The sequence below is a fragment of the Aeromonas sp. S11(2024) genome (genome assembly GCF_041402345.1).
Taxonomy (GTDB): domain Bacteria; phylum Pseudomonadota; class Gammaproteobacteria; order Enterobacterales; family Aeromonadaceae; genus Aeromonas; species Aeromonas veronii.
Window position 1 is genome coordinate 172636 of the sequence record NZ_JBGLRC010000003.1, and the last position, 53766, is coordinate 226401.

A 53766-nucleotide genomic window follows, 5' to 3' on the forward strand; every position below is an offset into this window, starting at 1 on the left:
TAACATCAACGCCAATGTGCCACCGATCAGCGTCACCTTGAGCAGTGACTTCAGCAACTCCATCAGGCTGTTCTTGGAGAACATCCGCCCCAGTCCCTTCAAAGGGTTCATCTTCTCGCCACTGGGTAGCAGCTTTTTCCAGGTCAGCGCCATACCGCCCGGCACTATGCTGAGCAACACCAGCATCAGGGCCAGAAAGCCAAACAGGGGCAGCAGCACCCACAGCATGTTTATCAGCGCTTCCCCCAGCCAATGGATCATCATCTGCGGGTCACGGGCACCTTGCCAGTCAAAACGCTGCGGACGCTTCATCAACTCGGCAAAGAACTGGCCAAACCCCGGCACCATCCACTGCATCACCAACCCGCCAAGCAGCAGCAAACCGGCAGAGCTGAGCTCTTTTGAGCGGGCGATCTGCCCCTCATCTCTCGCTTTCTGGCGTTTCTGGCTGGAGGCCTCTTCGGTTTTGTCCTGTGCGCTGTTCTGACTCATGCCGGGGTCAAGCCTCGCAGCTGTTCAAGCACATGGGTCACCAAATCCAGATAACGGGAGGGCACACCACTGATGGAGAGCGCCATGGTGAGCAACCCGAGCAACAGGGTCATGGGAAAACCGAGAGAGAATATATTGAGCGAAGGGGCGGTCCGGTTCATCACCCCGAAGGTCAGGTTAACCATCAACATGGCGACAACGGCAGGCAACGTCAGCAACAGGGCGGCACCGATAGACCAACCAAACAACCCGATCACACCTTTCATATCGATCAGATCCAGAGATGAACCCGGCGGCCAGCTACGCAGGCTCTGAACCAGAATATCCAGTACCACCAGATGGCCATTCAGCCCCAGAAAGAGCAAGGCGCAAAATACCATCATGACCTGACTGATGATGGGGGCAGAATCCCCGTTGACCGGATCATTCATCACCGCCATCGCGAGCCCCATCTGCATGGAGAGGATCTGCCCCGCAGTGGTCATCACCATATAGAGCAACTGGACACACAGACCAAACAGCAAACCAAACAGCAGCTGCTCCACCGCCAGGACCAGCGCACCGGCACTGAAAGGATCGACAACCGGCATATCCTTCATCATGGGGGCGAGCAGCAGGCTGATGATGAACGCCAGCATCAGGCGAACTTGCGCAGGCACCCGGGTATCCCCAAAGACCGGCATCACCCAGAATGCCATGCCGATCCGGATAAACGGCCACCACCACTGTCCCAACCATGCGGTCAGGTCAGCAGCACTGAGTGACAGCAGCGAATTCATCCGATAAACCCGGGGATTTTAAGAAAAAGATCCTGAAACAAAGTGGTGATCTGCGACAACAGCCAGTTACCCGTAAAGATAAGGGTCATCAGAGTCACGATAAAACGGGGAAGAAAACTGAGCGTCTGCTCCTGGATCTGGGTGGCCGCCTGAAAAATACTGACCACCAAACCTACGATCAGGCCCGGTACAATCAGCACCGAGACCATGGTCACCACCAGATTGACCGCGCCACCAACCAGGGCAACGCTCTGCTCAGGGGTCATATCAGCCTCCCCCACCAAAGCTGGCAGCCAAGGTGCCGACGGTCATCGACCAGCCATCGACCAGCACAAACACCATCAGTTTGAAGGGTAACGAGATGATCAGCGGTGAGAGCATCATCATCCCCATCGCCATCAAGACGCTGGCGACCACCAAATCGATCACCAGAAAGGGGATAAACAGCATAAAGCCAATCTGAAATGCGGTATTCAACTCACTCAATACAAACGCGGGCAACAGCACCCCGAAAGGCACATCCTCTTTGGCGACCGTAGTTGGTTCGCCAGAAATACGCAGCATCTGCTCCAGATCCGGTTCACGGGTCTGGGCCAGCATGAATTTGCGCAGGGGCTTTTCTGCCTTGGCGATCCCCTCTGACAGGGTTATTTCATTCTGGTCATAAGGAACAAACGCATTCTGATACATGTCCGTCCAGACCGGTCGCATAATCACCACCGTCAGGATCAGACTGATGCCGATAAGCACCCGGTTGGGAGGGCTCTGCTGCAGGCCAAGTGCCTGTCTCAATATGGCCAGCACGATGATGATCCGGGTAAAACTGGTCATCATCAGTAACAAGGTCGGGAGCAGACCCAGCAGGGTCATGAAGAAGAGGATCTGCAACTTGATGTTATAGTCCTCGCCCCCTGAAGCGCCTGGCGATACCGAGAACAGGGTCATGTCCGCGCCCCAGCCGGGCAGCGAAAATAACAGCAGCGTCAGCAGCAGATAGCGCATCAGTCGTCCATGCCACCCAGCAGGTTGGTATCGATAACATCAACCAGGCGCAGACCATATTTGCCATTCACGACGACGACTTCGCCCTTGGCAAGCAGACGGCCATTCACCCGCACATCCAGCGGTTCACCCGCCAGCTTGTCCAGCTCAATGACAGCTCCCTCCTCGACGCGCATCAAATCGCCGAGCGGCACTTCGGTACTGGCCACTTCCAGCGTCACCTTGACCGGAATCTGGCGAAAGAAGGAGAGATCCCGCTGTTTGCTGCTACTGGTGGGGGCCAAGTAGTCTGCGGCGCTGGGCATGCTGATGTCGTCACCAAACAGTTGATCCAGTCCATCCAGATCCAGCGGATCATTCATATTGTGCTCACTCATGATTCAATTTACTCCTCTACAACCGTCGCAACCTGATAGACCAGGCTGCCTTTGTGTTCTGCGATTCGTCCACTGAAGCAGGGACGGCTGCCAATAAGTGCTGGCACCACCTCAGGCAAGTCCAGTGACAGCACATCACCCACCTTGAGACACTCAAGATCCGCCAGCGTCATGGACAACTGGCCCATCACCACCCGCAGACGTACCGGGACATGAGTCAGAACCTGTTCCAGCTGACCTGCCGGCAATGAATGACTGACCTGAGAAATGGACTCCTCGGGGGGAAGCAGCCACATCTGCCAGTGATGAGTGCAATTACCTGCCTGCAGGGTTGCCTGCGTGGTCCAGAGCTGACGGTGGGCGATCGAATCCCGTGGCACGACATGCAACTGCCACTTCAGATCCCCCAACCCCAAACAAGCACACCAGATATCAACCTGATACTGGCAAAGCCGCAATAACAGCCGCTGTTCGGTATCGGTCAGCCCTTTGCCAGACTGAACATGCTCCTCTTTTTGCTGCAAGGTGCCACCGAAAAAGAGGACCGCCAGACGATAGATGACCAGAGGTGCGATCGAGAAATAGACGGCGCGCTGAGGTTCAAGCGGACTTCTCGCCTCGACCCAGATATGAGCGTCATCTATCTCTGCCGGACCGGAAAAGGCGAACTCGCCATAATTCAGTTCGCACTCCGCACTATTGAACAGCTGGGCCATACAACTCGCAGCTTGCAGGGAAAATGTGCTCAACTGGCCATTGACCTGCTTCAAGCGGGCGTGATTAAGCCGCTCGACACCCAACAGATCATAATGAGGCAGGGTTCTGCCCCGTTCTGCGCTAAGCAGCCGGGAAGGTGTGAGCATTGCGCTGCTTGATGACATTAATAATCCACCTTAACCATTTCATCTCGCCTTATTGCCACAGGGTCGCTCATCAGGCCAGCAGTGTGATAGATACAGACAGTCCAGCCGACGTATATCGACCAAAAAGGGTGAGAACTTTATTACAAATTCCAGAAAGCCGCCATGCGGTGCATCTCGGCGTGAATAATAAAAATCCCGGTGCCGTTAGGCACCGGGATTTTAGCGTGACGGTTCACGCGGAATGAGGTCGGAGTCGGCCTGTAAGCCGGGTTCTGTACCGGGTTGCCCCGGGTAGCAATCATTCCTCTAGGCCAGCAATCGCTCGCTGGCTCAAGCAACCTACCCGCCCCCAACGCGGGCCGCGCCAATAGGGGCCTATTTGGTCTTGCTTCGGGTGGAGTTTACCGTGCCACGAACTGTTGCCAGTCGCGCGGTGCGCTCTTACCGCACCCTTTCACCCTTACCTGATCCCTTGCGGGCCATCGGCGGTCTGCTCTCTGTTGCACTGGTCGTAGGCTCGCGCCCCCCAGGCGTTACCTGGCACCCTGCCCTGTGAAGCCCGGACTTTCCTCCCCTCCGCCCGTCTGTCCCGAGGGACACAACGACGAAGCAGCGATTGCCCAGCCAACTCCGAGGCGCGGATTATAGCCTTGCGATACGCACGGGGTAAACCGGCAATTCCCGTTTACAGCCATTTATCGCGCTTTGGTCCCTGTTTACAGGGTGAATGCTCACAGATATAGAGGAGCGTGCTGGTCATAAAATAATCTGGCGGCCCATTCCACCGACTCAATAGTGCTCGAGACCATATTTATAGAGAGCATTCTTCTTCACGCCGTGGATCTCGGCGGTCAGGGCGGCCGCTTTTTTCAGTGGCAGCTCTGCCACCAGCAGTCCCAAAGTGCGGATCGCCTCGGCAGGCAGATCCTCTTCTTCTTTGGAGGCGCCAGCCACGACCAGCACGATCTCGCCGCGGCAGCGGTTGTCATCCTCGCCAAGCCAGGTCAGCATTTCAGAGGCTGGCAAACCGTGGATCGACTCAAAGGTCTTGGTCAGCTCGCGGCACACCACCACCTGACGCTCGCCGAGAATGCGAGCAATCGCTTCCACTGTATCCTGCACACGGCGCGGCGATTCGTAAAACACCAGCGAACGGGTATCTTCGATAACGGCTTGCAGGCGATCGTCACGTCCCTTGCTCTTGGCGGGCAGGAAGCCTTCAAAGGCAAAGCGATCGGTGGGCAGACCGGCCGCGCTCAGGGCGGTAATGGCAGCACAGGGACCGGGCAGCGGCACCACCTTGACCCCGGCTTCACGACAGCGGGTGACCAAGTGATAACCGGGGTCGCTGATGAGCGGGGTGCCGGCATCGGAGACCAGCGCAACACTCTTGCCCTCTTTGAGCCGGCCGATCAGTACATCGGCCTTCTGCTGCTCGTTGTGATCGTGCAGGGCGAAGGTCGGCACCGAGATTTGGTAGTGGCTGAGCAGGATACCGGTATGACGGGTATCTTCGGCTGCCACCAGATCGACACTGCGTAAAATGTCCAATGCACGCTGGGTGATGTCCGCCAGATTGCCGATCGGAGTGGGGACTATATACAGGGTTGGGATGTCACTCATGGGATCTCCGAGTGCCCCGACAATTGTGTCGCCATATTGGCCCGTTTACACTATGGGGAACTTCAACACTGGTCGGGGAATGAACTTGAACCGGGTTACAAAGCAGCTAAGTGTATCACGACTCTTCGGCATCATACTCGCGGCAGTACTGCTCGCCGCCTGTGCGTCGGAGCCCAATCAACCGTCAGGGCAGTCAGGCATGCCCTCTGCGTTCTCCAATCTGACCAAGAATGCCCAGTGGTATCTTGAGCAGGTGGATCCCGCCAAGCCGGCCGAGTCCTTTACCTGGCAGATGCTGGCGGCACGCAGCTATCTGGCGCTGGGCCAGGCCAAACCGGCCTCGGCACTGTTCCAGCAATTGCAGAAGCAGGCCAAGGATCCCGTTCAGAAGGCGCAGTTGCAACTGCTGCAAGCCCATCTGTTGCTGGCGCAAGGCCACGCCAATCAGGCGCTGATCCTGCTGGAAGGCAAACCCGAGGTGGTGCTGGATGCCGATACCCAGAAGGATTGGTATCGCCAGCGCGTGGTGCTGCAGCTCGACATCAACAACAAGTTTGGCGCTGCCAAGTCGTTGATTGCACTGGAACCCTACCTCAATCAGAGCGAGCAGGCGACCAACCATCAGCAGATCTGGTCGTTGCTCAAAAGCATGACCCCCTCCACCCTGCAAGCGCTGGAAGAGGCTCCGGCCCCTGATGTGACCACCGGCTGGTTGCGACTGGCGGCACTGGTCAACGAGTTTGGCGCCCAGCCGAACTTGCTGGCCCGCCAACTGGCAGGCTGGAAGCGCGACTTCCCCAACCATCCAGCCCAGAAGGATATGCCGGCAGGATTGGGCGATCTGGCGGCCACTGCCAGCACCTCGGTGCAACAGATCGCCGTGCTGCTGCCCCTCTCCGGCAATCTGGAGCCGCAGGGCGCCGCCATCCGTAACGGTATGCTGATGTCTTATAAGGAAAATCAGGGGCAATTCACCCTGAACTTCTACGACACCCAGAGCAAGTCGACCGGCGACCTTTATAAGCAGGCGATTCAGGAAGGGGCAGACATGATCATCGGCCCGCTGCTGAAAGACCGGGTCGAGGAGCTGCTCAAGGCCAATCCGACCGTGCCGGTACTGGCGCTCAACGAGCTGGACAAGCCGGTCGTCAACGACACCACCTACTACTTCTCCCTCTCTGCCGCCGCAGATGCCGCGCAGGCAGCCCAATACCTCTACACCCAGGGCTACCGCAAACCGCTGCTGATCGCCGCCCAGGGTCGGATCGGTTACAGCAGTATCAAGGCGTTCGAGCAGAGCTGGGCCACCCTGAGCCAGGATAAGCCGGTGGTTGCCACCTTCGGTGCGCGCAACGAAGTGCAGGGGATGGTCAAGAATGCCCTGAGCGGCCGCTCTACCGCCCGTGCTGGCGAGGTAGTGCAACTCTCTGATGCCGCACCGCGCAGCATCGATGCCGTTTATGTGGTGGCCAACAGCCTGGAAACCCGGATGATCAAGCCCTACGTGGATGTCTCGGTCAATCCGATGGGAAGCCTGCCCATCTACACCAGCTCCCGCGGCTACGACAGCGCAGCCACCGAGGTCGCCTCCGAGCTCAATGGCATGCACATCGCCGATATGCCGCTGCTGCTGGGTGGCTACGAGAAACAGCGCGAGCAGATCGCCCTGCTCTGGCCGCAGACCCAGGGTGACCTGCTGCGTCTGTTTGCCATGGGCTACGATGCCGTCAGTCTGGCTGAGAACCTGCAGCAGATGCGCAAGGTGGGTGGCATGCAGCAGGCCGGCATGAGCGGTCAGCTGAGCGTGGATGCCCAGGGCAATATCGTGCGGATGCTGAGCTGGGGTACTTACCAGAACGGCAAACTGGTCGATGAGAACGCCGTTCAGCAACTGGAGGAGCCCTCCAATGAAGGAACTATGGAAACGGATGCGCCAGCAGTTGCCGAGCCTGTTCCCCTCACCAACGAGCAAGGGACAGCACTTTGAACAAGTCGCTGAACGCTGGTTGCAGGCTCGAGGCCTGCAACCGGTAGCTCGCAACTACCGCTGTCGTGGCGGTGAAATAGATCTCATCATGCACCAGGGCCAGACCCTGGTGTTTGTTGAGGTGCGCTACCGGGCCACCGGCAGCCATGGCGGGGCCGCCAGCTCGGTCACCCGCAGCAAACAGCACAAGATCATGCTGGCAGCGCGCCACTATTTGAAGCAACATGCCATCAACGAGGCCAATCAGGCCTGCCGATTCGATGTGATTGCGTTCGAGGGCGACCAGCCAGCCTGGATCCAGAACGCATTTTAAGAGGACCCTATGACTGACCGCATCAAAGAGAACTACACCGAAAGCATCCAGACCAAGATAGCCGCCGCCGAGGCGCTGCCGGATGCCATCCATACTGCAGCCCAGATGATCACCATCTGCCTGCTCAATGGCCACAAGGTGCTGGCATGCGGTAACGGTCCTTCTGCCGCACTGGCGCAGCTGTTTATCTCTGAGCTGGTCAACTGCTACGAGACCCAGCGTCCCTCCCTGCCCGGCATGGCCCTGACCCCGGACATGGCAACCATCAGCGCCATCGCCACCGACCACGGTTTTGAAGAGGTCTACGCCAAGCAGATCCGCGCGCTGGGCCAGCCTGGCGACATTCTGGTGGTCATCACCACCTCCGGCCACAGCCGCAGCCTGATCAAGGCCGCCGAGGCTGCCCTCTCCCGCGACATGACCATAGTGGTGCTGAGCGGGGGTGACGGTGGCGAAATGGCAGGTCTGCTCGGCCCGAACGATGTGGAGATCCGTGTTCCTTCCGCCCGTCGCCCTCGCATTCTGGAAGTGAACCTGTTGACCCTGCACTGCCTGTGTGATCTCATCGACCAGACACTTTTCCCGCAACAGGAAGATTGAAACCATGAAAAAGCACACTATCCTGCTCGGTCTGCTGGTTAGCACCCTGCTGCTGCAAGGCTGCGCAGCCCTGGTTGTTGGCGGCGCAGCAGGGACTGCCAAGGCCTCTGGCGATCGCCGAACCCTGGGCGCGCAGTGGGATGACCAGACCATAGAGCTGAAAGCGGCCAATCTGCTGGCCGACAACAAACCCCTCAGTGCAGCCAGCAAGATCAGCGTCTACAGCAACAATGGCCGCGTCCTGCTGGTCGGCCAGACACCTTCTGACGTTTACAAGATTGAGGCGGGCAAAATTGTCAGTCGCATCGAAGGGGTTCGCCACGTCTACAACGAATTGCGCATCGGCCAACCAGCCAGTTTCACCACTCGCAGCAATGACTCCTGGATCACCTCCAAGGTGAAAGCCGATATGTTCGGCACCAAGAACTTCGACAGCACCAAGGTCAAGGTGGTCACCGAGAACAGCGAGGTGTTCCTGATTGGTCTGGTGACTCGCCAGGAGGGAGAGCAGGCAGTCAACATCGCCCGCCATGTCACCGGCGTGAAGCGCGTGATCAAGGCCTTCGAGTTCGCCCAGAACTAAGCTCGACCGCACATAAAAAAACGCAGCCAATCGGCTGCGTTTTTTATTTGATCACCTTCAGGGTCGGACGACCGCTTGGACGCGGCGGTTCCGGCTCAGGCTCCACCGGCACTTCGGCCTGTTCCAGCCAGATATCGTAACCCGGCTCAGGCGGGAACATGGTGCCCACGCCGTTCTCCCGGGCATGGATAGCCAACACTGCCGCCATCGGGATGTAAACCTGCTGGGAGACCCCGCCAAAGCGGGCACTGAAACTGATAGCCTCGTTATCCATGTGAAATTGCATCACGGCTCGGGGCGCGATATTCAGCACAATTTGCCCGTCCTGAGCAAACTGCATCGGCACCATCACATGGGGAATGTTGACGTTGACCACCAGATGAGGGGTCAGATCGTTGTCCAGCAACCAGTCAAAGAACGCCCGTAACAAGTACGGGCGACTCGGCGTCATTGTCGGTTCCATGCTCATACGCCAGCACGGATCTCGCGTTCGGCTTCGGTCAGGGAAGCCTGGAAGGACTCACGCTCGAACAGACGAACCATGTAGGCCTTCAGCTCTTTGGCGCCACGACCGGTCAGGTCGATACCAAGGCTCGGCAGACGCCACAGCAGCGGTGCCATGTAGCAATCCACCAGACCGAACTCTTCGCTCATGAAATAGGGCATTTCACCGAAGATCGGCGCGATGGCCAGCAGGTTGTCACGCAGTTCGTTGCGTGCCGCTTCAGCATCGGTACCGGCCATGATCTTGTCGGCCAGGGAGTACCAGTCCAGCTCGATGCGGTGCATCATCAGACGGCTGTTACCGCGGGCAACCGGGTAAACAGGCATCAGGGGCGGATGGGGGAAGCGCTCGTCCAGATACTCCATGATGATGCGCGAGGTGTAGAGTGCCAGCTCACGATCAACTAGGGTCGGTACAGAGTTGTACGGGTTCAGCTCGGCCAGCTCATCCGGCAGATTGGCTGGATCAACCTGGCAGATATCCACGCTAACACCCTTCTCCGCCAGGACAATACGCACCTGATGGCTGAACATATCGTTGGCACCGGAAAACAGCGTCATTACCGAACGCTTATTGGCAGCTACAGCCATTGAACCCTCCCGTCATTAAAAAGCAGAAACGGCAATGAAGCATCTTGGTCTTCATTGCCGTGCATTATATTACCCGTATCTGGTCGCTTAGTGAACGTCGCGCCAGAATTCCTTCTTCAACAGCACAGTGAAGATGAAGAAGATCACGATGAAACCAAGCACCCAGAAGCCCATGCGTTCACGCTCCTGTTGTACCGGTTCAGCCGAGTAGACCAAGAAGTTTACCAGATCCAGTACCGTCTGATCATACTCTTCGTCATCCATTTCACCATTACCGTCAGATTTGATGCTGACAACCTGCTGGGTTTCCACTCCGTCGACCGTGTGAGTAGCGAACTCGGCACGGGGGGTTCCCTGCAACGGCTCCAGCACATGGGGCATGCCCACGGACGGGAACACGGCGTTATTCACCCCGAACGGACGGGTCTCATCCACGTAGAAGGAGCGCAGATAGGTGTAGATCCAGTCTGCACCGCGCACCCTGGCAACCAGAGTCAGATCGGGGGGCGGCGCACCAAACCACTTGGCGGCATCCTTCTCTGACATGGCGCTCTTCATCAGGTCACCGACCTTTGCGCCGGTGAAAATCAGGTTCTCTTTCATCAAATCTTCGGGGATCCCGAGATCTTCTGCGACCCGGTTATAACGCTGATACTGGGTAGAGTGGCATCCGGCGCAATAGTTCATGAAGGTGGCCGCGCCGCGTTGCAGCGATGCCTTGTCACTCAGATCGTAATTGGCTTTGTCCAGATGAACAGCTCCGCCACTTGCAAATACCAGAGATGGCAGCAGGGTCAGCACTGCAAATATTATTCTTTTCATTTAAATGTCACCCTCTCCGGCAGCGGCTTGGTGCTTTCATTCTTGCTATAGAAGAACAGCAGGACGAAGAACCCGAAATATCCCAGTGAACAGATCTGGGCAACCAGCGTCAACGTCGGCGTCGATGGCAGCACCCCCAACACCCCCAGGATGATAAAGCAGACCACAAACTGGGCAATGTTCAGCTTGTGCAGCATGCTGCGATAACGCACCGAGCGCACCTTGCAGCGATCCAGCCACGGCAGCAGGAACAGCACCACGATGGAGAGACCCATCATGATGACGCCAAGCAGCTTGTCCGGCACCGCCCGCAAAATGGCGTAAAACGGCGTGAAGTACCACACAGGCGCAATGTGCTCCGGAGTTTTCAGACCGTTGGCCACTTCAAAGTTCGGCTTCTCGAGGAAGTAACCCCACATATCCGGCTTGAAGAAGATGATGGCGCAGAAGAAGAACAGGAAGCCTGCCACACCGATCATATCCTTGACGGTGAAGTAAGGGTGGAACGCCACCGCATCCAGCGGCCAGCCGTTTTCGTCCTTGTGCTTCTTGATGTCGATACCGTCCGGGTTGTTGGAGCCTACTTCGTGCAGCGCCAGAATGTGCATGGCAACCAGCATCACCAGCACCAGCGGCAACGCGATGACGTGCAGCGCAAAGAAGCGGTTAAGGGTCGCACCGGAGATCACGTAGTCACCGCGGATCCACAGGGTCAGATCGTCACCGATGACCGGAATGGCGCCAAACAGCGAGATGATAACCTGAGCACCCCAGAATGACATCTGGCCCCAGGGCAACAAGTAGCCCATAAAGGCTTCCGCCATCAGCACCAGGAAGATCAGCATGCCGAAGATCCACAGCAGTTCACGAGGCTTCTGATAAGAGCCATAGATCATGCCGCGGAACATGTGCATGTAGACCACGATGAAGAATGCAGACGCACCGGTTGAGTGCATGTAACGCAGCAACCAGCCGTACTCCACATCGCGCATGATGTACTCCACGGAGGCAAACGCACCTTCCGCGGAGGGGTTGTAGTTCATGGTCAGCCAGATACCGGTGATGATCTGGTTGACCAGCACAAGCATGGCCAGCGAGCCGAAGAAGTACCAGAAGTTCAGATTCTTCGGTGCCGGATACTTGGCCATGTGGTCGTTGTACATGGCCGTGAGCGGGAATCGATAATCGATCCAGCCCATCAGTTTACTCAACATGGTCAGGCCTCCTTGCCATCGGCACCGACCTGGATGGTGGTGTCATTAATGAATTGATAGGGCGGAATGACCAGGTTCAGCGGTGCAGGCACCCCCTGGAACACACGGCCGGCCATGTCGAACTTGGAGCCATGGCACGGGCAGAAGAAGCCGGACGTAACGCCCTGCACCTGCTCGCCAAAGCTGTCAGGCAGATAGGAAGGTGAACACCCCAAGTGGGTGCAAATACCGACCGCGACAAAAATTTCGGGCTTGATCGATCTGTACCCGTTATGGGCATAGTCAGGCTGCTGCGGCTCTTCAGATGAGGGATCCCGCAGCTTGTCATCATGCGCGGCCAAGGCATCCAGCGTCTGTTTGGTGCGTTTCACCACCCAGACAGGCTTGCCTCGCCACTCGACACGGATGAGCTGACCCGGTTCCAACTTGCTGATATCGACTTCAACCGGCGCACCGGCTGCTTTGGCCTTGGCGCTCGGATTCCATGACTTTATAAACGGCACTGCGGTAAACGCAGCTCCTACCCCACCAACGGCAACCGTTGACCAGGTAAGAAATCTGCGGCGACCGGTATCAACTGGCGCATTGCTCATCCAAAAACTCTCCCATGTGGACTCCGCACATTCTTATAGTGTCCCTGTTCCCCATTTTTCCCGTGACAACAGCGGCGGAAGCTGGATTTACAATTGCCACAGAAAACAGGGGAAATTTTAAAGAAAAGATAACAACTTGACAAGAAAGAGCGGTGAGCAATGAAAACAATAAAGAAACAATTTTTTGTCTTTTGTGACGCGTGGTTAGCATTGATGTCGGTAATATTACCAATAAAAAAAGCCTGGCAGTTGCCAGGCTTTTTTGACACTCGAAAGAGTGAGTACCAAAAGCGAATTAACGCTTGGAGTACTGCGGACGCTTACGAGCTTTGTGCAGACCAACTTTCTTACGCTCAACCTTACGGGCATCACGAGTAACAAAGCCAGCTTTACGCAGTTCGGAACGCAGGGTTTCGTCGTACTGCATCAGAGCACGAGTGATACCGTGGCGGATCGCACCAGCTTGACCGGAGATGCCACCACCGTTAACGGTGATGTACAGGTCCAGTTTCTCGGTCATCTCAACCAGTTCCAGCGGCTGACGAACTACCATGCGGGCAGTCGGACGGCCGAAGTACTGCTCCAGGGAGCGCTGGTTGATTACGATCTTGCCGCTACCCGCTTTGATAAATACGCGAGCAGTGGAGCTTTTGCGACGGCCGGTACCGTAGTATTGATTTTCTGCCATGTTGCCAGTTCCCGATTAGATATCCAGTACTTGAGGTTGCTGAGCAGCATGAGCATGCTCGGCGCCTGCGTAAACTTTCAGTTTACGGAACATGGCGCGGCCCAGAGGACCTTTCGGCAGCATGCCTTTGACGGCTGCTTCGATTACCATTTCCGGTTTACGCTGAATCAGCTTGTCGAAGCTGATTGACTTGATACCACCCGGGAAACCGGAGTGAGCGTGGTACATTTTGTCGGTAAATTTCTTACCGGTTACGTGTACCTTCTCAGCGTTTACAACGATGATGTAATCACCGGTGTCAACGTGCGGAGTGTACTCAGCTTTGTGCTTACCACGCAGACGAGCAGCGATCTCGGTTGCGATACGACCCAGAGTTTTACCTTCTGCGTCCACAATGTACCAGTCACGTTTTACGGTTTCTGGCTTGGCAACGAAAGTTTTCATTAAGTTAAACCCAATTACCTGTTACAGACCCAATTGCTTATGGGGGCTCTCCCACAAACAACAAACGATGGCCTACCTGTACCCCTTCGAATACAAGTAAAGCTTAAAGTGTTGCTGTCTTATCGACAGCTGTAACGTGGGCCGGGCGATTATAAGTGAAGTTGCCTTAAATATCACCTGCTAATTTCACTGCCATGAAACCAGCAAATGTCGCCCGGCCCTACCTGCCGCAGATGCCCATCCGACTGGCAGGCGCGGTATTGTGACTAAGGAAGGTGCACTCTGGCAAGGTATTCGTGCGATTGCATTTCCTGAAGCCGCGAAAGACAGCGTTTGAATTCGAAATTCAGCAGCCCTTCGCCGTAGAGTTCTGTCATGGGAACCGCCGCCGACATGATGAGTTTGACGTGCCGTTCGTAAAACTCATCGACCATGGCAATGAAGCGGCGAGCCGCGTCATCCGTGCCTGTGCCCATTGGCTGCACATTGGCCAGCAGAACGGTATGGAACAGCCTGGCCAGCTCGATATAGTCGTTCTGGGAGCGGGGAGTACAGCAAAGTTGCTCAAATTCCATGTAGAGCACCCCTTCCCCCATCCCGAGCGACGCCAGCTGACGATGATTGACCTCGAACGTCCCCTCGCAAGCCGTGTGCCCACCGGTTAATTGCTGAAAATAGTGGTCAAGATTGGCTTTTGCCTGCAAGTCCAGCGGGCAGTGATAAATCTCGGCTTGTTCCAGCGTACGCAGGCGATAGTCGATACCGCCATCCACGTTAAGTACCTCGCAATGGCGCTCGATAAGCTCGATAGCTGGCAGAAAACGGGCTCGCTGCAGCCCGTTGCGATAAAGATCCTGCGGCGGAATATTTGAAGTGGCAACCAGCACGACACCGTGACCAAACAGCTCCTGGAACAGCGTACCCAGCAACATGGCGTCGGTGATGTCGGAGACAAAAAATTCGTCGAAACAGATGATGTCTGTCTCGCTGGCAAGCTTGCAGGCCACCAGCTTGAGGGGATCGGATTGCCCGCTCAGCCCCTGCAGTTCATCGTGAATGCGGTGCATGAAGCGGTGGAAATGGCTGCGCATCTTGCGCGTCCCAGGCAGGCTGTCGAAAAAAGTATCCATCAGCCAGGTCTTGCCTCGGCCCACTCCGCCCCACATATAGATACCGAGGACGGGCTCCGGCGGCTTGGGCTTTTGCAGCCAACCCAGCAGCCCTCGAGATCTGGTCGGAGTCGGGCGCCGTAGCAAATCCTGATACAGTCGCTCCAGCCTGCTAATGGCCATCCCCTGCGCGGGGTCGGCCACAAAGCCGGGGCGCAGCAGATCCTGCTGGTATTTTTGCTGCGGTGTCATCCTTGAGCGCCTCTCCAAGTCCCTGAATCGAGGACAAAATGGTATCACGGCCTCAGGACGCACGGTATAGTGCCATCAAGGCATGGCGGTTATGACGACCGCATAAACCCACTCTGTTTTAGCTGTAACAAGGAGCATCTATGAGTCTGTTAACTGGGATCCTGCTGGCTGTCGCGGCCTTGATTATCGGTATCGTTCTCGGCCGTTTTTCGGTGCGTAGCCGCGATGCTGGCCGTCTGGAACAGGAACTGAAAAAGGCCCACAAGGAGCTCGAGAGTTATCAGGGCCAGATCAACACCCACTTCGCCGACAGTGCCGCCCTGATGGAGCAACTGGCCGAGCAGTATCAGACCCTCTATCGCCACATGGCAGAGCAGAGCAAATTCCTGGCCAAGGCGCAGGAACCGCTGTTCCGTGAATCATTGGTAGAAGAAGCCCCTGCCAATGTGGCAGAAGAGCCGGGCGTTCCGCCTCGCGACTATGCTGGCGCCTCTTCCGGACTGCTCAAGCAACCAAACTAGTTCCTCGCGGAACTAATTGGCCAGTCCCGTGGTCTGACCTTGACGATTGCAATGCAACTTTTTCTGGGAGCTGTTTTTCATATGCGTAAACCTCTTTCCATGCTCAGTGTGCTAGCCCTCAGTGTCGGTATCGCCATGTCTGCGGCCCCTGCTCAGGCTGCACTGCCTTCCCTGTTAGGTTCAAATCAGGAGATGCCAAGCCTGGCGCCTGTTCTCGAACAGGTCACCCCGGCTGTGGTCAATATCTCGGTTTCTGGCAAAAAAATTACCCGTCAGCGTCTGCCGGAACAGTTCAAGTTCTTCTTCGGCCCCAACATGCCCGATGAACAGGTGAGCGAGCAGCCGTTCCAGGCGCTCGGCTCCGGTGTCATCGTCGATGCCAAGAAGGGTTACGTGATCACCAACGCCCACGTGGTTCACGAGGCGGACGAGATCAAGGTCAACCTGAAGGATGGTCGTGAATATGCGGCCAAGAAGATTGGTGAAGACAAGCAGTCCGACATCGCCCTGCTGCAAATCAAGGCCGAGGACCTGGTACAGATCAAGTTCGCCGACTCCGACGAGCTGCGGGTAGGTGACTATGCGCTGGCCATCGGCAACCCGTTTGGTCTGGGCCAGACCGTCACCTCCGGTATTGTCAGTGCGCTGGGTCGCAGCGGCCTCAACATCGAGAATCTGGAGAACTTCATCCAGACCGATGCGGCCATCAACTCCGGTAACTCCGGCGGCGCCCTGCTCAACCTGCGTGGCGAGCTGATCGGTATCAACACCGCGATTCTGGGCCCGAACGGCGGCAACATTGGCATCGGCTTTGCCATCCCTTCCAACATGGTGCGGGATCTGACCGAGCAGATCGTCAAGTACGGTGAAGTGCGTCGCGGCCAGCTGGGGATTACCGGCACCGAGCTCACCTCCGACATCGCCAAAACCTTCGGTTACAACAAGAAGGATGGTGCCTTCGTCAATCAGGTCATGCCTGATTCGGCGGCCGACAAGGCGGGCATCAAGGCCGGCGATATCATCGTCAGCATCGATGGCAAACCGGTTCGCTCCTTCGGCGAGCTGCGCGCCAAGATTGCCACCATGGGCGCTGGCAAGCAGGTCGAACTGGGGCTGATCCGCGATGGCAAGTCACAAACTGCCAAGGTAACCCTGAAGCAGGCCGATGACAGCGAAGTACGCGCCAGCGCGCTGCATCCGGCACTGGAAGGGGCCAAGCTGAGCACCACTACCGACCCGGTCTCCGGTGTCGCGGTGGCCGATATTGATCCTCGCTCTCCGGCAGCCGCTTCCGGCCTGCAGAAGGGTGACATCATCATCGGGGTCAACCGCCTGCGCATCAACACCCTGGGCGAGCTGACCAAGGCGCTCAAGAACAAGCCTGACGTGCTGGCGCTCAACATCCAGCGCGGCGACTCCTCGCTCTATCTGGTGATCCGCTAACGCTCAAGTTGTTCGCCAACCCCTCTATCACCCGCGGCCTTCACCGCGGGTGATTTTTATCCATCGATAGTGTTATTCTCTGCGCGCAGCCTGTACGGATGAGAATGACATGAAAATCCCCCCTTTAGTCAGTTACTTGGGCAAGTCTGTTGGTTTTGGATTGACCGTCGCGGCGCTGCTGTTGCTGCTGTTTCCCCATTTTCGCGGTGGTGCCCAACTGCCCGGCATCATCACCAATGCCCGTGAACTGAGTTTCTCCTATGCAGCCCATCGGGCAGGCCCTGCCGTCGTCAACATCTACACCCGCAGCTTTGCCCCCAATCAGGGCAATCAGGGGGAACTGCGCCCGCAAGGGCTGGGTTCTGGCGTCATCATGAACCAGCGCGGCTATGTACTGACCAACTACCACGTCATCGCCGATGCCGACCAGATCATCGTCGCGTTGCAGGATGGCCGGGTCTTCAGCGCCGAGCTGGTCGGTACCGATCAGCTCACCGACCTCGCCGTGCTCTATATCGAGTCAGACAACCTGCCGGTGATCCCGCAGGATCCCGAGCGACTGCCAGAAGTGGGAGATGTGGTGCTCGCCATCGGCAACCCCTACAACGTCGGCCAGACTATCACTCAGGGCATCATCAGTGCGACCGGCCGTACCGGCCTCTCCAGCATGGGGCCCGACAGCAATGGCCGTCAGGATCTGCTGCAGACCGATGCTGCCATCAACGAGGGCAACTCGGGTGGCGCGCTGGTCAACGGCCGTGGCGATCTGGTGGGTATCAACACCGCCACCTATCACCTCAACGGCAATCAGGAGAGCTACGGCATCAGCTTCGCCATCCCCTACCGGCTGGCCAAACGGATCATGGATGAGCTGATCGCCAACGGCCGGGTGATCCGCGGCTACCTCGGGATCTCCAGCGTCGAGATCAACCCCATAGTCGCGCGGATGATGAACCTCGGCGACCTGCGTGGTCTGGTGGTGGAGAGTCTGGATCCCAACGGCCCGGCGGCCAAAGGCGGCCTGCAGCGAGGGGATGTGCTGCTCAAGATCAACGGAGAAGCCATCAGTGGCGTACGCAGCGCCATGGACAAGATTGTCGAGAGCCGCCCCGGCACCAAGCTGACCATCTCGGTATTCCGCTCCGGCAAGCCGCTGGAAGTGGTGGTCACCATAGAGGAAGACCTGCGCTATCAGCAGAGAACCGCCAGCTCGAGCGCCGCATCGGCTAGCTAAGACGCCGCTCCTGCTATAGAGCAGCAAGCTTGCCATGAGGCTGATTGTATTACTGACGAGATAATTAACCGAGACCAGGATTCAGCGATGCAACAATGTGGTCGACTATCTCCTGCTGCCATAATGCAAATCCTGAATCATTACACAGCCAATCACCGCATTGCGAATCAGAATAAAAACGAGGAGTGACTACTCCTCATTGAAGCCGGAGGTGAACAGCTCCACCACGGCGGCCAGGGCCTCGACCTCTTCAGGGCCCTCAACCTGTACTTCCACCTGCCGCCCTTGCGCCGAATCCAGCATCAGCAGGCCGATGATGCTGTCAGCATCGGCCTCCACACCATCTTCATTGCGCAGCAGCACGTGGGCATCGAAACCCTGCACCAGCTCGAACAGCATCATGGCCGGTCTGGCATGAATACCCAGCTTATTTTTCACTTCAACCGAGGCGGAAACAGTCATCGGGTCGTCCTATTGGTCCGTCAGGATTGGGGGGCACTCTTGTCGAGAGTGCGGTGGCGGATCTGCACGTTCTTGCCGAGCAAACGGAATGCACTGGCCAGCCGCTCTGCAATAAAGACCGAGCGGTGCTGACCGCCGGTGCAACCGATGCCGACCGTGAGGTAGCTGCGATTGTTGCGCTCCAGATGGGGCAACCAGGTCGCCAGCATGTTCTCGATCTGCTGGGTAAACAGCATCACATCGGCCTGCGCCGAGAGGTAGTTGGCGACCGGCTCATCCTTGCCGGTAAACGGTTTGAGCTCGGGGATCCAGTGCGGATTGGGCAGGAAGCGGGCATCGAACACGAAGTCGGCATCCTTGGGAATGCCGTACTTGAAGCCGAACGACTCGAACACCAGCACCAGCTCGTTCTCTTTCTTGCCGAGTACCCGGGTCTTGATGAGCTCGCTCAGGTCATGAATGCTGAGGGTGGTGGTGTCGATGCGCAGGTCAGCGGTCGAGGAGATGGGCGCCAGCAGGTGGGTCTCCTCCCGAATCGCCTCATCCAGCGACAGCTTGTTGCGTGAGAGGGGGTGCAGGCGGCGGCTCTCGCCATAGCGCTTGAGCAGGGTGCCGTTGTCGGCATCGAAGAAAAAGCTGGAGAACTCTACCCGCCCCTCATTGCGCACCTGAGCCAGCAGATTTTCCAGTTTCTCCGGATCGCTCGGCAGGTTGCGCACATCGATACTGACCGCCAGCTTGTCGTACTGGCTCTCCACCGAGACAATCAGCTGGGGCAGCAGATTGACCGGCAGGTTGTCCACACAGTAGTAACCCAGATCTTCCAGCACTCGCAGGGCTACCGTTTTACCGGAGCCCGAACGTCCACTTACCACGATTAACTGCATCTTGTTCCCTCACGCCAAAACGGGTGTCTCATCCTTGGCCTGCTGTCAAGCCGAGGTCATGATCTGATAGAGCTCTTCGTCGCTGGTTGCCTGACGCAACTGGCGGCAAACCGCCTTGTCACCCAGCTTGGAAGCCATCAGAGAAAGGGTCTTGAGATGCTGCTTGCACTCGCTTTCCGGCACCAGCAAGGCAAACAGCAGGTCAACCGGTTGATTGTCGATGGAGTCGAAAGGAATAGGGTCGGCAAAGGTCATCAGGATCGCGGTTGGCGGGAACTCATCGTCAATGCGACCGTGGGGGATCGCAATACCGGCACCGATCCCGGTACTACCCATTTTTTCGCGGGCCAGCAAGCATTCAAACAGCGCCTGACGAGAGGTGCCAAGGCGTTCGGCGGCCAGCTCGCTGATGATTTCGAGGGCGCGTTTCTTGCTGGTACAAGGGACTGCACTCTTGGTGCAGTCCCGACTCAGTATGTGTTCAAGTTGCATGGTTATTTTTTATTTAACTTATCTTTGTGCTTGATGATCTGCCTGTCCAGCTTGTCGAGCAAGGTGTCTATCGCAGCATACATATCGGCATGTTCAGAGTTGGCAAACACTTCGCCACCGCTGACATGCAATTTGGCTTCCGCTATCTGGTTCAGTTTTTCCACGCTAAGCACCACATGAACATTGTTGATGTGGTCGAAGTGACGCTCGAGTTTGGCAAATTTGTTATTCACATAATCACGCAGAGCTTCGGTGATCTCGACATGGTGTCCGGTCAGGTTAATTTGCATAACATCATCCTTTTGTTTGCCTAAACCAGGCGTTTGCGCTGATTGGAAGGTGGGATAAACAAGGATTCGCGATACTTAGCGATCGTGCGTCTCGCCACCATAATACCCTGTTCGGCCAGCAAATCCGCGATCTTGCTATCACTTAACGGCTTGGCAGGATTCTCTGCCGTGACCAGCTTCTTGATGAGCGCGCGAATTGCGGTCGATGAGCACTCTCCTCCTCCTTCGGTGTTCACATGGCTGGAGAAAAAAAACTTCAATTCGAAGATACCACGGGGGGTATGCATGTACTTCTGGGTCGTCACCCGGGAGATGGTCGACTCATGCATCTCTACCGCTTCGGCGATGTCATTGAGCACCATGGGCTTCATCGCCTCTTCACCATACTCGAAAAAGCCCTGTTGCTGCTCGACAATGCAACTGGCCACTTTCAGCAGGGTGTCATTGCGACTTTCCAGGCTCTTGATGAACCACTTGGCTTCCTGCAAATGGGAGCGGATAAACTGGGTGTCGGTGCTGCTGCGGGCGTTGCGGGCCATGGCGGCATAGGTCTCGTTGACCCGGATGCGGGGGGCGGAGTCGGGATTGAGCTCGACCACCCACTTGCTACCCTTCTTGACCACGGAGACGTCGGGGATCACGTACTGGGAGTCGCTCTGGATGATGCCGTTGCCGGGACGCGGCTCCAGCAGCTGGATCAGATCCAGCACCTCCTTGAGGTCGCTCTCTTTGAGTTTTGTCTTGCGGGCGAGGGTGCGGTAATCCCGGTTGCCGAGCAGCTCCATGTGCTCGAGGATCACCTCTTTGGCCTCGTTGAGCCAGGGGGTCTGCGGGTCATACTGATCCAGCTGGATCAGCAAACACTCCTGCACAGAACGGGCAGCAATGCCGACCGGATCGAAGTGCTGCACCCGCTTGAGTACCGCCTCGACCTCATCGAGTTCCACCTCTACGTCATCGCTGGTGACGGCAGCCTGGATATCCTCCAGCGCAACGGTCAGATAACCGGATTCGTCGATAGCATCGATGATGGCTAGCGCGATGGCGGCATCCACATCGCTAAACGGTGTGAGCCGCATCTGCCACAGCAGATAATCCTGCAGGTTTTCGGTGGTTTCACCCTGATAGACGCTATCTTCCCCATCATGGATGGGGCCCGCGCTCTGGGCGGTGCCAGCAGAGTAAACCTCGTCCCAGGTGGTATCCACCGGCAACTCATCCGGCATCTGCTCCTGGGCCATGGCATCGCTGGAATCCAGCTGGCTGGCATCGACCGGCGCTTCCGGACTGGTCTCTTGCGCCTCGCTCTCTTCCTGCTCCAGCAGAGGGTTGTTTTCGAGCGCTTGCTGAATTTCCTGCTGAAGTTCCAGAGTGGAGAGCTGGAGCAGACGAATCGCTTGTTGTAATTGCGGCGTCATGGTCAGGGACTGACCGAGACGCAACTGTAATGTCGGCTTCATCTACGTCGGGATATCCTTATGTTCAGCGAGGCACTCGTCAAAGGAAATGAAGGCATGCCCCCTTACTATAGACTGAATTGATCGCCCAAATAGACGCGCTTGACCTGCTCATCGGCAAGGATGTCAGCCGGTGCACCTTCGGCAATCATCTTGCCGTGGCTGACGATATAGGCCTTCTCACATACGTCCAGAGTCTCTCTGACGTTGTGGTCGGTAATCAAGACGCCAAGGCCTCTATCTTTCAGATGCTGAATGATCTTCTTGATGTCTATCACAGAAATCGGGTCAACCCCTGCAAAGGGTTCATCCAGCAGAATAAAACGCGGCTCGGCCGCCAGCGCACGGGCAATTTCGACCCGACGGCGTTCACCGCCGGAGAGGCTCTGACCCAGGTTGTCGCGAATGTGGGTGATATTGAACTCTTCCAGCAGTTGCTGAACCTTGTCCTCACGCTCCTCACGGCTCAACCCCTTGCGGGTCTGCATTACCCCCATCAGGTTGTCGAACACCGACAGGCGACGGAAGATGGAGGCCTCCTGCGGCAGGTAACCGATGCCGTTACGCGCCCGCACATGCATGGGCTGCAAGCTGATGTCCTGATCGTCGATGGTGATGAGACCGGCATCGCGCTGCACCAGCCCCACGATCATGTAGAAGGAGGTGGTCTTGCCCGCCCCGTTGGGGCCGAGCAGGCCAACAATCTGGCCGGTGCCCACTTCAAGGCTGACGTCACTCACCACCATGCGGCGCTTGTAGCTCTTCTGCAGACCCACTGCTTTTAACACTGCCATGGCTTATTTTCCCTGCTTCTTCTGGTCGGCGGGCTTGTCGAAATTCTCTACCTGATCCGGCAGGAACACGGTTTTGACCCGCTGGCTCGGGCTCTTGCTCTCGGCAATCATCTTCTGTTTGACGATGTCGTAGCGGATCAGATCGCCATTGACCTGGCTATCTTCCTGCTTGAGCTGACCGTTGCCGGTGATGGTCACCAGACGGTTCTTCAGCTCGTAGCGGATGGTATTGCCGTGGGCATTGACCGGCTTGCCGTTATCCAGGATCTGGAAGAAGGTGGCGGGTTTGCCGTAGGCAGTCATCACCTCGGCCCCTTTCTCGCCGGAGCGGGTCACTACCACCTTGTCAGCCTTGATCCGGATGGTGCCCTGATTGATGGTCACATCCTCTTCGAAGGTGATGCGGTTGTCCTGCATCTCGGCCACCTGTTTGACGGCATCGACGTAGACCTTCTCGGCAAAGTCGGACTCTTTGGCGGTCACCGCACCACACAACAACAGGGCTGCGAGGGCCAGATTAGCGTTTTTCATTGAAATAGATGGCATGGCCTTGATCCAGTAACTCAAAATATTTGCGGTCCAGATGGCCCTTGAGGCCAACCCCTTGGGTCTGGAAATCCCGACCCAGAATGTTCACTTCCCGGTTGCTGCGCACATCCTGTGTCACCAGATCCAGCTCCAGATAGGGGGTATCCAGTGTGGAGATAAAGGAGGTGGGCAGCAGACCATCCAGATGCACCTTGTCCCGCAGGATGACGTTGTCGCCGGTGTTGAGCACGCCGGTTTCGGCGGTCACCTTCCACTCGGCGGCACCCTGATCGTCATACATGTAGACCACCGGCTTGTCGAAGGTGGCCTGCTCGAGGATTTGATAATACTCGGCGTAGGTCGACTCCAACCTCTCTGTGCGCTTGCCGTTGATATCAAAACGGGTGGTCACCAGATCTTTGGCGACAAAATCCGGCTGATAGTTTTCGATTTTGACGGCGCTCTCAGGCACCAGCTCCACCTTGCCCAGCTGCCAGGCAACCAGCGCGACCAGAAACAGCAGGGCAAACAACAGGGTCTGTCTGCTCATACCGAGGCCTCGGGCTGATAATCGTCGTGGCCCTGCGCCTGCAAAATGAGGTCACACACCTCGCGCACCGCGCCCATGCCACCGCCAAGCCGGGTCACCATATCGGCACGGCTCAGCACCAGCGGATGGGCATCGGCCACCGCGATACCCAGGCCGCAAGCGGCCATCACCGGCAGATCGATGGTGTCATCGCCCATATAGGCGGCCTGTTCAGCAGTCAGCCCCAGCTTGGCCAGCAGCGCTTCGAAGTGAGGCAGCTTTTTATCAGCCCCCTGCACCACATGAGCCACCCCCAGGCTTTTCATCCGATCGCTGACGATACGGGAGTTGCGCCCTGTGATGATGGCGATCTCGATCCCGGCATTGAGCAACGCTCGCATGCCCGCACCATCGCGGGTGCAGAAGGTTTTCAGCTCTTCGCCGTTGTTTCCCATGTAGATGAGGCCGTTGGAGAGCACCCCGTCCACATCGCACACCAGCAGGCGGATTTGCGCCGCCTTGTCGAACTGGCTGCGCGTCACCGGACCATAGAGGGTCGGTACGTTTTGCATCAAATTACTCCGGCTTTCAGCAGGTCGTGCATGTTGAAGGCGCCGAGCGGGCGTTTCTCTTCATCCACGACCAGTAATCCGTTGATTTTTCTCGTTTCCATCAGCTTGACGGCTTCCGCAGCCATCATCTCTGGACCTACGGTAACACAGTTGGCCGTCATCACACGGCTGATGGGGGTGTGATGGATATCGATCTGCTGGTCAAGAATGCGGCGCAGGTCGCCATCGGTAAAGAGCCCGGCCAGCAGGCCATTGCCATCGACCACCGCCGTCATACCGAGCCCCTTGCGGCTCACTTCCAGCAGCGCCTGGCTGATGGTGGCATCTATCCCCACCCGGGGCAACAGATCGCCACTGTGCATCAGGTCGCCAACCCGCAGCAACAGACGCTTGCCGAGCGACCCGCCCGGGTGAGAGAGGGCGAAGTCATCGGCGGTAAAACCGCGTGCTTCCAGCAGGGCGACCGCCAGGGCATCGCCCATGACTAAGGTTGCCGTGGTGCTGGAAGTGGGTGCCAGACCCAGCGGGCAGGCCTCTTTCTCCACCTTGATGCACAGATGTACGTTGGCCTCTTTGGCCATGGTGGAGGCCGGATTACCGGTCATACAGATGAGCGGAATGCCGCGGCGCTTGAGCACCGGCAGCAGGGCCAGGATTTCGTCGCTCTCGCCGGAGTTGGAGATAGCGATGATAAGGTCGCCACTGGAGATCATCCCCAGATCGCCGTGACTCGCTTCTCCCGGGTGAAGGAAGAAGGCCGGGGTGCCGGTGCTGGCGAGGGTGGCGGCGATCTTGCTGCCGATATGGCCCGATTTGCCCATGCCGGTGACCACTATCTTGCCACCGCAGCGCAGCACCATTTCGCACGCCTTGTCGAAGGCGTCGTTCAGATACTGATAGAGTCCATCAATGGCTTGCTTTTCTGTGTCCAGCACCGCGCGGGCACTGCGACGAAAATCGAACAGTTCAGACACTTTCTCAGGCTTTACAGACATAAAGACACAGCTCCGGGCCGAAATTAGCTGCGGGATTATAAAAAAGTCTGCCCGGATAAGCGAATCGGATGGCAAGTCCCGCTCTCGATGACGCACTTTGTTACAGAAAACTGTCGTGCAAATGGGCTTGCAGCCTGTTCAATAGTTGTTCCTTGCTGTTGCTTAGACCTAGACTACCCCATAAAATTCGCACCTCATTTACACCGGATGGACAATTGTTTGAACAATGACCTGATCACCATCTCCGATCTGACTTTCAGTCACGGAGATCGGCTGTTGTATGACGGGATCAACCTGACCATTCCTCGTGGCAAGGTGACCGCCGTCATGGGCCCGAGCGGCATCGGTAAAACCACCCTGCTGCGGCTGATCGGTGGCCAGCTCAAGCCGGAGTCCGGTCACATTCTGTTTGACGGGGAAGATATCCCCACCCTCTCCCGTTCGCGCCTCTATGAAGTGCGCAAGCGGATGAGCATGCTGTTCCAGAGCGGCGCCCTGTTTACCGGCATGACGGTCTACGACAACGTGGCCTTCCCGCTACGGGAACACTCCGGCCTGCCGGAGGAGCTGATCCACACCATCGTCATGATGAAGCTGCAGGCGGTGGGCTTGCGCGGCGCGGCGAAACTGATGCCCTCCGAGCTCTCCGGCGGCATGGCGCGCCGGGCGGCGCTGGCACGGGCCATCGCCCTTGACCCCGACCTCATCATGTATGACGAGCCGTTTGTCGGGCAGGATCCCATCACCATGGCGGTGCTGGTCAAGCTGATCAAGGAGCTGAATGATGCCCTCGGTATCACCTCAGTCATCGTCACCCACGATGTGAAAGAGGTGCTGAGCATCGCCGATTACGCCTACATCATTGCCAATCGCAAGGTGGTGGCGCACGGCACGCCGGACCAGCTGCGCGAGGAGCACAATCCCGAAGTCGAGCAGTTCCTCAAAGGATTGCCCGATGGTCCTGTTCCGTTTCATTTTCCGGCAGGCGATCTGCTACAGGATCTCTGATGTTGATAAGTCAAATAAGCAAGCTGGGGCGGGTCGGAGTGCGGTTTATCAGCTCCGTCGGTCGCGCCACCATCATGTTGTTCCATGCGCTGGCGGGCAAACCCGAGCCGCGCAAGCACTTCCCGCTGCTTGTCCAGCAGTTGTATGTGGTGGGCGTACAGTCGGTGGCCATCATTCTGGTCTCCGGCCTGTTCATCGGCATGGTGCTCTCGCTGCAGGGTTACAACGTATTGAAGGATTTCGGCGCCGAGCAGAGTCTGGGGCCGCTGGTCTCCCTCTCCCTGCTGCGGGAGCTGGGCCCTGTGGTCACGGCGCTGCTGTTTGCCGGCCGTGCCGGTTCGGCCCTGACCGCTGAAATCGGCCTGATGAAGACCACAGAGCAGCTTTCAAGCCTCGAGATGATGGCGGTCGACCCGCTACGCCGGGTGGTTGCTCCCCGCTTCTGGGCTGGCGTCATCAGCATGCCGCTGCTGGCCTTTATGTTCAGCCTGATCGGCATCTTCGGCGGCAAGCTGGTCGGTGTGGACTGGCTCGGCGTGGACGAAGGGGGCTTCTGGTCTGCCATGCAGGCCTCCGTCGACTGGCATGAGGACATCATGCAGGGCGCCATCAAGAGCCTGATTTTCGCCCTGGTGGTCACCTGGATTGCGCTCTTTAACGGCTATGATGCCAAGCCGACCTCGGCCGGGATCAGTCAGGCCACGACCCGTACTGTGGTCCACTCATCCCTCGCCGTGCTCGGCCTGGATTTTATACTCACTGCAGTCATGTTTGGATAAGGTAAAGATGAAGTTCAGCAAAGTAGAATTCCTGGTCGGCACCTTCATGCTGGCTGGCATCGGTGCCATTCTGGCACTGGCCCTGCAAGTGGCCGGTTTGAGCTTCAAACCGGAAGGAGAAACCTATACCCTGCGCGCGCATTTCGATAATATCGGCGGCCTGAAAGTCCGTTCGCCGGTCAAGGTCGGCGGCGTTGTGGTCGGTCGGGTCAGCGACATCGTACTGGACCCGAAAACCCAGGTGCCCGAAGTGACCCTGATGATGCAAAAGAGCGCTGGCGAGTTCGCCGATACCAGCTCCCTCTCCATCCTCACCTCCGGTCTGCTCGGCGAGCAGTACATCGGTCTGGCCCCCGGCTTCAGCGATGAGGAGATGGGCACCGAGATGCTCAAGGATGGCGACCTGATTGAAGACACCAAATCCGCCATCGTGCTGGAAGATCTGATTGGCAAATTCCTCTACAGCCAATCCTCCGACAGCAAATCAGACAGCAAGAAGGAGTAACCATGTTCAAGAAAATCGCCCTGCTGCTGGGCCTGATGACCAGCATGCTCTTTTCCCTGTCTGCCCAGGCCGCAGTCGATGCCACCGACCCCAACGCGCTGGTGGATCAGGCTGCCAAGCAGACCTTTGCCCGCCTGAAGGCCGATCAGGCCCAGGTGAAGAGCAATCCGGATCACCTGCGGGTAATCATCCGCGAAGAGCTGCTGCCCTATGTGGACAACCGCTTCGCCGCCTACAAGGTGCTTGGCAACCAGATTAAAGAGACCACCGAAGCGCAGCGCAATGCCTTCGTCGAGGTGTTCACCGAGTACATGGTGAGCTCCTACGCCGATGCGCTGGCCCATTTTGACAAGCAGACCGTCAAGGTCGAGCCGGGCAAAGCTCCCAGCGGCAATATCACCGCCGTCAACGTCAGCGTGAAAGAGGCCGGCAAGCCGGACATCTTCCTCGAGTTCAAGCTGCGCAAGAACAACAAGACCGGCGAGTGGAAAGCCTTCGACATGGTGGCAGAGGGGATCAGCCTGCTCTCCGCCAAACAGAGCGAGCTGGGCGGCCTCATTCGCCAGAATGGCATCGATGCAGTGATCGCCCAGTTGCGCGAACACAACGCCAAGCCGCTGGTACTCAAACCATGACTCTCAGCGGTGAGCTGCAGGCGCCACAGGTCAATGACCTGTGGCAACGCCGCGCCGAATGGTGGCAGGACGACCAGCTCGAGCTCGGCGGCGTCACCACCCTCGACTCCGCCGGACTGGCCCTGCTGGTCAAATGGGCCAAAGCCGTATTAGCGCGAGGCGCCACACCGCAACTGGTGGGCGCCTCCAGTGATTTCTATACCCTGGCCAACCTCTACGGGGTGGCCGGGCTGTTTCAGTCAACCCCGCTCACAACTGAGGACGCATAATGCAAGTCTCTGAAATTGAAGCGATACTCCTTGAGGCTCTGCCATTGTCCGAAGTCCATGTCAAAGGGGACGGTAGTCACTACCAAGTGATCGCCGTCGGTGACATGTTTGACGGCATGAGCCGGGTCAAGAAGCAGCAGGCCATCTATGCCCCGCTGATGGACAAGATCGCCAGCAACGCCATTCACGCCCTCTCCATCAAGGCGTTCACCGACGCCGAGTGGAAACGCGAACGTAAATTCCTATTGCCCTCCTGATTTGGTAACGAAGTAAAAATGGACAAATTCAAAATCGATGGTCGTTGTACTCTCAACGGCGAAGTGACCATCTCCGGCGCCAAAAATGCCGCGCTGCCGATCCTGTTCGCGACCCTGCTCTGTGATGAAGAGGTACACCTCTCCAACGTGCCGCGCCTGAAAGATGTGGGCACCACCATCAAGCTGCTGGAGATGCTGGGCGCGACCACCAAGGTCAACGGCAACGTCACCGTGCTGACCGGTGCGGTAAACAACCATGTCGCTCCCTACGAGCTGGTGAAGACCATGCGCGCCTCTATTCTGGCGCTGGGCCCGCTGGCCGCCCGTTTCGGCGCCGCTGATGTCTCCCTGCCAGGCGGTTGCGCCATCGGTGCCCGTCCGGTCAACCTGCACGTCCACGGCCTGGAGCTGATGGGCGCCAAGATCACCATCGAAGATGGTTACATCAAGGCCCGTGTCGATGGCCGCCTGAAAGGCGCCCACATCCTGATGGACATGGTCTCCGTCACCGGTACCGAAAACCTGATGATGGCCGCGACCCTGGCTGATGGCCGCACCGTGATCGAAAACGCCGCGCGCGAGCCGGAAGTGGTCGATCTGGCCAACTTCCTCAATACCCTGGGTGCCAAGATTCAGGGTGCGGGCACCGACACCCTGACCATCGACGGTGTCGAGCGTCTGCACGGCGGCAACTACAGCGTGCAGCCTGACCGCATCGAAACCGGTACCTTCCTGGTGGGTGCAGCGGTCACCGGCGGCAAGATCACCTGCCGCAAGACAGACCCGACCCTGCTGGAAGCGGTACTGGTCAAGCTGGAAGAGGCTGGCGCCCTGATTGAGAAGGGTGAAGACTGGATCACCCTCGACATGACTGGCCGCACCCTCAAGCCGGTCACCATCAAGACTGCCCCCTACCCGGCCTTCCCGACCGACATGCAGGCACAGTTCACCGTGCTGAACGCCGTCGCCAAAGGCACCGGCATGGTCACCGAGACCATCTTCGAGAACCGCTTCATGCACGTTCCCGAACTGGTACGGATGGGTGCAGACATCGAACTGCAGGGCAACGTAGCCATCTGCCGTGACACCGAGCAGCTCAAGGGTGCCCAGGTAATGGCGACCGACTTGCGCGCCTCCGCCAGTCTGGTGCTGGCCGGCTTCGTAGCCGAAGGCTCCACCATCGTCGACCGCATCTATCACATCGACCGTGGCTACGAAGACATCGAGCAGAAGCTGCAGGGTCTGGGTGGCCGCATCGAGCGCATCAAGGGCTGATAGCCCACTGATCGCTAGCCGATAAAAAGGCCCCCTCGCGTTGGCGAGGGGGCCTTTTTCATGGTTTTCGGTTCTGTTGAAACCGGGATCAGTGACCCGCCAGCTTCATATTCTCTACCAGCACCGAGCCGGTCTTGAGACTGGATCGTTCATCCTCGTCACGGCCCACCGCCACGATATGGCTGAACATCTCGGCCAGATTGCCGGCGATGGTGATCTCCTCGACCGGATAGGCTATCTCGCCATTCTCGACCCAGAAACCGGCAGCGCCGCGGGAGTAGTCGCCATTGACGATATTGACCCCCTGCCCCATCAGCTCGGTCACCAGCAGACCGGTGCCCATCTCTTTCAGCATGCCTTGAAAATCCTGGCCGGTATTGGAGACCTGCCAGTTGTGGATGCCACCGGCGTGACCCGTGGTGGTCAGCCCCAGCTTGCGGGCAGAGTAGGAGGTAAGCAGCCAGCTCATCAGCTCGCCGTTACGGATAATATCCATGTCGCGGGTGCGCACCCCTTCGCCATCGAACGGGGTACTGGCGAGCCCGCCCAGCAGGTGAGGGAACTCCTGAATGGTGAGCCACTCGGGCAGGATCTGCTTGCCCAATTTGTCGAGCAGGAAGCTCGACTTGCGATAGAGGTTGCCGCCGCTGATAGCCATCACCAGATGGCCCCACAGGCCGGAGGCAGTGTCTGGGTGGAACAGCACAGGCGCATGACGGGTAGAGATCTTGCGGGCGCCGAGGCGGGAGACGGTACGCTCAACGGCTTCGTCGGCAATGCGCTGCGGGCTCCAGAGCCCGTCGAGGGTACGGCTGGAGGAGTAGCCGTAATCACGCTGCATATCGCCATCCTGCTCGCCGATCAGCACACAGCTCAGGGAGTTGCGCGACGCCGCATAACCTTTGACGAAGCCGTGGCTGTTGCCATAGACCTTGATGCCTAGATGGCTGGAGAAACCGGCGCCGTCGGAGTGCTTGATACGGGCATCGCGACCAAGCGCCAGCCGTTCGCACTCGATGGCCAGTTCGATACCGCGCTGGGGATCCAGTTCGATTTGGTGGCACAGTTGTAGATCGGGGGCATCCCAGGCCAGCAGCTCGGCGTCCGCCAGACCGGCGCAATCATCGGCCGAGGTGTGGCGGGCAATCTCGATGGCCGCTTCAACGGCAGCACGAATGGCGGGTTTGCTCAGATCGGTGGTAGAGGAAGATCCCTTGCAACCATCGCGATAGACAGCGATGCCGAGGGCGCCATCTTTATTGAATTCAATGCTTTCCAGTTCACAACCCCGGGTGTTCACCGACAACCCGGTCTGCTTGCTGATGGAGACTTCGGCCAGCGAGGCGCCCAGTCCTTTGGCTATCTCCAGGGCTTCGGCAACCACGGCCTCGAGATGGGCTTGATCCTGGCGGATTTGGTCTTGCTGATCCATAACTCACATCTGTATGAAAGAAGGAAAGGGGGGTAAGCATATCAGACCCCTGCGCCCAGCGGGAGAAGCTGGTAACATATCCGCCAAACGTGAATGACAGGAATCAAGAGACCGATGAGTCAATATCAAGACGACAACGAGTTCGAAGGCTGGGGCCCCAGCAAGAGCCAGCTCAAGCGCGATGCCGAAGCATTGCAGAAAATGGGGGAAGAGATCGTCTCCCTCAGCCACAGCGAGCTGGAAAAAATCCCGTTGGATGAAGAGCTTGCAGAAGCTGTCGAGCTGGGTCGCAAACTCAAGCCGAAGAAGGATGAGTCCTTCCGTCGCCATCTGCAGTTCATCGGCCGCCTGATGCGCAGCCGCGATATCGAGCCGATTGCCGAAGCGCTCTCCATCATCAAGAACCGTCACTCCACCGTGAATGCGCGCCTGCATCGCCTGGAGCAGTGGCGCGAGCGCCTGATCACCGAAGGTGACAGCGCCCTCAACGAGCTGATGTCCCAGTTCCACGAGCTGGATCGCCAAAAGCTGCGCCAGCTGATCCGTTCCGCCAACAAGGAGCGGGAGCTGAACAAGCCGCCGGTCGCCTACCGCGAGATGTACCAGTATCTGCGCGGCGAGATCGAAGACCTGCTGTGATCCCCGAAACACGCCTCCCCTCGGGGAGGCGTGTTTCTATTGATGCCTTTTCCTCTCCCCATCCCCCGCCATCCCTGCGCGTTTAATATATCCACCATTTTGCGACCCCAACCATAACGGCCCATCTCAACAGCCCCGTTAAATCGCCGCTTCAGAGCAGACCAAAACAGACACGTTAACAATTTGGTATCATTTTGTTTGACATATTGAACGGCCTTGGCAGACTGAAGAGAGGATCCATGCCGTCGCTGCCCAGGCTGACCAACGATTCTGTCACTCGGCCCGACGCGGGATCCCATGACCATGCCTTGAGGCATGCCCTTGCCCTGCCGGTTTGCAAGGGCCTGCCCAAGGCGCAGGATGAGACTTCAACGCCAAGGATAATCAAGGTGCCCTATGCCAAATCCCCAGCCTCCCGCCACCCGTAAACCTGTCGTGCTGATGACCATGGGCGCCCAGCCCCGCAACGGCCACGCCTATCAGGTAATGACCCACAAATACATCATGCCGCTGGTGGAAATAAGCGGCTGCGTCCCGCTGCTGGTACCCACCTGCTGCGGCACCGCCGATCTGGAGCAGTATCTGGATCTCGCCGATGGGGTCTATCTGAGCGGCGCCGGCTCCAACATCGATCCGGCCCTCTACGGTCAGGAGAACCTCACGCCGGAGAAACAGCAGGACAGGGATCGCGACCTGTTCGACCTGCCCCTCATCAAGGGGGCGCTCGCCCGTGGCTTGCCGATCCTCGGTATCTGCCGCGGCATGCAGGAGATCAACGTGGCGCTGGGGGGAGACATCCATCAGAAGGTCTATAACGAGCCGGGTTATGACGATCACCGGGAGGATGCTGACGATCCGGTCGACGAGCAGTATGGGCCGAGCCATCAGATCAAACTGCTGCCGGGCAGCTGGTTTGCCGAACTGATGGGGGAAGAACAGATTCCGGTCAACTCCCTGCATGGGCAGGGCATCAACCGGTTGGGGAATGGTCTGGAGCCGTTGGCCCACGCCGAAGATGGGCTGATCGAGGCACTTCATGCTCCCGCACTGTCACCCTTTTTGCTGGCAGTGCAGTGGCATCCGGAGTGGAAAGCCAATGAAAACCCCCACTCCATCAAGATCTTTCAAGCCTTTGGCGATGCCTGCCGCCAACGCAGTGCATTGATGGCAGCGAGTTAATCCCTCATCGATTCAGTCGCCAAACCCGCGCGCCTTGAGCTTGGGCAGTCCGCCCCGCTCGGGGCGCAGGGTACGGCAGATATCCATCCCCTTGAGCCCGCGCTGGATATGGTCAGGCGAATGACCAAACACCATGCCGTTGCTGCGGTAGAGGTTGTTGTCATCCAGCTCGAACTTCTCGCCGCCAATCAGCAACTGCTCGCGGCCATTGACCGTGTCGCCCCGCTTGATGGGCACCTTCATGTCACTCAGCACCTCGCCGGTGGCACACCCCTCGCGCCAGCGCGCCTCGCTGGAGAAGGGGGTAATGGCTATTTCACGCCAGGAGCCATCCCGGAATTCGACCCGATACTTCTCGGCCAGCAGGTCGCAGCCAGCCAATGGCAGCAGGGCCATCAAACAGATGATTTTCTTTGAAAATTTCACTCAATCGCACTCCTTTGCCCGGTTCTGCACAGGATAAATAAATTGCCGCCCCAACGCACCATTTCCCCGCGCCGCAGCAGCTATGCTGGAAATAAAACCACAATAAGGTGCTGCTATGGCTGGCGAAAACCTCACCGCGCTACCGACGCTGATCTGGATTGGCGAACACCCGTTCTGGACCCTGCTCACCCTCTCCCTGATGCTGATCCACTTCTGGCGCCGTCCGGGACAGCGACGGGAGCTGCTCTCCGAGCTCAGTTTCGTGATGATTAGCGCGGTGGTGATCCTGCTGATCCAGCTGGAAGGGGGCTGGTTCAAACTGCCGCTGCCCCATCAATTGCTGATCGAGATCTCCACCCTGCTGGCCGGCCTAATACTGGTCAAGATATGGGGGATCCTGCTGTTCGAGTTTCTGCTCCCCCTCTGCCATGTGCGGATCCCGCGGATCATCGCCGATATCGTCATCACCATCGGCTATATCGGCTGGGGTCTGTTTCGCCTCTACGCCTCCGGCATGGCGCTCGGAGAGATTGTCACTACCTCGGCGGTGATCACTGCGGTCATCGCCTTCGCCATGCAGGACACCCTGGGCAACCTGCTGGCCGGGGTCTCCATTCAGCTCGACAACTCCATCGCCATCGGTGACTGGCTGCAAGTCGACACCACCCAGGGCCGGGTGGTGGAGATCAACTGGCGTGCTACCACCATCGAGACCCGCAACTGGGAGACAGTCGTCATCCCCAACAGCCACCTGCTTAAACAGCGCTTCACCGTGCTCGGGCGCCGCCGTGGCGAACCCTTGCAGTGGCGGCGCTGGGTCTGGTTCGATCTGACCCTGGATACCCTGCCGACCCAGATCATCGCGCTGATCGAGAAATCCCTGCGGGAGACCAAGCTCCCCTGCGTCGCCAAGCATCCGCAACCGGACTGCCTGCTGATGAACGTCGAAGGAGGGATTGCCCGCTATGCGGTGCGCTACTGGCTCACTGACCTGGCTCGCGACGATCCGACCGACTCCATGGTGCGCAGCCTGATCGATGCCGCCCTGCGCCGCAACGATCGCCGCCTCACCCCGCCGATCTTCAACGTCTTTATGGCCAAGGAGAAGCAGCATCTGGATGCCCGCCACAAGCGCCACACCGCCGAACGAACCGATACCCTTCGCAAGCTGCCGCTGTTTGCCATGTTGCAGGAGAACGAGCTGCTTCAGCTGGCCGATCAGGTGAAGTTCGCCCCCTTCGTCAGCGGCGACATCATGCTGGAGCAGGGGGATGTCTCCAGCTGGCTGTTCGTGCTGGTCAAAGGGGAGGCCGAGATGGTGGTCAATGTCGAGGGACGAGAGCTGAAGCTTGGTACGCTCAACGCGGGAGACTTTTTTGGCGAACTGAGCCTGCTCACCGGCGAGCCCAGCTCCTTCACGGTGCGGGCGGTGGCCACCGTCGAAACCTATCGCATCAATCAGGCAATGTTTCAGGAGTTGGTGATGCAGCGCGAGGCGCTGGTCGAGCCCCTCTACCGGGTGCTGAGCGACCGCCAGCAGGAGCAGCGGGCGCTGCTGGAGCGGGAGGCGGAAGCCATGAAACAGCCACCACAACAGCTTGATCTGCTTGATAAACTGATGAAGCTGTTCGGTGGAAGATGACGTAGCATGGCACGATATTGAGGACGTGAAGAGAGAACCGCAGCCATGTTACTGACCACCCTGGCCCTTGCCGCCAGCCTGCAATTTGATTGTCCCGCCACCATAGAGACTCGCCAACAGCTGCTGACCCCGCAGCAGGGCTGGCAGGCGTTCACCCGCAATGACGATGGCAAACCGGACGAAACCCTCAGCCACCGGCTCGATAATCTGGCCCTGTTCGACGGAGATCCTGCCGAGCTGGCCCAGCTCAAACCGGATAATGGCGACAGCGACGAGATCCACTACTGGAGCCAGCTCGATAGCAGCCTGCGCCCGCTCTATCTGGTCTGCCGCTATCAGAACAGCGCCATCACCCTGCAGCAGGCGCTGCCCATCGGCATCAGCTACTGCCGTGTCAACCAGCGCGACCGCTACACCCTGCTCGGGCTGGTTTGTCGCAAATAGCCGGCGTAACCCCTTGCCATATATCGCTATTCGCTGACAGCCATTACCGCCTGAGCCTGGCCACCCGCCAGCGCCATCAGAGCAGCAGTTCGGCCAGCTCCTCCAATGCCGTCAGCTCCACGTCCGGCAACAGCTGCAGCTGTTGCCACGGTTGTTGCCGCTCGTTGAGCCAGGCGGCGCGAAAGCCGTGCAAGCGGGCACCCAGCACATCGGTCTCGGGATGATCCCCCACATGGAGGATCCGCTCAGCTGGCAGCTTGAGGGCACTGCGGGTCTGCTCAAACATATCCGGCGCCGGTTTCATTCTGGCGCCCGCCCCCGCCTTGCAGACCAGCGTGAAGTAGCGAGCCAGCCCTGCCTGCGCCAGATCCAGATTGCCGTTGGTGATCACCACCAGCGGGTAGCGTTCGGCCAGTCTGGCCAGCAGCTGATGAGTGGACTCGCTCACCTCGATCTTCGAGCGCTCTGCCAGAAACGCAGCAAATACCTGCTCCGCCTCGCGACTGGCCTGCTGGTCGGCCATGCCCCCCGCCACCATAGCGGCGCGAATGGTCTGCTGGCGCGCCAGACTGACATCGTGGCGCAGCTCGGGCCTGGCCAGCAACACGGCGCGTTTTAACTCCAGCCAGCGCGGCTTGTCGAGCATTGCAGTGGCCAGATATTCGCTGCGCAGATGGTTCAGCATCCACTGCTCGGCGCGCACGATGGCGGGGCCGTTGTCATAGAGGGTGTCATCGAGGTCAAACGAGATAGCAGCAACCGGCTGCCAGCGGCGATAGAAGTGCATGGACTCTCCTCTGCAACGGGGCTCAGGGCCCGTTATTCATCGTCCTGCGCATCTGGGTCACGCTTGGCCCTAGGGTGGGCGCTGTCGTAAACCTTGGCCAGATGCTGGAAGTCGAGGTGGGTATAGATCTGGGTGGTAGAGAGGTCGGCATGTCCCAGCAGCTCCTGCACCGCCCGCAGATCGCCGGAGGACTCCAGCATATGCGTGGCGAAGCTGTGGCGCAGCTTGTGGGGATGGACGTGGGCGTTGAGCGCCTGCTTGTTGCCCCAGCCATCAAGGCGGGCCTGCACCGAACGGGCCGACAGCCGCTGCTTGCGGCTGGAGACAAACAGCGCCTCGCTCTCATCCCCGGCCAGCAGCGGGCGCACCTTGAGCCACTTCTGCAGCCACTCGACCGCCATCCGGCCGATGGGCAGCACCCGCTCCCGCGAGCCCTTGCCGGTCACCTTGAGCTGGCGGTCATCGAGCTTCAGATCCACCAGATTGATCCCCACCAGCTCGGCCAGACGCAGCCCTGAGGAGTACATCAACTCCATGATGGCGCGATCCCGCACCGCCAGCGGATCCTGCTCGTCGGTGATGTTGAGCAGCTGGTGCATCTCGTCCACATCGAGGTTTTTCGGCAGCGGCCGCCCCTGTTTGGGGGTGACGATGCCACGGGCCGGATTGGCGGTCAGCCGCCCCTGCCGCACCTGCCAGTCGCAAAAGCTGCGCAGGGCCGAGACCTTGGTGGAAAGGGAACGAGGAGCAAGGCCCCCCTTGTGCATCCGGGTCACCAGAGTGCGCACCTGACTCGCCTCAAGCCGACCCCAGTCAGTGAGCCCCAGGGCCACCAGCTCGGCGGTCATCGCCTCCAGATGGGCTTGATAGTTATTGCGGGTATGAGGGCTGAGCTGACGCTCGACCCTCAGGTATTCGATAAAGGCCGCCAGCTCGTCCGCCAGTACCGCAGGCAGTGGCGGTGCGACGATGGGAGCTTTGGCTGTCGCCCTGGCCGGTGTTCTAGCCATGAGTCAATTCGGGCAGACGCAGTTGCAGCAGGCGCCCCAGTTGGCCCAGCAGCAGGGTGTCGCTGTGGGGAGTAAAGTGGCCGGGATCCGAGCTGGCGAAGGCCAGCACACCGAGATCGCCGAGCCGCATCAGGGCCACCGAGTTGACCAGCACATCGTGGCCAAACAGTGCCTGCTTCTCGCTCTGGCTCAGGCGGCCAAAGTAGTAATCCTGCCCCGGCAGACGCTGACCCAGCAGGGATTCGAGCTGCTTGCCCTGTGCCAGAAAACGCTGTTCGGGCCCGCTCAGGGCAAACTTCTTGGGATTGAGCCAGAGTCGCAGCCCGGTCAGGCGCAGTCGCTGGACAAAGGCCTTGCCCATCACGGCACTCACCTCGAACAGGGTCTGGCAGCCGTATAGCTCGCCGTAGAGATCGGCATAGACCCGGAAGATGCGCTCGTTCTCGCTGGCGATCCCCATCAATTCGGTGATCTCCTGCTCCAGCTGTTCGATCCGCTCGCGCTGCCGCTCCAGCTGGCGCTCGACCAGCGAGACCGACCCTTTGCGTTCATGGGGAATGCGGATCCTGTCCAGCACGGCGGCATGGCGTTGGAAAAACTCGGGATAACGGGCCAGGTACTCCAGCACAGTGGCTTCATCCACCGATTGCTCCTGCCGTTTGAGTTCGCTCATAAATTGGTTGATCCATCAGAGAAATGGGGCTCGCTGCCCCGACATCATGGGCAAAGGGGGCCAACGCCCCCCGTACCTGAACCTTTATCGGCTAAACCTCTATCTGGCCGTCAAACACATGTTCGGCGGGACCTGTCATATAGACCGGCTGGCCCGGCCCCTTCCAGGCGATGGTCAGCTTGCCGCCCGGCAGGCTGACAGTGACCCGCTCCTTGAGCTTGCCCTGACTGATGCCAATTACTGCCGCCGCACAGGCACCGGTGCCGCAGGCCAGGGTCTCGCCACAGCCCCGCTCGAATACACGCAGTTTGATCTCGGTGGCGTTGACCATCTCCATGAAACCGACATTGACCCGCTCGGGAAAACGCTCGTGGCGCTCCATGATGGCACCGAGCGTCTCGACCGGCGCATCGGCGACCGAAGGCACCTCGATGACGCAGTGGGGATTGCCCATGGAGACCACGCCACACATCACGGTATGCTCCTGCGCCCGCAACAGATAGGTTTTCTCTGCCTTCTGGGCCCGGAACGGGATCTTGCCCGGCTCAAACTGGGGAACACCCATGTTGACCGTGACCTGATTCTCCCCCTCCAGTTGCAACACGATGCGACCCCGGGCGGTACTGACCGCGATGCGATCCCGGTTTATCAGCCCCTTGAGACGCACGAAACGGGCAAAACAGCGGGCACCGTTGCCACACTGCTCCACCTCGCTGCCATCGGCATTGAAAATGCGATAGTGAAAGTCGAGTTCAGGGTCATAGGGCGGCTCCACCAGCAGCAGCTGGTCAAAGCCGATCCCGAAGTGGCGATCTGCCAGCTTCTTGATGACGTCATTGCTGAAAAATACCTTCTGGGTGACGCCATCCACCACCATGAAGTCGTTGCCCAAGCCATGCATCTTGGAAAAATCTATCAACATCGTGCATTCCTGTGCTGTTAGGGCTGTAAAAACTCACCGTCAACCGTTATGAAATCATTGTCCCAGACTGCGCCATCAGGGCAGCAGGTGCTCACCGCGCCAGAGATCGGCCAACTGCTCACGCTCGCGGATCAGGTGTGCTTCGGCACCATCCACCAGCACTTCAGCTGCGCGCGGACGGGTGTTGTAGTTGGATGACATGGTAAAGCCGTAGGCACCGGCCGAGCGCACTGCCAGCAGGGAACCCTCGGCAATGGCCAGAGTGCGTTCCTTGCCGAGGAAGTCGCCGGTCTCGCACACCGGGCCCACCACGTCATAGATCGCGGGAGCATGGCCGGCACAGCTATCCACCTCGATGATGTTCATCCAGGCGCCGTAGAGCGAAGGGCGCAGCATGTCGTTCATGCCAGCATCGATCAGCGCGAAGTTACGGGTCTCGCCCGGCTTCAGGTACTCGACCCGGGTCAGCAGCACGCCGGCATTGGCGACGATGGCTCGGCCCGGCTCGAACAGCAGGGTCAGATCCCGGCCCGCCAGCTTCTGCTTCAGCGCTTCGGCATACTCGGTCGGATGGGGTGGCTGCTCGGAACCATAGTTGACCCCAAGGCCGCCCCCCACGTCCAGATGGTGGATATGAATGCCTTCTGCAGCCAGACCGTCGATCAGCCGCAGCAGCTTGTCAGCCGCTTCCATAAAGGGATTCAATTCAGTGAGTTGCGAGCCGATATGGCAATCCACCCCGACGATCTCGATGTTCGCCATCGCGGCCGCCTTGCGATAGATGGCTGGCGCCAGCTCAATGGGAATGCCGAACTTGTTTTGCTTGAGGCCAGTGGAGATATAGGGGTGAGTACCGGCATCGATATCCGGATTGACCCGCACCGAGACGCGAGCCTTCTTGCCCATGCTGCCCGCCACCCGATTGAGGCGCTCCAGCTCGGCTTCCGACTCCAGATTGAAACAGAGGATCTCTTTATCCAGCGCGAGGCGCATCTCGGCCTCGCTCTTTGCTACACCGGAGAAGACCACCTTGGCCGGATCACCGCCCGCCGCCAGCACCCGCGACAGCTCGCCACCGGAGACGATGTCAAACCCCGAGCCCAGTCGGGCCAGCAGGTTGAGCAGCGCCAGGTTCGAGTTGGCCTTCACCGCATAGCAGATCAGATGGGGAATATCGCCAGCGGCCTTGTCGAAGGCGTGCCAGTGGCGCTCGAGGGTCGCACGGGAGTAGACGTAAAGCGGGGTACCGTACTGCTCGGCAAGCTGTTGCAGCGAGGTTTGCTCGGCCTGAAGCTGGCCGTCGGCGTCGTAGTTAAAGTGATCCAAGGGGGCGGTTCCTTCCTAGAATGGGTGCGGCATTAGTGCGGCGCGGCCTCGGTGGTAGCCTCAGTGGTCGCAGGCGGTGCTGCTTGCGGTGTACTCTGGCTCTGTGGCTGCTCGGGGGGCGGCATATAGAGCGGCCCCTTCAGACCGCACGCGGCCAACCCGAGGGACAGAAGAGTGGCAAGCAGACACTTGGTGAACTGAGTGATCATAATGGTTCGCTGCGAAAAAATTTTTGGCCCTCTATAATCGCACTCACATTGTTAAAAGCAACAGGATAAACCGATGAAGGATCACGAGTATCACGCCCTGACAGACGCCTTTTTCCAATATGTGGAAGACACGCTCGACGAGGGCTATCCGGATATCGACTGCGAACGCAACGGCGGCGTATTGACCCTCTCTTTTGAGAACAAGACCAAGGTCATCATCAACAAGCAGGAGCCGCTGCACCAGATTTGGGTCGCCACCCGCGAGAACGGCTTCCACTTCGAACTGCAGGGTGACACCTGGATCGACAACCGCTTCGGCCACGAGCTCAAGGCGCTGCTGAGCCAATCCTGCACCGCCCAGGCGGGCGAAGAGGTGGTGTTCCCATGATTGACCTGCACCCGCAGGGCGCCCGTCATGCGGTGATCTGGCTACACGGGCTGGGTGATTCCGGCGCCGGTCTCTCCCCGCTGGTGGACGCGCTGGATCTGCCCACCGAGCTACCGGTGCGTCACCTGCTGCCGGATGCCCCCGAGCGCCCCATCACCATCAACATGGGCTACAAGATGCGCGGCTGGTACGACATCAAGAGCTTCGAGGATCCCGCCGAGCGGGCCGTGGAGTCCCATGTCCGTGAATCGGCCGACCAGATTGCCGCCCTGCTCGATCAGCTGGTGGCCGACGGGTTTGCCCCCGAGCATATCGTGCTAGCAGGTTTCTCTCAGGGCGGGGTGATTGCATCCTTCACCGCGCTGCGCTATCAGACAACGCTGGCGGGCCTGCTCTGCATGTCCACCTATCTCGCAGCCCCAGACAAGCTGCTCGGCGAGATGAGCGAGGCTGCTCGCACCCTGCCCATCTGCTACATGCACGGCATCTACGACGATGTGGTGAGCCTGTCGCTCGGTTGGGATGCCAAGAACCGGCTGGAAAGCGCCGGACTCGCCCCCGAGTGGCACGAGTATCCGATGCGTCACGAGATCTGCCGTCCGCAGCTCGGCGACATTCGCAGCTGGCTGCTGGCCCGCCTCGGCGCGTGAGCCCTTCCGGCAAAGCAAACGGCCTGCATCTGCAGGCCGTTTTTTATGGCGATACCAACTGACGGGTCAGCCCACTTCTCGAGCGGGCGGCACCTGTTCGCGCAGAGTGCCCTGACTGCGATAGGGGATCACATCCAGTTCGCCATTCACTTGTACTATCTCGTAGTACTGGGGCAGGTTGAAGTTGATGAACTGCCCATCATCGCTGAACCGCTCGTGATTGGAGGTGTAGAAGCGGTTGACCCCCGCCACCAGCTCATCCTTGTTGCCGGCAAAGTGCTGGTAGATCTCCACCCGGTTCGCCTCATCGAGGATATAGATGTTGGTGCCCGCATCCCGGGTATCGAAGAAGAACTGCACCAACCCTTCGCTGGCGTAGGCATCGACGATGCTCGGCAGATGCTGGCTGTGGGTCTTGTCGAGCCGCAGCGGCAGGTGATCCAGCTTGTTGTGGGAGATGTGACGGTAAAAATCGATGGCGTTTTCCAGCTTCTTCACCGACACCCCGCGCCGCTCGAAGAAGATGCCGTACTTCTCGCGGCCAAGGGCCATGGTCTTGACCAACTGCTGCTTGTCGCGGGCAAGGCGCAGATCGATACACTCCGCCACCAGCGTCTGGAAACGGGAGCGCACCAGAGAACGGAAGTGCTGGCTGTAGCAGAACACCTCGATCATCTCGGGGGCGGCGGCATCCTGATGCATCTTGCCGAGGATGGTGGTGAGGGCATCGACCACAGCTTCATCCCCCTGGAAGTGCAGGGTACGGATCTCGCTCCAGGAGTTGCGATAGACCAGATCCACCGAGCCCACCAGACACTCCTGATTGCGACCAAACGAGAAGACATCCACGGTATTGGCGTCAAATTCGATCACCTGACCGACCCAGTGACTGGTCGGGTCCATCTCCAGATTGAGGAAGATGGAGAGCTGACGGATCTCGCACGGCCGGCTGAGGGCCAGGTTGGTGGCCAGTGGGTACTTCTCGGGGAAGCAGCCGGAGAGATCGCGGCAGAACTGGTGCAGATTGTCGATGTGCAGATCCGAACCCTGATTGAACAGGTGCACCCGCGACTGGGGCGTCAACAGATCGTTGAAGTAGGCCCAGGAGACCAGCTTGCTGATGTAGCCGTTGAACTCCAGCGGCGCACGGCCAATGATGTCCACCGGCTCCAGCGAGTGTTTGTAGAGATACCAGCCGGCGCGGTTGAGGCGACCGTGGGGCACCTGCACGAAGCTGAGGTCCGGCTCGCTGAGATCAGGCGCGATCTTGAGGTTGATACGCTGCACCTTGCCCGGCAGGCTCTCGAACGCGGCGTAGAGCTTGCGCGACAAAATGCCGATATCTTCCGGGTTGATCGACTCGCTGATGTTGTTGCGGCGGGCGAACTGGATCAGATTGCGGTAGCTCTGCATCAGGGCTTCCAGCAGCTCGGCGTGAGCGATCTTCACCTCTTCGATCTTCCATTCGTGGCGATGATCGAGTTGATAGAGTTTGTCCTGACTCCAGCCCCAGTAGGAGACCAGCTGGCTCATCTGCTCGCGGCGCCACTCGGGGGAGTGATCATCCTTGGGATGGCTGAGACCGTCGCACACCTTGAGGTAGAAACAGCGGCGCACCAGATCGAGCCGCGCCATGTCGCCGATGGACTTGAGGTAGTTGGTCACCTTGTCCAGCATCAGACAGTAGTTGTCGAGCCGGTAGTGCATCCCCTCGTTGTGCTGGAACCAATCGCGACCAATCATCGACAGCAGGCGGGTATTGGGATACTCGTGGGAGTAGGCTTCCATCAGCACCGACTTGAGCACCGCCTTGTAGGGAGAGTCGATCCCCTTGTAGAGCTGCCACAGGGCGGAGCCGAAATACTCTTCGGCCGGAATACGGTCAAAACTGCCGAGATCGAGCCAGTCGTCCTGCTTGAGCTTGCCGCTCCCGAACAGCTCGTTCACATACGCATCGTAGTGATCATCACATTCGGTGGGCACCAGATACCAGATCAAGCGTTTGCCCGCGATACGCATGGCACTGCGGTAGAACTCGTCGAGCAGCAGCAGGTGCTGGGCACTGCCGCAGCTCTCCCCCTGCATCTGGGCATCGTTGGTCTGGCGGAACTTGTCTTCCGGGATCAGGAAGAAGTTGAGATCGACCCCGCGCTGTTCGGCCCACTTGGAGAGTTGCTGGCACTTCAGCTCCAGCAGATCGAGCCGCTCCTGCGACAAACCGGCCACGTGGCAGACCCAGATATCGAGATCGGAGTGACAGCACTGACCGATGGAGGAGGTGCTGCCCATGGAGTAGAGCCCCTGAATGGCTCGATCATGGGTTGCCAGACCGCTCTGACAGTTGGCATTGCGGCAGAGGTCATCGATAAAGGCTTGCTGCTCGGCGGTGGCGCTGAAGCTCCAGATGCCATGAGGGACATCACCGGAGACATAACCGGGCAGCAGGGGATGATTGAAGTGCAGCATGACAGGCAGCAGTTGGAATACCTGCTGCCCATAGCGACTCATGAGGCCTAACGCCCGTTGCGTCTTGAGACGGGTAATGTCGTCATAACGCGCAACCAGCGTATCGATGTGTTCCTGCAATGCCCTGCCTATCACCTAAGTGAAAATGACGCACCAAAAGGGGGATACGTCAAAAAAGTGTGATCATGTTAACAATGCAAACAGCGGTGGTAAACAAGCCTTCAGCTAAACACCAGATTATTTCTGGTATGACCACATCAAGTATCAGGGGAAATCATTAAATTCCAATACATTCAATGAATTAATCAACACCACTTGCTTAATGAAAATCATTTTCAGCATGCATTTTTGAGCTTGGCCCCGCTTTTGCCGGCTCCGCCATGAAAGCCCGGGCAAAGGGTGGTAATATCGATTTCCTTCTAAAAATGAAACAACTGATTGATATGGCAGCCCGAACCCTGAAAATTGCCACTCGCAAGAGCCCGCTGGCCCTGTGGCAGGCCAACTTTGTCAAAGACCGGCTCGAAGCCCTGCACCCGCAGTTGCAGGTCGAACTGGTGCCCATGAGCACTCAGGGTGACAAGATCCTCGATACCCCGCTGGCCAAGGTCGGTGGCAAGGGGTTGTTCGTCAAGGAGCTGGAGACCGCCATGCTGGAAGGACGGGCCGATATCGCCGTTCACTCCATGAAAGATGTGCCGGTGGAGTTCCCCGAGGGACTCGGTCTGCACACCATCTGCGAGCGGGAAGATCCCCGTGATGCCTTCGTTTCCAACCGTTTCAAGGCCATTGCCGAACTGCCGCAAGGGGCTGTGGTCGGCACCTCCAGCCTGCGCCGCCAGTGCCAGCTGCGCGCCGCCCGCCCGGATCTGGTGATCCGCGACCTGCGTGGCAACGTCAACACCCGCCTCGCCAAGCTGGATGCCGGTGAGTACGACGCCATCATCCTCGCCGCCGCCGGCCTGAAACGACTGGAGATGGCGCACCGCATCACCGCCTTTATCGAGCCGGAGCAGAGTCTGCCGGCCAACGGTCAGGGCGCCGTCGGTATAGAATGCCGCCTCGACGATGTTGAGCTGCACGCTCTGCTGGCGCCGCTGGAACACGCCGAGACCCGCGCCCGGGTGCTGACCGAGCGCGCCATGAATCGCGCCCTGCAAGGGGGATGTCAGGTGCCTATCGGTGCCTACGCACTGGTCGAAGGTGAGCAGATCTGGCTGCGCGGTCTGGTGGGTAGCCCGGATGGCACCCAGGTGATTCGTGACGAGATCCGCGGTCCGCTGGCCGATGGTGAGGCCCTCGGCGAGCAACTGGCCCAGCGCCTGCTGGCAGCCGGTGCCGACGAGATCTTGGCCGAGGTCTACCGCGCATGACCCCGCTGGTGGTGCGTCCGGCCGCCCAAGCCGCCGAGCTGGTGCAGTTGCTGCGCCAGCACGGTCATGCACCACTCTGCTGCCCGCTGCTGGAAACCGTAGCGGGCAGCGAACTCCCTCTCCTGCCCGACCTGTTGCGCAGTGCTGACGCGGTTATCGCCGTCAGCATCCATGCCGTTCATTTTGCACACGATTTTCTGTTGCAAACTGGTCAGACCTGGCCACATATTGAGTACTTTGCGGTGGGTCAGGCCAGCGCAGATGCGTTTGCAGCCATAGGCATCACGGCAAGTTGCCCGGATGACCCGCGCAGCGAAGGGCTGCTGGCCCTGCCCGCCCTGCAGCAGGTAGCAGGCAAACGGGTAGTGATCCTGCGCGGCAATGGCGGGCGGGATCTCATCGCCAGCACACTGGCCTCACGCGGTGCTCTGGTGCACTATTGTGCGGCCTATGAGCGCCACTACCCCGAGCTAGACGGGGACAGATTGACCCACCACTGGCAGGCAGCGGGGCTGGACAGCCTGCTCATTACCAGTGGTGAACTGCTGCAACGGCTGCTGGAGCTGGTTCCCACCAGCCAGCAGCCCTGGCTTTTTGACCGCCTGTTGGTGGTCCCCAGCCCGCGCGTGGCCGAGATGGCCAGCGCTGCGGGCTTTATCCATATCACGATTGCCCAAGGTGCATCCAACCAGGCCCTGACGGCCGCTCTGGAACTGAGGAAGATGGAATGACAGAACAACAAGAATCCCAGGTCAAACCCCAGCCGACCGCTGTGGTCAATGGCAGCAAGAGCCGCTCCGGTGCCGTACTGGGAGGGGTTGCCATCCTGCTGGCCCTTGGCCTGACCGGCGGTCTCTATCTGCACGGCCACAAGAACGCCGTTGCCCAGCAGGCTGAACTGGCCCAGCTCAAGCAACAGCTGGCGAGCGCCCTGAGCAAGATCGACCAGACCAGCAGCAAGGATGCCGAGCAGCTGGCCGCGCTGGATCAAACCCAGCAGCGGCTGCAGGGGGAGATGCAGGGTCTGCAGAACCGGGTACTGGACCTGAATGACAAGCGCCCCAACGACTGGATGCTGGCCGAATCCGAGTATCTGGTACGGATGGCGGGCCGCAAACTGTGGCTGGAGCATGACCTCGTCTCCGCCATCACCCTGCTCGGCAATGCCGACGAGCGGATCGCCGCCCTCAACGACCCCAGCCTGATGCCGATCCGCAAGGCGCTGGCCGAGGATATCGCCAAGCTCAAGGGGATGCCGCGCATCGACCGCGAGGGGCTGACCCTCAAGCTGGCCGCGCTCTCAGACCAGATCGAGCTGCTGCCCCTCTCCACCGTCAGCATGCCGGAAGCCAAGGCCGAGCCGGATCAGGCAGTTAGCACCAATCCCGACGAGTGGGAGAGCAACCTGAAGAAGAACTGGGTCAAGTTCACCGAGAACTTCGTCACCATCCGCCGCCGCGATGGTGCAGTAGAGGCGCTGCTCTCGCCGCAGCAGGAGATCTTCCTGCGTGAAAACCTCAAGACCAAGCTGTTGCAGGCCCAGCTCTCCGTCTATCGCGAGCAGCAGGCGCTCTACGAAGACAGCCTGGACAAGGCCCAGCGCTGGCTGACCCAGTATTTCGACACCGACAACAGCGCCACCCGCTACATGCAGGGCGAGATCGACAAGCTCAAGGGTGAGCAGATCCAGATCGACTATCCGGCCCAGTTCAAGACCCAGGCGATACTGGAGCAGGTGCTGACCGAACGCCTGCAACGCATTCTGGCCAGCAGCTGAGGAGGGCGCCATGATCCGTATAATCATTCTGGTTGCCGTGATGGTCGCAGGGCTGATCTTTGGCCCGCAAGCCTCCGGTAACAAGGGCTATGTGCTGATTGCCCTCGGCAATTACACCATCGAATCCTCCGTCACCAGCGCGGTGATCCTGGCCGTGCTGTTCTACGGTGCCCTGCTGATCGTCGAGTGGCTGCTGGGCCGGGTATTCGGCCTGCGCCGCAAGACCCTTGGCTGGTACGGCTCGCGCCGCCGCCGCAAGGCCAATCAACAGACCGTCGCTGCCACCCTGGCAATGGCCGAAGGGCACTACAGTCAGGCTGAAAAGCTGCTGATCAAAGGGGCCAGCAACAGCGACACCCCGCTGCTCAACTACCTGAGCGCCGCCAAGGCGGCGCAGGCCCGTGGTGACGACGCCCGCCGGGATCAATACCTGCAAAAAGCGCAGGAGGAGAACCCCAAGGCCGAGCTGGCGCTCACCCTGACCCAGACCCAGCTGCAGATCGAGCAGGGCCAGTACGATACTGCGCTGGCGATGCTGGAGTCGGTCTACGCCCTCAACCCGCGCCACCCCATGGTGCTGGATCAGCTGCGTCAGGTGCATCTGGCCCGTCAGGACTGGAGTGCCCTGTGCGACCTGATCCCGGCACTGCACAAGGTGGGCAAGCTGACCCCGAAACAGGAAGAAGATCTGCTGCAACAGGCTTGGTCTGGTCGTCTGCAACAGGCTGCCGGCAGCCTCGAGACCCTCAAGGCGGTATGGCAGGATCTGCCGCGCAAGCTGCGCCTTGAGCCAGAACTGCTGGCCTGCTACGGCGATCTGCTGCGCCAGCTGGGTGCCGACGGCGAGGCTGCCACCCTGTGGCAGGAGGCGCTGCGCAAACAGCCGATGCCCCAGTTGCTGGCTCGTCTGCCCAAGCTGAAACTCGACAGCTACCAGCCGCTGCTGGCGCTGCTGCAAAAACAGCAGGGGCAACCGGAGGTGGACACCGCACTGGCCCAGCTCTATCTGCTGGCAGGCCAACTGGACGATGCCCAGAAGCTGCTGGAGCAGGAGGTGGAGCGGGCGCCGAGCGCCGCCGCCTACCACGCCCTCGGCCAGCTGATGGACAAACGCCGCCTTACCAACAAGGCCAACGAGTACTATCGTCAGGCACTGGAGCTGGCGGGGATCTGATCCCCGGCAAACAGAAACGCGAGAGGCCGCATGATGCGGCCTCTTTTTTTATCTCTTCGCCCTGCCCTCGTCAGGTGGTGAGCCGTTCCAGCTCGCCGATCAGCCAGATAGCCTCGGCGCGATGGCTGCCGCACACATCCATCATGGGGCGAAAACCGCCGCACACCGCTGGCCGCTCCGGTTGACCGAAGATCTTGCAGCCAAGGGTACTATCGAGCTGGATACAGGGGACGCCAGCCGGTTTGCCATCTGGCATACCGGGAATGGCACTGCTGATACTGGGGGCGATGCAACAGGCAGCGCAGCCGCTACGACACTCCATAGACTCCACTCCTTTGGGACGGTCTGAGCCACCATAGCCGAAGCGGCGGCACAAACGTAGCTGGCACACAACAAAAAGCCCGACCGCACGGGCGATCGGGCTTCAGACAACACAGCCGGTTCAGCGAGCCATCATCACAGGATGATATCGCGTACCACGCTGTCTTTGCGCTCCAGGTAATGGATCGACTTGATACGACGAATGGTGCGGGATTTACCACGGATCAACAGAGTCTCGGTGGTCGCCATCACGCCATCGCTGGTGATGCCATCCAGCAGATCACCCTTGGTGATGCCGGTGGCGGAGAAGATGACGTTATCATTCTTCGCCATGTCTTCCAGCTTGAGCACCTTGTTGACATCGATGCCGAGCGCTTCGCAGCGGGCAATTTCCTGCTCGCCCAGCGCACGCACTTCCGGGCTGTCGCCCTTGACGCGGTGACGCGGCACCAAACGGGCCTGCATGTCACCATCCAGCGCGCGGATCACCGCCGCGGAGATCACCCCTTCCGGTGCGCCGCCGATGCCATACAGCATGTCGACTTCGCTGTCCGGCAGACAGGTGAGGATGGAGGCGGCAACGTCACCATCAGGAATGGCGAACACCCGCACGCCCAGACCCTGCATCTCCTTGATTGCCTTGTCATGACGCGGCTTGGCCAGGGTAATGACGGTCAGACGGGAGAGCGGCTTGCCCAGCGCCTTGGCCACGGACTTCAGGTTCAGCTCGAGAGCCTGATCCAGGTCGATGGCGCCTTTGGCCTTGGGGCCGACGATCAGCTTTTCCATGTACATATCAGGCGCTTTCAGGAAAGAACCCTTGTCGCCCACCGCCAGCACGGCCAGCGCGTTGGCCTGACCCATGGCAGTCATGCGGGTACCCTCGATGGGATCGACCGCGATATCCACCGCGTCGCCGTGTCCGGTACCGACCTTCTCGCCGATATAGAGCATCGGCGCTTCATCAATTTCACCTTCGCCGATCACAATCTCACCATCGATCTCGATCTGGTTGAGAATGTGGCGCATGGCCGCTACGGCCGCCCCATCAGCGATATTCTTGTCACCACGTCCGAGCCACTTGTAGCCAGCCAGTGCAGCCGCTTCCGTCACTCGGGAAAACTCGATTGCCAGTTCACGTCTCATCGCATATCCAACCTATGGAGCTCGAAAACGGGCGGCATTCTACCACAAGGGCAAACCTTTGCGCACAAAAGTAGCCGCTGCGAGCAAGAATGTAGCCAATTCATCCAATTGCAACCCAATTGCCATCGACTCTTCATCCAACTGTCACCCCGCTGTCATCCCCGCTGCCTAGCATGACCCCGTTTTCAAAACAAAAGCTTGCAACACCACAAGGGATTAAGATGAAAAAGCTGACTGTAGTGGCACTGGCTCTCACCGCAGCCTTCCAGGCTCAAGCCGTTGAAGTGTACAAAAATGACACCTCCATGCTGGATCTCTATGGCCGTATCTACGCTGGCCAATTCTTCGGCGACAAAAAAGAAAACGTCGATACTGCCAATCCGAATGGCACCAAGGATTACAGCGCCAAGCAAGGGGCCAACCAGTTTGTCCGTTTCGGTGCCAAAGCCGAGACCCAGATCCAGAGCGGCCTGAAAGCATTGGCCCAGTACGAAGTACAGATGTACATCAACGACAGCGAAAAGACCTTGGGTAAAGATGGAAGCACAGACAACCTGCGCACCCGTCTGGCCTTTGCCGGTGTCGGCGCTGACTGGGGTACCGTGACTTTCGGTCGCCAGAAAGGGGCCCCGGGCTTCCTGGCCGACTGGACTGATGTATCCCTCTCCGACGGCTACGGCAACGAAGCGCTGGGCGCCAAGACTGACACCTTCGCCACCAACCGCGCTGGTTCCGTGTTGAAGTATTCCGGCCTGTTCAATGGCTTCCAGTTTGATGCCAGCTACAAATTTGATGGCGGCCAAGAAGAAGACAAGAGCAGCAACAAGACCTCCGCAGCTGACCCAGCCTATGGTGCAGCCGTGGCTTACACCTTCCCGTTCAATCTGTCTTTGGGCACCGCCTACAACGTTGGCCAACGTCAGGAAAAGAATACCGAAGACGCCAAACTGTGGCTGATCTCTGCCAAGTTCGACAACAAGGCGGCCTATGCGGCTCTGAGCTATGCCGATGGATCTGACTTTGTCCAAAGTGGCACCGACCATACCGGCTGGGAAGCCGCGCTGGGCTACAACTTCGAAAACGGCTTCGGTCTGATGGCCCTGTGGAACAAACAGGAGCAGGAAGTCACTGGCGGCAAGAAAACCGATGCCATTGACTACTACACACTGGGTGCCCAGTACAAATTCAACAAGAACCTGCGGGTGATTGGCGAGTACCGCATCAACAATCTGGACAGCGTTGCCGGCAAAGCGACTGCCAACAAGGATGACTTCCAGCTGGCTGCCCGCTACGACTTCTAATCGAGGTTTTGCGGATCCCCAAAGCGCGATGGCTTGCCATCGCGCTTTTTGCTGGGCGTCGCTCACGACCGGAGAAAGTGGCCTAGGCTCAACAGTAGATGTATCGCCGGAGAGATGATCATGGTCAGGCTGCCTTTCGTCCTGCTGTTGCTGCTGGCTCTTCCCGCTCACGCCCTCTCTATCGCCATGGTGCTGTGGCGCGGTGAAACCGCAGCCGAAGCGGGCTTTCGGGCAGAGCTGACCCGCCTTGGCTATCAGGCCACCATCACCACCTATAACGCCGATCAGGATCGTACGGCGCTGGCAACCATGCTGCGCCAGCAGATGCTGCCGAAACTGGCCGAATACGACTACATCTACACTTTTGGCACCACCGCCACCACCATGACCAAGAGTCTGGTGGCCAACCGCAAGCCACTGATCTTCAACGTGGTATCCGATCCGGTCGGGGCAGACATCCTCTCGGAAGACAAAGCCCAGAACAGCATGGTGGCCGGGGTGAGCAACATGGTGCCGATGGCACTGCAACTGGCCAACGCCAGCGAGCATCTGGCCACCGGAAAACGGCTGCTGCTACCCTTCAACCCCCGTGAGCAGAACACCCTGCTGGTGGCCGATATGCTGCTCAATGAAGCGAAACGCTACCAGTGGCAGATGGTCACCTGGCGAATGGCCCCAGACCCACGGCGGCTGGACAACGAACTGAAGCGGCTGCAACAGGATGCCAAAAACGACATCGTCTTTCTGGCCGCAGACAGCTATCTGCTCTCCATCGCCCCCCGCCTGCTGAATGCGCTCAACGCAGCTGCCATCCCTACCATCTGCAGTGCCGAGCTGTTCGTCGAGCACGGCTGCAGCGTTGGCACCATCAGCAGCTACGAGGCACTGGGCAAGATGGCCGCCGGGATCATCCATCGCCACCAGCAGGGAACCGGGCTGCAAGATATTCCGCTGCAGACCGACCCCCATCCCAAACTGGTGTTGGGGCAACTGGGTAACGCCACCACGCAGGAGGCGAGCCCCGAAAAGCCGAAGCCTTGATAAAGATCTCGGCCAATCAGGCTCCGGGCGGATATGCTGTTGACCCCCATCGCCCGAGAGCCCTTTCCCATGAGCACCACCGTCTTTTTTGCCGTTCTGCTGGCAGCCCTGCTTCACGCCAGCTGGAATGCGCTGGTCAAAATTGGCGAAGAGCGGCTGGTGGGCGTGTCACTGGTGGCGATCTTCTCAGGGCTTATCGCCGCCGTGGCGCTGCTGCCCATGGGGCTTCCCTCTGCTGCCGAGCTGCCTTGGCTCGGCCTCTCAGTCCTGCTCCATATCGGTTACTGCATGTTTCTCAGCCATGCCTACAATCAGGGCGATTTTGGCCAGATCTATCCGCTGGCCCGTGGCAGTGCCCCGCTGCTCGCCATGGTGTTAAGTGCCCTGCTGCTGGGGGACTACCCCGGTTACGGCGGCATCATCGGCGCCTGCGTGCTGATCATGGGGGTCTTGCTGATGGCCTGGCGAGGTGGGCAGCAGCGCCTTGACAGCAAAGCGGTTCGGGCGGCACTGATCACGGCCATGTTCACGGCGACCTATACCCTCTCGGATGGGGCCGGCGCCCGCGCAGGGGGTGAACCGGTACGCTACACCCTCTGGCTCTTTGCCTGCACCGGGTTGGCGATGCTGCTGGTGCTGATCGTCCACCAGAGGCGTAACGCCTGGCGCCAGATCCGTCGCCATGCGATGGCGGGAATAGCAGGAGGTGCTATGTCACTGCTCGCCTACGGGATTGTTATCTGGGGCATGACCCAAGCCCCCATTGGCGTGGTCGCGGCTCTGCGCGAAAGCAGTGTGCTGTTTGCCATGCTGCTCTCGGTCTGGCTGCTGAAAGAGCCGCTCGGGCGCATGCGGCTGACGGCGGCGGCCATTATTACCGGCGGCGTGCTGCTGACCCGGCTGGGAGGATAAGCGCTGTCGCCATTGAGGCGCATTTATCAGGCAAGATGGCGTAATTCACTCCGCCAAATATGCCGAATACCAATAATGGAAATAAGTGTCAGCCCGGGCGTAAATGTTTACATCCGCAACGTATCAATTAACTGGCAGGTCTGTTTATTTCAACCACAGCGTCATTCGGGAAACTTACCTGCCCTGCAACATTAATGATAAAATCGTTCACAGTTAATTTTCAGCAACGCTGACCAATATCGTGCATGGCACAGACCATGCGACTCCGCCCATACATTAATTGACCGCCTGACGGGTAAGCCAGCCCGGTCAGAGATGACCCGATCGCGCCCGCCACAGCAGGATGGCATGGCGCTACCGCGTTATTAATGGGTCCGGTTTCGTCTGTTTAATTTTTGATTATTTTAAATCCAGCACCATCAGGGAGTTTTTAATATGTCGGCAAAAAAGCTGAAGTTGGGTGCCTTTATATTGATGATATTAACATCGGTATTTGGCGTCACTAATATCGGGATCGGTTTTTACCGAATGGGATATGCCGCCATTCCGATGTTCGTGATCGGCGGTCTGTTTTTCTTCATCCCGTTCATTTTGATGATGATTGAGTTTGGTACCGGCTTTCGCAAAGAGGCGGGCGGTATCTTTACCTGGATGCGCCACTCGGTCTCGACCCGATTCGCCTTTATCGGTCTGACCATGTGGTTCGCCTCCTACGTCATCTGGATGTTTGGCAAGGCGCTCTCCATGTGGGTGCCCCTCT

At 58.9% G+C, this 53766-nt stretch carries 64 protein-coding genes and 1 other RNA gene (2 of these 65 cut by a window edge); 28 read left to right on the forward strand and 37 right to left on the reverse strand.

Annotated elements, in window-relative coordinates:
* From flhB to rsmI, 8 genes are all read right to left on the reverse strand, one after another.
* Positions 1-492, reverse strand: partial view of a flagellar biosynthesis protein FlhB gene (flhB, locus tag ACB040_RS04100; protein WP_005336244.1) — the 5' end (the start) only. 645 nt of this gene lie to the left of the window's left edge; only the first 492 of its 1137 coding nucleotides appear in the window; its start codon is at positions 490-492; the stop codon falls past the left edge of the window.
* On the reverse strand, positions 489-1271 hold the full coding sequence (lfiR, locus tag ACB040_RS04105; protein ID WP_005336245.1) for a lateral flagellar biosynthetic protein LfiR: 783 nt from the start codon (positions 1269-1271) through the stop codon (positions 489-491). The genes flhB and lfiR overlap by 4 nt, the downstream gene beginning before the upstream one ends.
* Entirely contained in the window at positions 1268-1537 is a 270-nt protein-coding gene (gene fliQ, locus ACB040_RS04110) for a flagellar biosynthesis protein FliQ (RefSeq protein ID WP_005336246.1), read from the reverse strand. Before fliQ ends, lfiR begins: the two co-directional genes overlap by 4 nt.
* A gap of 1 nt (position 1538) precedes the next feature.
* Positions 1539-2273, reverse strand: a complete 735-nt coding sequence (gene fliP, locus ACB040_RS04115; protein ID WP_005336248.1) for a flagellar type III secretion system pore protein FliP — start codon at positions 2271-2273, stop codon at positions 1539-1541.
* Positions 2273-2650: a lateral flagellar motor switch protein LfiN gene (lfiN, locus tag ACB040_RS04120; protein WP_019444828.1), complete on the reverse strand. Its 378-nt coding sequence runs from the start codon at positions 2648-2650 to the stop codon at positions 2273-2275. The genes fliP and lfiN overlap by 1 nt, the downstream gene beginning before the upstream one ends.
* An 8-nt stretch (positions 2651-2658) precedes the next feature.
* Positions 2659-3531: a lateral flagellar motor switch protein LfiM gene (lfiM, locus tag ACB040_RS04125; RefSeq protein WP_338773476.1), complete on the reverse strand. Its 873-nt coding sequence runs from the start codon at positions 3529-3531 to the stop codon at positions 2659-2661.
* Between the two features lie 227 nt (positions 3532-3758).
* Positions 3759-4145: RNase P RNA component class A (gene rnpB, locus ACB040_RS04130), an RNA gene on the reverse strand.
* Between the two features lie 157 nt (positions 4146-4302).
* On the reverse strand, positions 4303-5136 hold the full coding sequence (gene rsmI, locus ACB040_RS04135; RefSeq protein WP_335862567.1) for a 16S rRNA (cytidine(1402)-2'-O)-methyltransferase: 834 nt from the start codon (positions 5134-5136) through the stop codon (positions 4303-4305).
* A 199-nt stretch (positions 5137-5335) separates the two neighbouring features.
* Between rsmI and ACB040_RS04140 the strand changes: the two genes are divergently transcribed.
* From ACB040_RS04140 to dolP, 4 genes are read left to right on the forward strand one after another with little or no spacing between them, the layout of a single operon-like run.
* Positions 5336-7123 carry a penicillin-binding protein activator gene (locus ACB040_RS04140; protein WP_335862565.1) on the forward strand — a complete coding sequence of 596 codons (1788 nt, stop codon included), beginning with the start codon at positions 5336-5338 and terminating at the stop codon, positions 7121-7123.
* Positions 7065-7436, forward strand: coding sequence for a YraN family protein (locus ACB040_RS04145; RefSeq protein WP_005355127.1), 372 nt, complete (start codon positions 7065-7067; stop codon positions 7434-7436). Before ACB040_RS04140 ends, ACB040_RS04145 begins: the two co-directional genes overlap by 59 nt.
* A gap of 9 nt (positions 7437-7445) precedes the next feature.
* On the forward strand, positions 7446-8036 hold the full coding sequence (locus ACB040_RS04150) for an SIS domain-containing protein (protein ID WP_005336275.1): 591 nt from the start codon (positions 7446-7448) through the stop codon (positions 8034-8036).
* Between the two features lie 4 nt (positions 8037-8040).
* The gene (dolP, locus tag ACB040_RS04155) at positions 8041-8619 is read left to right on the forward strand and encodes a division/outer membrane stress-associated lipid-binding lipoprotein (protein WP_043821894.1); all 579 of its coding nucleotides are present in this window, start codon (positions 8041-8043) and stop codon (positions 8617-8619) included.
* Positions 8620-8662: 43 nt separating this feature from the next.
* Here dolP and ACB040_RS04160 read toward each other — a convergent pair whose 3' ends face one another.
* The 8 genes from ACB040_RS04160 to zapE all read right to left on the reverse strand — a co-directional run bounded on the left by ACB040_RS04160 (position 8663) and on the right by zapE (position 14836).
* Positions 8663-9088, reverse strand: a complete 426-nt coding sequence (locus ACB040_RS04160; RefSeq protein ID WP_371153347.1) for a ClpXP protease specificity-enhancing factor — start codon at positions 9086-9088, stop codon at positions 8663-8665.
* Complete coding sequence (gene sspA, locus ACB040_RS04165; protein WP_005336279.1) at positions 9085-9714, reverse strand: stringent starvation protein SspA; 630 nt, start codon at positions 9712-9714, stop codon at positions 9085-9087. The genes ACB040_RS04160 and sspA overlap by 4 nt, the downstream gene beginning before the upstream one ends.
* Before the next feature lie 87 nt (positions 9715-9801).
* Positions 9802-10536, reverse strand: coding sequence for a cytochrome c1 (locus ACB040_RS04170; protein WP_005336280.1), 735 nt, complete (start codon positions 10534-10536; stop codon positions 9802-9804).
* Positions 10533-11750 (reverse strand): cytochrome bc complex cytochrome b subunit, encoded by a 1218-nt coding sequence (locus ACB040_RS04175; RefSeq protein WP_005336282.1) that lies wholly within the window; start codon positions 11748-11750, stop codon positions 10533-10535. Before ACB040_RS04175 ends, ACB040_RS04170 begins: the two co-directional genes overlap by 4 nt.
* Before the next feature lie 2 nt (positions 11751-11752).
* The gene (petA, locus tag ACB040_RS04180) at positions 11753-12343 is read right to left on the reverse strand and encodes a ubiquinol-cytochrome c reductase iron-sulfur subunit (RefSeq protein WP_005336284.1); all 591 of its coding nucleotides are present in this window, start codon (positions 12341-12343) and stop codon (positions 11753-11755) included.
* 295 nt (positions 12344-12638) lie between these two features.
* The gene (gene rpsI / locus ACB040_RS04185) at positions 12639-13031 is read right to left on the reverse strand and encodes a 30S ribosomal protein S9 (RefSeq protein WP_005336286.1); all 393 of its coding nucleotides are present in this window, start codon (positions 13029-13031) and stop codon (positions 12639-12641) included.
* A gap of 15 nt (positions 13032-13046) precedes the next feature.
* The gene (rplM, locus tag ACB040_RS04190; RefSeq protein WP_005336289.1) at positions 13047-13475 is read right to left on the reverse strand and encodes a 50S ribosomal protein L13; all 429 of its coding nucleotides are present in this window, start codon (positions 13473-13475) and stop codon (positions 13047-13049) included.
* Between the two features lie 266 nt (positions 13476-13741).
* Entirely contained in the window at positions 13742-14836 is a 1095-nt protein-coding gene (zapE, locus tag ACB040_RS04195) for a cell division protein ZapE (protein WP_263085246.1), read from the reverse strand.
* A gap of 140 nt (positions 14837-14976) precedes the next feature.
* Between zapE and ACB040_RS04200 the strand changes: the two genes are divergently transcribed.
* The 3 genes from ACB040_RS04200 to degS all read left to right on the forward strand — a co-directional run bounded on the left by ACB040_RS04200 (position 14977) and on the right by degS (position 18034).
* A complete protein-coding gene (locus tag ACB040_RS04200; RefSeq protein WP_005356646.1) occupies positions 14977-15357 on the forward strand; it encodes a YhcB family protein in 381 nt (126 codons plus the stop codon).
* An 81-nt stretch (positions 15358-15438) separates the two neighbouring features.
* Positions 15439-16800 (forward strand): Do family serine endopeptidase, encoded by a 1362-nt coding sequence (locus ACB040_RS04205; RefSeq protein ID WP_005336295.1) that lies wholly within the window; start codon positions 15439-15441, stop codon positions 16798-16800.
* Positions 16801-16909: 109 nt separating this feature from the next.
* Positions 16910-18034, forward strand: a complete 1125-nt coding sequence (gene degS, locus ACB040_RS04210) for an outer membrane-stress sensor serine endopeptidase DegS (RefSeq protein ID WP_005336297.1) — start codon at positions 16910-16912, stop codon at positions 18032-18034.
* A gap of 189 nt (positions 18035-18223) precedes the next feature.
* Here the strand turns inward: degS and npr are convergent, their stop codons facing one another.
* From npr to ACB040_RS04260, 10 genes are all read right to left on the reverse strand, one after another.
* On the reverse strand, positions 18224-18496 hold the full coding sequence (npr, locus tag ACB040_RS04215; protein ID WP_005336318.1) for a PTS phosphocarrier protein NPr: 273 nt from the start codon (positions 18494-18496) through the stop codon (positions 18224-18226).
* A gap of 20 nt (positions 18497-18516) precedes the next feature.
* Positions 18517-19383: an RNase adapter RapZ gene (rapZ, locus tag ACB040_RS04220; RefSeq protein ID WP_005336320.1), complete on the reverse strand. Its 867-nt coding sequence runs from the start codon at positions 19381-19383 to the stop codon at positions 18517-18519.
* Between the two features lie 45 nt (positions 19384-19428).
* Positions 19429-19875 (reverse strand): PTS IIA-like nitrogen regulatory protein PtsN, encoded by a 447-nt coding sequence (gene ptsN, locus ACB040_RS04225; protein ID WP_005336322.1) that lies wholly within the window; start codon positions 19873-19875, stop codon positions 19429-19431.
* Between the two features lie 2 nt (positions 19876-19877).
* Entirely contained in the window at positions 19878-20165 is a 288-nt protein-coding gene (hpf, locus tag ACB040_RS04230) for a ribosome hibernation promoting factor (RefSeq protein WP_005336323.1), read from the reverse strand.
* Positions 20166-20185: 20 nt separating this feature from the next.
* A complete protein-coding gene (locus ACB040_RS04235; RefSeq protein WP_005336331.1) occupies positions 20186-21625 on the reverse strand; it encodes an RNA polymerase factor sigma-54 in 1440 nt (479 codons plus the stop codon).
* 65 nt (positions 21626-21690) lie between these two features.
* On the reverse strand, positions 21691-22416 hold the full coding sequence (gene lptB, locus ACB040_RS04240; protein WP_005336333.1) for an LPS export ABC transporter ATP-binding protein: 726 nt from the start codon (positions 22414-22416) through the stop codon (positions 21691-21693).
* A 3-nt stretch (positions 22417-22419) separates the two neighbouring features.
* The gene (lptA, locus tag ACB040_RS04245) at positions 22420-22947 is read right to left on the reverse strand and encodes a lipopolysaccharide transport periplasmic protein LptA (RefSeq protein WP_040068817.1); all 528 of its coding nucleotides are present in this window, start codon (positions 22945-22947) and stop codon (positions 22420-22422) included.
* Entirely contained in the window at positions 22934-23494 is a 561-nt protein-coding gene (gene lptC / locus ACB040_RS04250; protein WP_005336338.1) for an LPS export ABC transporter periplasmic protein LptC, read from the reverse strand. The genes lptA and lptC overlap by 14 nt, the downstream gene beginning before the upstream one ends.
* Positions 23491-24045 (reverse strand): 3-deoxy-manno-octulosonate-8-phosphatase KdsC, encoded by a 555-nt coding sequence (kdsC, locus tag ACB040_RS04255; RefSeq protein WP_047438734.1) that lies wholly within the window; start codon positions 24043-24045, stop codon positions 23491-23493. Before kdsC ends, lptC begins: the two co-directional genes overlap by 4 nt.
* Entirely contained in the window at positions 24045-25040 is a 996-nt protein-coding gene (locus tag ACB040_RS04260) for a KpsF/GutQ family sugar-phosphate isomerase (RefSeq protein ID WP_005336342.1), read from the reverse strand. The genes kdsC and ACB040_RS04260 overlap by 1 nt, the downstream gene beginning before the upstream one ends.
* Before the next feature lie 207 nt (positions 25041-25247).
* Between ACB040_RS04260 and mlaF the strand changes: the two genes are divergently transcribed.
* Genes mlaF through murA form a run of 7 tightly spaced genes read left to right on the forward strand, consistent with a single transcriptional unit; the run spans position 25248 to position 29768 of the window.
* Positions 25248-26048, forward strand: a complete 801-nt coding sequence (gene mlaF / locus ACB040_RS04265) for a phospholipid ABC transporter ATP-binding protein MlaF (RefSeq protein WP_005336343.1) — start codon at positions 25248-25250, stop codon at positions 26046-26048.
* On the forward strand, positions 26048-26827 hold the full coding sequence (mlaE, locus tag ACB040_RS04270; RefSeq protein WP_371153355.1) for a lipid asymmetry maintenance ABC transporter permease subunit MlaE: 780 nt from the start codon (positions 26048-26050) through the stop codon (positions 26825-26827). The genes mlaF and mlaE overlap by 1 nt, the downstream gene beginning before the upstream one ends.
* A gap of 7 nt (positions 26828-26834) precedes the next feature.
* Positions 26835-27332: an outer membrane lipid asymmetry maintenance protein MlaD gene (gene mlaD, locus ACB040_RS04275; protein WP_005336348.1), complete on the forward strand. Its 498-nt coding sequence runs from the start codon at positions 26835-26837 to the stop codon at positions 27330-27332.
* 2 nt (positions 27333-27334) lie between these two features.
* Positions 27335-27967 carry a phospholipid-binding protein MlaC gene (locus tag ACB040_RS04280; RefSeq protein ID WP_005336350.1) on the forward strand — a complete coding sequence of 211 codons (633 nt, stop codon included), beginning with the start codon at positions 27335-27337 and terminating at the stop codon, positions 27965-27967.
* The gene (locus tag ACB040_RS04285; protein WP_005336352.1) at positions 27964-28236 is read left to right on the forward strand and encodes a lipid asymmetry maintenance protein MlaB; all 273 of its coding nucleotides are present in this window, start codon (positions 27964-27966) and stop codon (positions 28234-28236) included. Before ACB040_RS04280 ends, ACB040_RS04285 begins: the two co-directional genes overlap by 4 nt.
* Complete coding sequence (gene ibaG / locus ACB040_RS04290; protein WP_005306001.1) at positions 28236-28493, forward strand: BolA family iron metabolism protein IbaG; 258 nt, start codon at positions 28236-28238, stop codon at positions 28491-28493. The genes ACB040_RS04285 and ibaG overlap by 1 nt, the downstream gene beginning before the upstream one ends.
* An 18-nt stretch (positions 28494-28511) precedes the next feature.
* The gene (gene murA, locus ACB040_RS04295) at positions 28512-29768 is read left to right on the forward strand and encodes a UDP-N-acetylglucosamine 1-carboxyvinyltransferase (RefSeq protein WP_005336355.1); all 1257 of its coding nucleotides are present in this window, start codon (positions 28512-28514) and stop codon (positions 29766-29768) included.
* A gap of 88 nt (positions 29769-29856) precedes the next feature.
* On the opposite strand, the gene pmbA is transcribed toward murA, so the two are convergent.
* Complete coding sequence (gene pmbA, locus ACB040_RS04300) at positions 29857-31200, reverse strand: metalloprotease PmbA (RefSeq protein ID WP_040068810.1); 1344 nt, start codon at positions 31198-31200, stop codon at positions 29857-29859.
* 114 nt (positions 31201-31314) lie between these two features.
* On the opposite strand from pmbA, the gene yjgA reads away from it, so the two are divergent.
* Together yjgA and ACB040_RS04310 are read left to right on the forward strand one after the other, a co-directional pair.
* Entirely contained in the window at positions 31315-31839 is a 525-nt protein-coding gene (gene yjgA / locus ACB040_RS04305) for a ribosome biogenesis factor YjgA (protein WP_371153359.1), read from the forward strand.
* A 396-nt stretch (positions 31840-32235) separates the two neighbouring features.
* Positions 32236-33018 (forward strand): gamma-glutamyl-gamma-aminobutyrate hydrolase family protein, encoded by a 783-nt coding sequence (locus ACB040_RS04310; RefSeq protein WP_236295901.1) that lies wholly within the window; start codon positions 32236-32238, stop codon positions 33016-33018.
* Between the two features lie 12 nt (positions 33019-33030).
* On the opposite strand, the gene ACB040_RS04315 is transcribed toward ACB040_RS04310, so the two are convergent.
* On the reverse strand, positions 33031-33414 hold the full coding sequence (locus tag ACB040_RS04315) for a hypothetical protein (protein ID WP_040069030.1): 384 nt from the start codon (positions 33412-33414) through the stop codon (positions 33031-33033).
* Positions 33415-33559: 145 nt separating this feature from the next.
* Here ACB040_RS04315 and ACB040_RS04320 point away from each other — a divergent pair, with 145 nt between their 5' ends.
* Positions 33560-35086, forward strand: coding sequence for a cyclic nucleotide-binding domain-containing protein (locus ACB040_RS04320; protein ID WP_005356684.1), 1527 nt, complete (start codon positions 33560-33562; stop codon positions 35084-35086).
* A 45-nt stretch (positions 35087-35131) separates the two neighbouring features.
* Positions 35132-35530: an STY0301 family protein gene (locus ACB040_RS04325; protein ID WP_371153362.1), complete on the forward strand. Its 399-nt coding sequence runs from the start codon at positions 35132-35134 to the stop codon at positions 35528-35530.
* A gap of 76 nt (positions 35531-35606) precedes the next feature.
* Here ACB040_RS04325 and ACB040_RS04330 read toward each other — a convergent pair whose 3' ends face one another.
* The 6 genes from ACB040_RS04330 to ACB040_RS04355 form a co-directional block, all read right to left on the reverse strand.
* Positions 35607-36317 (reverse strand): HAD-IA family hydrolase, encoded by a 711-nt coding sequence (locus tag ACB040_RS04330; protein ID WP_201938901.1) that lies wholly within the window; start codon positions 36315-36317, stop codon positions 35607-35609.
* Between the two features lie 32 nt (positions 36318-36349).
* Positions 36350-37327, reverse strand: coding sequence for a tyrosine recombinase XerC (gene xerC, locus ACB040_RS04335; RefSeq protein WP_139732715.1), 978 nt, complete (start codon positions 37325-37327; stop codon positions 36350-36352).
* Positions 37320-38000 (reverse strand): DUF484 family protein, encoded by a 681-nt coding sequence (locus tag ACB040_RS04340; RefSeq protein WP_371153365.1) that lies wholly within the window; start codon positions 37998-38000, stop codon positions 37320-37322. The genes xerC and ACB040_RS04340 overlap by 8 nt, the downstream gene beginning before the upstream one ends.
* Before the next feature lie 91 nt (positions 38001-38091).
* Positions 38092-38922 carry a diaminopimelate epimerase gene (dapF, locus tag ACB040_RS04345; RefSeq protein ID WP_005336371.1) on the reverse strand — a complete coding sequence of 277 codons (831 nt, stop codon included), beginning with the start codon at positions 38920-38922 and terminating at the stop codon, positions 38092-38094.
* Between the two features lie 75 nt (positions 38923-38997).
* Positions 38998-40248: a diaminopimelate decarboxylase gene (gene lysA, locus ACB040_RS04350; RefSeq protein WP_371153368.1), complete on the reverse strand. Its 1251-nt coding sequence runs from the start codon at positions 40246-40248 to the stop codon at positions 38998-39000.
* A gap of 32 nt (positions 40249-40280) precedes the next feature.
* Complete coding sequence (locus ACB040_RS04355; RefSeq protein WP_371153370.1) at positions 40281-40457, reverse strand: lipoprotein; 177 nt, start codon at positions 40455-40457, stop codon at positions 40281-40283.
* A gap of 73 nt (positions 40458-40530) precedes the next feature.
* Between ACB040_RS04355 and cyaY the strand changes: the two genes are divergently transcribed.
* Together cyaY and ACB040_RS04365 are read left to right on the forward strand one after the other, a co-directional pair.
* Entirely contained in the window at positions 40531-40845 is a 315-nt protein-coding gene (cyaY, locus tag ACB040_RS04360) for an iron donor protein CyaY (protein WP_069554181.1), read from the forward strand.
* Positions 40842-41495, forward strand: a complete 654-nt coding sequence (locus tag ACB040_RS04365; RefSeq protein ID WP_371153372.1) for an alpha/beta hydrolase — start codon at positions 40842-40844, stop codon at positions 41493-41495. Before cyaY ends, ACB040_RS04365 begins: the two co-directional genes overlap by 4 nt.
* Positions 41496-41561: 66 nt before the next feature.
* Here the strand turns inward: ACB040_RS04365 and ACB040_RS04370 are convergent, their stop codons facing one another.
* Positions 41562-44081, reverse strand: coding sequence for a class I adenylate cyclase (locus tag ACB040_RS04370; RefSeq protein WP_371153374.1), 2520 nt, complete (start codon positions 44079-44081; stop codon positions 41562-41564).
* Positions 44082-44404: 323 nt separating this feature from the next.
* On the opposite strand from ACB040_RS04370, the gene hemC reads away from it, so the two are divergent.
* The 4 genes from hemC to ACB040_RS04390 are packed head-to-tail and all read left to right on the forward strand — an operon-like array spanning position 44405 to position 48285.
* Positions 44405-45334, forward strand: coding sequence for a hydroxymethylbilane synthase (hemC, locus tag ACB040_RS04375; RefSeq protein ID WP_139435215.1), 930 nt, complete (start codon positions 44405-44407; stop codon positions 45332-45334).
* Complete coding sequence (locus ACB040_RS04380; protein ID WP_371153376.1) at positions 45331-46065, forward strand: uroporphyrinogen-III synthase; 735 nt, start codon at positions 45331-45333, stop codon at positions 46063-46065. The genes hemC and ACB040_RS04380 overlap by 4 nt, the downstream gene beginning before the upstream one ends.
* On the forward strand, positions 46062-47111 hold the full coding sequence (locus tag ACB040_RS04385; protein WP_338773441.1) for a uroporphyrinogen-III C-methyltransferase: 1050 nt from the start codon (positions 46062-46064) through the stop codon (positions 47109-47111). The genes ACB040_RS04380 and ACB040_RS04385 overlap by 4 nt, the downstream gene beginning before the upstream one ends.
* A gap of 10 nt (positions 47112-47121) precedes the next feature.
* The gene (locus ACB040_RS04390; RefSeq protein ID WP_371153379.1) at positions 47122-48285 is read left to right on the forward strand and encodes a heme biosynthesis HemY N-terminal domain-containing protein; all 1164 of its coding nucleotides are present in this window, start codon (positions 47122-47124) and stop codon (positions 48283-48285) included.
* Positions 48286-48355: 70 nt separating this feature from the next.
* Here ACB040_RS04390 and ACB040_RS04395 read toward each other — a convergent pair whose 3' ends face one another.
* Both ACB040_RS04395 and glpX read right to left on the reverse strand, forming a co-directional pair.
* Positions 48356-48607, reverse strand: coding sequence for a YkgJ family cysteine cluster protein (locus tag ACB040_RS04395; RefSeq protein ID WP_075115810.1), 252 nt, complete (start codon positions 48605-48607; stop codon positions 48356-48358).
* Between the two features lie 134 nt (positions 48608-48741).
* Complete coding sequence (glpX, locus tag ACB040_RS04400; protein WP_005336386.1) at positions 48742-49752, reverse strand: class II fructose-bisphosphatase; 1011 nt, start codon at positions 49750-49752, stop codon at positions 48742-48744.
* 221 nt (positions 49753-49973) lie between these two features.
* On the opposite strand from glpX, the gene ACB040_RS04405 reads away from it, so the two are divergent.
* The 4 genes from ACB040_RS04405 to yjeM form a co-directional block, all read left to right on the forward strand.
* Positions 49974-51053 carry a porin gene (locus tag ACB040_RS04405; protein ID WP_005355196.1) on the forward strand — a complete coding sequence of 360 codons (1080 nt, stop codon included), beginning with the start codon at positions 49974-49976 and terminating at the stop codon, positions 51051-51053.
* A gap of 120 nt (positions 51054-51173) precedes the next feature.
* Positions 51174-52094: an ABC transporter substrate-binding protein gene (locus ACB040_RS04410; protein WP_047438784.1), complete on the forward strand. Its 921-nt coding sequence runs from the start codon at positions 51174-51176 to the stop codon at positions 52092-52094.
* 33 nt (positions 52095-52127) lie between these two features.
* A complete protein-coding gene (locus ACB040_RS04415; RefSeq protein ID WP_307772850.1) occupies positions 52128-53006 on the forward strand; it encodes a DMT family transporter in 879 nt (292 codons plus the stop codon).
* Positions 53007-53441: 435 nt separating this feature from the next.
* Positions 53442-53766, forward strand: partial view of a glutamate/gamma-aminobutyrate family transporter YjeM gene (gene yjeM, locus ACB040_RS04420; protein ID WP_371153383.1) — the beginning only. Its footprint extends 1142 nt past the window's final position; only the first 325 of its 1467 coding nucleotides appear in the window; it begins with the start codon at positions 53442-53444; the stop codon falls past the right edge of the window.

Excerpts from the sequence above, each read along its gene's own strand:
- lfiR (WP_005336245.1), bottom strand. The coding sequence starts at position 1,271 with ATGAATTCGCTGCTGTCACTCAGTGCTGCTGACCTGACCGCATGGTTG.
- fliQ (WP_005336246.1), bottom strand. The coding sequence starts at position 1,537 with ATGACCCCTGAGCAGAGCGTTGCCCTGGTTGGTGGCGCGGTCAATCTG.
- fliP (WP_005336248.1), bottom strand. The coding sequence starts at position 2,273 with ATGCGCTATCTGCTGCTGACGCTGCTGTTATTTTCGCTGCCCGGCTGG.
- lfiN (WP_019444828.1), bottom strand. The coding sequence starts at position 2,650 with ATGAGTGAGCACAATATGAATGATCCGCTGGATCTGGATGGACTGGAT.
- lfiM (WP_338773476.1), bottom strand. The coding sequence starts at position 3,531 with ATGTCATCAAGCAGCGCAATGCTCACACCTTCCCGGCTGCTTAGCGCA.
- rsmI (WP_335862567.1), bottom strand. The coding sequence starts at position 5,136 with ATGAGTGACATCCCAACCCTGTATATAGTCCCCACTCCGATCGGCAAT.
- ACB040_RS04140 (WP_335862565.1), top strand. The coding sequence starts at position 5,336 with ATGCCCTCTGCGTTCTCCAATCTGACCAAGAATGCCCAGTGGTATCTT.
- ACB040_RS04145 (WP_005355127.1), top strand. The coding sequence starts at position 7,065 with ATGCGCCAGCAGTTGCCGAGCCTGTTCCCCTCACCAACGAGCAAGGGA.
- ACB040_RS04150 (WP_005336275.1), top strand. The coding sequence starts at position 7,446 with ATGACTGACCGCATCAAAGAGAACTACACCGAAAGCATCCAGACCAAG.
- dolP (WP_043821894.1), top strand. The coding sequence starts at position 8,041 with ATGAAAAAGCACACTATCCTGCTCGGTCTGCTGGTTAGCACCCTGCTG.
- ACB040_RS04160 (WP_371153347.1), bottom strand. The coding sequence starts at position 9,088 with ATGAGCATGGAACCGACAATGACGCCGAGTCGCCCGTACTTGTTACGG.
- sspA (WP_005336279.1), bottom strand. The coding sequence starts at position 9,714 with ATGGCTGTAGCTGCCAATAAGCGTTCGGTAATGACGCTGTTTTCCGGT.
- ACB040_RS04170 (WP_005336280.1), bottom strand. The coding sequence starts at position 10,536 with ATGAAAAGAATAATATTTGCAGTGCTGACCCTGCTGCCATCTCTGGTA.
- ACB040_RS04175 (WP_005336282.1), bottom strand. The coding sequence starts at position 11,750 with ATGTTGAGTAAACTGATGGGCTGGATCGATTATCGATTCCCGCTCACG.
- petA (WP_005336284.1), bottom strand. The coding sequence starts at position 12,343 with ATGAGCAATGCGCCAGTTGATACCGGTCGCCGCAGATTTCTTACCTGG.
- rpsI (WP_005336286.1), bottom strand. The coding sequence starts at position 13,031 with ATGGCAGAAAATCAATACTACGGTACCGGCCGTCGCAAAAGCTCCACT.
- rplM (WP_005336289.1), bottom strand. The coding sequence starts at position 13,475 with ATGAAAACTTTCGTTGCCAAGCCAGAAACCGTAAAACGTGACTGGTAC.
- zapE (WP_263085246.1), bottom strand. The coding sequence starts at position 14,836 with ATGACACCGCAGCAAAAATACCAGCAGGATCTGCTGCGCCCCGGCTTT.
- ACB040_RS04200 (WP_005356646.1), top strand. The coding sequence starts at position 14,977 with ATGAGTCTGTTAACTGGGATCCTGCTGGCTGTCGCGGCCTTGATTATC.
- ACB040_RS04205 (WP_005336295.1), top strand. The coding sequence starts at position 15,439 with ATGCGTAAACCTCTTTCCATGCTCAGTGTGCTAGCCCTCAGTGTCGGT.
- degS (WP_005336297.1), top strand. The coding sequence starts at position 16,910 with ATGAAAATCCCCCCTTTAGTCAGTTACTTGGGCAAGTCTGTTGGTTTT.
- npr (WP_005336318.1), bottom strand. The coding sequence starts at position 18,496 with ATGACTGTTTCCGCCTCGGTTGAAGTGAAAAATAAGCTGGGTATTCAT.
- rapZ (WP_005336320.1), bottom strand. The coding sequence starts at position 19,383 with ATGCAGTTAATCGTGGTAAGTGGACGTTCGGGCTCCGGTAAAACGGTA.
- ptsN (WP_005336322.1), bottom strand. The coding sequence starts at position 19,875 with ATGCAACTTGAACACATACTGAGTCGGGACTGCACCAAGAGTGCAGTC.
- hpf (WP_005336323.1), bottom strand. The coding sequence starts at position 20,165 with ATGCAAATTAACCTGACCGGACACCATGTCGAGATCACCGAAGCTCTG.
- ACB040_RS04235 (WP_005336331.1), bottom strand. The coding sequence starts at position 21,625 with ATGAAGCCGACATTACAGTTGCGTCTCGGTCAGTCCCTGACCATGACG.
- lptB (WP_005336333.1), bottom strand. The coding sequence starts at position 22,416 with ATGGCAGTGTTAAAAGCAGTGGGTCTGCAGAAGAGCTACAAGCGCCGC.
- lptA (WP_040068817.1), bottom strand. The coding sequence starts at position 22,947 with ATGAAAAACGCTAATCTGGCCCTCGCAGCCCTGTTGTTGTGTGGTGCG.
- lptC (WP_005336338.1), bottom strand. The coding sequence starts at position 23,494 with ATGAGCAGACAGACCCTGTTGTTTGCCCTGCTGTTTCTGGTCGCGCTG.
- kdsC (WP_047438734.1), bottom strand. The coding sequence starts at position 24,045 with ATGCAAAACGTACCGACCCTCTATGGTCCGGTGACGCGCAGCCAGTTC.
- ACB040_RS04260 (WP_005336342.1), bottom strand. The coding sequence starts at position 25,040 with ATGTCTGTAAAGCCTGAGAAAGTGTCTGAACTGTTCGATTTTCGTCGC.
- mlaF (WP_005336343.1), top strand. The coding sequence starts at position 25,248 with ATGGACAATTGTTTGAACAATGACCTGATCACCATCTCCGATCTGACT.
- mlaE (WP_371153355.1), top strand. The coding sequence starts at position 26,048 with ATGTTGATAAGTCAAATAAGCAAGCTGGGGCGGGTCGGAGTGCGGTTT.
- mlaD (WP_005336348.1), top strand. The coding sequence starts at position 26,835 with ATGAAGTTCAGCAAAGTAGAATTCCTGGTCGGCACCTTCATGCTGGCT.
- ACB040_RS04280 (WP_005336350.1), top strand. The coding sequence starts at position 27,335 with ATGTTCAAGAAAATCGCCCTGCTGCTGGGCCTGATGACCAGCATGCTC.
- ACB040_RS04285 (WP_005336352.1), top strand. The coding sequence starts at position 27,964 with ATGACTCTCAGCGGTGAGCTGCAGGCGCCACAGGTCAATGACCTGTGG.
- ibaG (WP_005306001.1), top strand. The coding sequence starts at position 28,236 with ATGCAAGTCTCTGAAATTGAAGCGATACTCCTTGAGGCTCTGCCATTG.
- murA (WP_005336355.1), top strand. The coding sequence starts at position 28,512 with ATGGACAAATTCAAAATCGATGGTCGTTGTACTCTCAACGGCGAAGTG.
- pmbA (WP_040068810.1), bottom strand. The coding sequence starts at position 31,200 with ATGGATCAGCAAGACCAAATCCGCCAGGATCAAGCCCATCTCGAGGCC.
- yjgA (WP_371153359.1), top strand. The coding sequence starts at position 31,315 with ATGAGTCAATATCAAGACGACAACGAGTTCGAAGGCTGGGGCCCCAGC.
- ACB040_RS04310 (WP_236295901.1), top strand. The coding sequence starts at position 32,236 with ATGCCAAATCCCCAGCCTCCCGCCACCCGTAAACCTGTCGTGCTGATG.
- ACB040_RS04315 (WP_040069030.1), bottom strand. The coding sequence starts at position 33,414 with ATGGCCCTGCTGCCATTGGCTGGCTGCGACCTGCTGGCCGAGAAGTAT.
- ACB040_RS04320 (WP_005356684.1), top strand. The coding sequence starts at position 33,560 with ATGGCTGGCGAAAACCTCACCGCGCTACCGACGCTGATCTGGATTGGC.
- ACB040_RS04325 (WP_371153362.1), top strand. The coding sequence starts at position 35,132 with ATGTTACTGACCACCCTGGCCCTTGCCGCCAGCCTGCAATTTGATTGT.
- ACB040_RS04330 (WP_201938901.1), bottom strand. The coding sequence starts at position 36,317 with ATGCACTTCTATCGCCGCTGGCAGCCGGTTGCTGCTATCTCGTTTGAC.
- xerC (WP_139732715.1), bottom strand. The coding sequence starts at position 37,327 with ATGGCTAGAACACCGGCCAGGGCGACAGCCAAAGCTCCCATCGTCGCA.
- ACB040_RS04340 (WP_371153365.1), bottom strand. The coding sequence starts at position 38,000 with ATGAGCGAACTCAAACGGCAGGAGCAATCGGTGGATGAAGCCACTGTG.
- dapF (WP_005336371.1), bottom strand. The coding sequence starts at position 38,922 with ATGTTGATAGATTTTTCCAAGATGCATGGCTTGGGCAACGACTTCATG.
- ACB040_RS04355 (WP_371153370.1), bottom strand. The coding sequence starts at position 40,457 with ATGATCACTCAGTTCACCAAGTGTCTGCTTGCCACTCTTCTGTCCCTC.
- cyaY (WP_069554181.1), top strand. The coding sequence starts at position 40,531 with ATGAAGGATCACGAGTATCACGCCCTGACAGACGCCTTTTTCCAATAT.
- ACB040_RS04365 (WP_371153372.1), top strand. The coding sequence starts at position 40,842 with ATGATTGACCTGCACCCGCAGGGCGCCCGTCATGCGGTGATCTGGCTA.
- hemC (WP_139435215.1), top strand. The coding sequence starts at position 44,405 with ATGGCAGCCCGAACCCTGAAAATTGCCACTCGCAAGAGCCCGCTGGCC.
- ACB040_RS04380 (WP_371153376.1), top strand. The coding sequence starts at position 45,331 with ATGACCCCGCTGGTGGTGCGTCCGGCCGCCCAAGCCGCCGAGCTGGTG.
- ACB040_RS04385 (WP_338773441.1), top strand. The coding sequence starts at position 46,062 with ATGACAGAACAACAAGAATCCCAGGTCAAACCCCAGCCGACCGCTGTG.
- ACB040_RS04390 (WP_371153379.1), top strand. The coding sequence starts at position 47,122 with ATGATCCGTATAATCATTCTGGTTGCCGTGATGGTCGCAGGGCTGATC.
- ACB040_RS04395 (WP_075115810.1), bottom strand. The coding sequence starts at position 48,607 with ATGGAGTGTCGTAGCGGCTGCGCTGCCTGTTGCATCGCCCCCAGTATC.
- glpX (WP_005336386.1), bottom strand. The coding sequence starts at position 49,752 with ATGAGACGTGAACTGGCAATCGAGTTTTCCCGAGTGACGGAAGCGGCT.
- ACB040_RS04405 (WP_005355196.1), top strand. The coding sequence starts at position 49,974 with ATGAAAAAGCTGACTGTAGTGGCACTGGCTCTCACCGCAGCCTTCCAG.
- ACB040_RS04410 (WP_047438784.1), top strand. The coding sequence starts at position 51,174 with ATGGTCAGGCTGCCTTTCGTCCTGCTGTTGCTGCTGGCTCTTCCCGCT.
- ACB040_RS04415 (WP_307772850.1), top strand. The coding sequence starts at position 52,128 with ATGCTGTTGACCCCCATCGCCCGAGAGCCCTTTCCCATGAGCACCACC.